The sequence below is a fragment of the Streptomyces sp. NPDC096048 genome, assembly GCF_044763415.1.
Taxonomy (GTDB): Bacteria; Actinomycetota; Actinomycetes; order Streptomycetales; family Streptomycetaceae; genus Streptomyces.
The window spans coordinates 230,177-287,847 of sequence record NZ_JBIWGG010000010.1; the positions used below are offsets into that span (position 1 = coordinate 230,177).

Genomic DNA, 57,671 nt, shown 5'->3' on the forward strand with positions numbered 1-57,671 from the left:
CATCTGCGCGTACTGGATGTGGCGGGCCGGGTGCAGGACGAGGTTGACGCCTCCGGCGAGGGCCGCCGTGGCCTCGCCCCGGCGGATCGCCTCGCAGGCCAGGTGCACCGCGACGGCCGAGGCGGAACAGGCGGTGTCCACGGCCAGGCTGGGGCCGGTGAAGTCGAAGTGGTAGGAGACACGGTTGGCGATCTGGTAGTTCTCGGCGTACGGGAAGGGGCCGTCGCCGGTGACGGCCGCGGAACGGCTCAGCGCGGCGTAGTCGTTGGCCATGACGCCGACGTAGACACCGACCTGCGGGCCCAGCCCGGCGCGGGTGTACCCGGCGTCCTCTACGGCCTCGTGCGCGACTTCGAGGAAGAGCCGCTGCTGCGGGTCCATCGCCTCGGCCTCGCGTGGGGCGATCCTGAAGAACTGCGCGTCGAACCGGTCGACGTCCTCCAGGAGGGCGGCCCAGGCCGAGTAGGTCGTGTCCGCGCCACCGTCCGCGGCCAGGTGGCGGCTGTGCTCCCAGCGCTGTGCGGACAGCTCCCGCACCGCGCTGCGGCCCTCGGCGAGCAGCTCCCACAGTTCGTCGACGGTGGCGGCCTGCGGGTAGCGCCCGGCGAGGCCGATCACCGCGACGGGTTCGTGCGACGTGGCGGGCTCACCGGCCGACGGCGTGCTGTCGGCGGACCGCGCGGCGGGGAGCGCGGGCGGTGCGGCCAGGGGCGTCTCGTGCGGTGCGCCGGCGAGTGCGCGGACCAGGCCGTCGACGGTGCGGTGCTCGAACAGCAGCGTCGTCGGCAGCTCGCGCCCGAGCCGCTTCTCCAGCGCCACCGTGAGGTTCACGATGTCGAGCGAGGTCAGCCGCAGCGCCTCGAAGGTGGCGTCGGAGGTGACGGGGACCTGCGGGCGGGCGAGCGTGCGTGTGAACGTCTCCTGGACGAGGGCACGTACGGATTCGAGGCCGCTGCCCACCGGGCCGGGGGCGGATGACCCGGTGAGTGGGCCGGCGGCGAGCCCCGGGCCCTCCTCGGTGCCGTGCACCCGTGCCCGGAGTGCGGCCAGGTCCGTGAGGTCCTCGGCCAGCTCCGTCAGTGCCGCGAGCCGTGCCGGGTCGGCGGCGGTCATGCTCGGGTCCTGCCGCTCACCACCGGTGTCCTGCCGCTCGCTCTCCTCGGGGCGGAAGGCGACGGCCGCCGCGTGCGCGACCGGCATGCGGTGGAGCACGCCTCCGTCGTCGTGCGCGGTGCCGTGTCCGGCGACGGCCTCCAGGAAGGCGCGGGCCGGTTCGTTCCTGGGCGTGCGGCGGTAGAGGGCTTCGAGGAACTCCGCGCCGTCCTCGCGGGCGGCGGCGCCGAGGTGGCTCAGCAGGGCGTGCTCGGCGCCGCGGCCCAGCACCCGGCAGCTCATCAGGAAGGTGTCGACGACGACGGTGTCGCTGCCGTGAGTCCGCCGGGTCAGGGCGGTGGCCATGATGCCGTAGTCACCGAACCGGTCCCGGACCTCGGCGACCCAGCAGCGTACGTCCTCTCCCTCGGTGGCGAGCAGGGCGCGCAGCTCCGCCTCGGTGCGGCGAATGGTGGAGAAGTTGAACTGGTTGGTGCGATGGGTGAGTTGGGAAACGCGCGGCAGATCCGCGTCGGCCGCCGGACGGACGTCGACGACGAGGCCGAGGCTCTCGATGAAGTCGGCGAAGGTGAGTGAGGAGTCGCGCAGTTCGTCGCGTCGGCGGCGGGCCGAGTAGTCCGCGGCGCGCCCCAGGTCCTCCGCGGTGACCTCCGGGCGGTCGAACGCCCAGACCCGCTCCAGCATCCCGGGCAGCCGTTCGGGCCGGTCCGCGGGGAAGGTGAGCGCCAGGACCTGGGGGCAGGCGGCTCGCACGGCGGCGATCTCGACCGGATTGTCGTCGAGGAAGACGAAGCTGTCCAGACCGAGGCCGAGTTCGCGGGCCAGGGCGACGAGACCGCCGGGCTTGGGCTCCCAGCCGATCCTCCAGGCCGCCAGGTGCTCTTGGCGCAGCGGCATGTCGGTGCGGCGGCGGAAGACCTCGAAGACGCCGTCCTCGTCGTTCTTGCTGGCGAGGCAGAGCAGGACGCCACGCTCGCGCAGTCGCAGCGCCCACCGCTGGAGCTCCAGGTGGGCGTCGTCCAGTGTGATGCCGTCCGGGCCGTCCTCGCCGCAGACGCCTCTCCAGAGCGTGTTGTCGCAGTCGAGTACGAGGACCTTGAACGGCGGAGCGAGCAGGCCGTGCACGGAACGCATCAGCGCGGTGCCCACGGCGGTGCAGGCGGCGTCGGTGTAGGGGATGTGGGCGTGGGCGAGCCGGGCGCGGTCGTGGTGCTCGGCGGTCTCGAAGCCGCCGCCCCACTGTTCACCGCCGGCCAGGTGGACGCCTCGCAGCTCCGCGAGACCCCGCGTGACGGTGTCCTGCGCCGCGTCGAGGGCCCGGCGGCGCACGGCGTCGGCGCCGGGCGTGGGCGGGCAGAGGTGCACGATCAGCTGGGCGCCGCCCTGCCGGGTGTACGCCGTGACGGCGGCGACGAAGTCGGCGGCGATGGTACTGAGACCGCCGTCACCCGCCAGCCAGTCCTCCAGGCGCAGCAGGACGGCGTTGCATCCGCCGGTGTTGCTGTGGAAGGCGCTCGCAGGGTCCAACAGCTCCTGAAAGACCTGTCCGTACGGGGCGAGTTCGATGCGCAGGCCGAGCCCGAGGTGTTCGTTCCAGTACGCGAGGACGGGCAGCAGCGGGTCGGTGGTGAAGGTGGCGGCGGTCACCAGGGCGGGACCTCGGCCGGCGGCCTGCTCGTTCTGCGGATCGGGCGGCGCGGGCACAGCGGTCCTGGCCGGGGTGGTGGCGTCCGCCCCGCCGCTCCGGGGGTCCTGGGTGCCGAAGGTGTCCAGGATGTGGGCCCGGCCCGGCTGCGTGGTCCGGTCCACGACACGGCGCACCAGCGCGGCGGCGACGGGTTCGACCGGTGCGCCCGCGTCCTGCCCGACGATGCCTCCCGACAGGGAAGTCGCGAGCCGTGGCGGGCGGGCCACCAGGAACCGCACCGAGGGGTACTCGACGGCGGCGCCCCGCATGAGGCCCTCGACGGCGCACTTGGCGGCGACGTAGTGGGCGCGGCCCGCGGGCGGCTCGGTCACCCAGTGCGAGGAGACAGCCAGCACGCAGCCGCCCGTGCCGGTCAGATCCTCGGCGAAACAGGACAGTGGCCCGCGGACGAGTGCCAGGCTGGCCATGACGTACGCGTCGACGCGGTCGGCCGCGGCGGTGTCCAGGCCCAGGGCGGTGACGGGTGGGCAGGCGCTGAGCACCAGGATGTCGAGCCGCCCTTGTTCGCTCAGGATGCGCTCGCGTGCCTCGGCGCACCACCGCGGGTCCGACCAGTCGCCCTGCACCAGGCGCAGCCGGTCCGCCGCCTCTCCGAGCCCTTGGCGCACCGCCTCGGCGTCCGTCCGGCTGCGGTGGAAGCCGCCGTACACGGTGGCGCCCTGGAGCACGAGTGCCTGGGCGAGTGCGGCTCCGAGTCCGCGGCTCGCGCCCACGACGAGGCCCACCTGCCCGGTGAGAGCGGTGCCCGTGCCCCCCAGCTGCTCACGGACCCGCTCCGGCTGGGGCGCGGGCACCTCCGCGCGCACCAGTGCCTCGGCCTCGACGGTGCCGGTGAGCCCGGTCCCGGTGACCCTCCCGGCCAGTTCCACTCGGCCGAACCGGTGGTCCACGGCGGTGATCCGCGCCTTGGCCCCCGGCTCGTCCGCGGGCTCCTCGTCCAGCAGGCGCACCGTGTAGCCGGAGGCGAGCGCGCGGCGCCCCGGTGCCTCCATGCCGACCAGGTAACTGGCCCAGCCGAGAAGCGCGGCCAGTTCGACGGTGACTCCGCAGGCGGCGGCGCCGGTGGTGCCGAGGAGGCGGGTGTACGCGGCCTCGTCCGGGTCGTACGCGGCGTCCAGGTGGCCCTCGGCGAGGTCGTCCAGGGGACGGTCGGCGGCCTCGGTACGGCGGCGCGTGTCCGCGGGGGCGGTCGGCAGCGTTCCCGAGGGCCGTGTCCCGTTCTCCAGTTCGAGGTCGAGGAGCGGGCGGCCGCCGTCGAGGACCCGGACGGTCGTTCGCGGTATGTCCACTTCGGCCACGGCGGTGTATTCCTGGCCGGTGAACAGGGGTGCGTGGAAGCGGGCGCGGACGGCGACCGGCACGCGGCCGTCCGCCGGCCCGGGCAGCGCGGCGAGGGCGTGCAGCACGCCGAGGGCGCCGTGCACGACCCGCTGTCCGAAGGACGTGCGCCGGGTGTAGGCCTCGTCCATGTGCAGCGGGCTGTGGTCCCCACTGGCCTGCCCGAACGCCTCGACGTCGGCCCGTGTCACACGGAACCGGCTCGCGGAGGTGGATGGCATTGCCTTCAGTCCTTCCGGGTCAGCTCGACGCAGCGGTGAGAGCCGGCCGTCCGGCGCGGATCTGAGCGATCAGGCCGGTGAGGACCTGGCCGGGCCCCAGCTCGTGGAACTCGGCCTCCGGCTGGTCGAGGAGGTACTCCACCGACTCCGTCCACCGCACCGGGCTGGTCAGTTGGCGGACCAGAAGTGCGGCGGTCTCGGTGTCGTCGTAGGGACGGGCCGTGGCGTTGGAGATGACGGGGATGCGCAGCGGGGCGAACCGGTAGCCCCGCAGCAACCGTTCGAACCGGGCGGCGGCCGGGGCCATCTGCCGGGCGTGGAAGGCCCCGCTGACCTTCAGGGGGACGACGGCTCTGGTCTCCTCGCCGAACAGGGTCATGGCCTCGGCGACGGCGCCGGGCGGGCCGGAGACGACGGTCTGTTCCGGGGCGTTGAGGTTGGCGATGTCGACTTCGGGCGCGCCGCCCCGGGCGAGGATCTCCCGCACCCGGTCGGCGGTGATACCGAGCACCGCGGCCATGGCCCCCGGGCCCGCGTCGGTCATCGCCGCGGCGCGCTCGGCGACGAGCTCGACCCCGGTGACGAAGTCGAAGGCGCCGGCCGCGAACAGGGCGACGTACTCGCCGAGGCTGTGCCCGGCCAGGAGGTCCGGCAGCCGGCCGGTGGTGCGGACCCGGTCGACGTACGACAGGGACCCGACCACGTACATCGCGCACTGCGTGTAGCGCGTGTCGGAGAGGCGCTCCTCCGGGCCCGCGAGGCACAGCTCCTCGATGGAGTACCCGAGGACCGCGTCGGCCTGCCGGACGAGGTGGGGGTAGCTCTCGAAGAGCTGCCGTCCCATGCCCACGCGGTGGGCGCCCTGACCGGGGAAGACATGGATGACCGTCACTTCCAACCCTCCTGTGGGGGCGTTCGGCGGGTGCTGTTCGGACGGCACGGAGGGCCTCCGGGACCGTCATGCGACTTCGGCGGGCCGGGGCGTGCGCTCGGGCAGCCCCAGGTTGGGGAGCCCGAGGTAACGGGCGTTGAAGTGGAGGAGGGGCTGGATGAGCACGTCGACGCCGACAAGGAAGCAGACGGTGCCGACGCCGACCGGGCCGCCGAGCAGCAGCCCGCCGGTCATCAGCACGACCTCGATGAGACCTTTGGTGGCCCAGAGCGGGAGACGCCACTTGCGGGTCATGGTGATGGCGAGCACGTCGATGGGGCGGATGCCGAAGCCGCCCATGATGATGAGCGCGGAGCCGTAGGCGCACAGCAAGGTCGCCGGCGGGAGCAGCAGGGGGCCCTCGGCGCCGAGGCGGCCCGCGGGCTCGGCCCACATCAGCAGGTCGATCACGCTGCCGCAGAACAGGAAGGTGAAGAGGGGGGCGAGCAGCGGTCGTCGGCGGTTCCACAGCGCGGACACGCCGAGGCAGACCACGGCCACCCCGGCCTGGGCGATGCCGACCGTGATGGTCATGTGCTCCTTGAGGCCGAGCGCGAACACGTCCAGCGGGTCCGTGCCCAGGTGCGAGTGGATGAACAGATACGCCCCGGTCGAGAACACCAGGCAGCCGAGCAGGTAGATCAGCAGGGCGCGGTTCCGCTCGTGCCGGGCGACGGTCACCGGACCGCTCCTTCCGGTATCGCGTCATCGCTGCGAGCGGCAGCCTCCTCCAGGCGGCGCTGCCACAGCCGGGCGGCGCCGTCCATGAGGAGTTCGGCGAGTTCGTCCACGTGCCGGGCGCGCCAGTCCTCGCGTGCGGTGCCGCGCAGCAGGCCGTTGAGGGCGCCGAGGGACGGACCGCAGGGAATCTGGTAGTCGACGCGCTGCTCCGCGGCACCGCTCATCGCGAGCCGTGCCGAGTGCACGAAGTACCACTTGAAGGTGAGGATCATCCTGAGCTTCGGGTCCTGTTCGGCGGCCGCGAGCTGGTCGGGGTCGGTGCGGGCGAGATGCCCGGCGGTCTCCTGCCACACCTCGTCGAAGCTGCGGCGGAAGTACTTCTCCTGGATCTGCCGGGCGGTCCGCTCGTCCAGTTCGTCGAGCGAGTTCAGACGCAGGGACAACTCGTAGAGCTTGTTGGCGCGGGTCGGGAAAAGCAGTCCCCTGCGCAGCACCTGCGCCTTGGCGCCGATCTCCAGCATGTCGCCCGCGGGCACGATCGCGGTGTCCTGCACGCCCGCCTGCTGGAGCATGTCCTTGGCGGCGTCGCTCGTGCCGGCCTCGACAGTGCACTGGTTGATGCTGCCGGTCAGGACGAAGTCCGCGTTCAGCATGAAGGCGGCGGCGACCGCCTCCGGCGTGCCGATACCGCCCGCCACACCGACGCGGACGGCCCCCGCGCCCGTGAAACGCTCGGCGGCGATCCGGTCGCGCAGCCCCACCATGTCCGGCAGCAGCGTGATCAGTGGCCGCTGGTCGGTGTGGCCGCCCGAGTCGGCCTCCACACACAGGTCGTCGGCCATGGGGACACGGGCCGACAACTGCGCCTCCTCGGCGGTGACCCGGCCCGCACGCAGCAGGTCCTGGACGACGCCGGGCGGGGGCGGGCTCAGGTAGGCCTCGGCCGTCTCGGGCCGGGACACCTTGCCGAGCACCTTGTGGGGGACGTCGACGCGGCCGTCGGTGGTGCGGGTCAGGCCGGTGATCCGGTAACGGACCAGGGCGGGTGACATCCGGATGAAGGCGGCCGCCTCCACCCGGCGGACGCGACGTGCCAGCAACAGGTCGACCAGTTCCTCCTCCTTGCGCGGCGCGCCGGGAGAGGACAGCAGGTTCATGCCGTAGGAACCGTCGCTGCCCACAGCCGCGTTGAGGGCGCGGATCACCGACTCGACGCGTTCCGGGCGCAGTCCTCCGGTGCCGAAGTAGGCGAGCAGGCCGGCGCGAGCCATGCGGGCGACCATGTCCTGGGAGGCCGTCCCCTTGAACATCGAGCCGGCGACATAGGCGTAGCGCACGCGGTGGTCGCGCCGGAAGGCGGCGGATCCCAGGTGCTCGGGCCGCAGTCGGCGTGCCGTGGTGAGGGTGGGGGTGAGGGCGCCGTCCTGGTCCATGAGTGTGAATCCGGCTCCTACTTCGCCGTGGCGTTCTCGAACCGGTCGAAGACCGCGGGGATCTCCACCGCGAGGTGGCGGTACAGGTGCTCGAGGGTGGCGATCCGCTCGCGACGCTCCGGCGGGGCGTCCGCCAGGACCTCCAGGCCTCGCTCGAGGACCGCGTGGAACCTGGGCATGTTGACGAGGGAGTAGCGCACGGCCTTGGGCCAGTTGCCCTCGGGCAGCCACATCCAGTAGTCGTCGGTGCCGGGTTCGTCGCGCCGTTCGAAGACGCCCGGGGTGACAAGGAGTTTCGCCACGTGGTCGACGTCGTCCCGGGTGACGCCCAGTGCCTCGGCGATCTGGCGGGCGCGCTGCCGCACCGGGGTGCAGATCATCAGGTAGCCGAAGACATATCCGTAGTTCCAGGCCATGTTGTCGGTGTTCCGGTAGTGCTGGGCCACTTTGTGGACGAAGCTGCGTTCGCCTTCGGTCAGGCCGGGGGTCAGGGGTGGCTGGTCGGTCAGTTCGGTCATGGTCGTCCTTCGGCGTGTCGTCGGTACGGGAGAGCCGGGAGGGGAAGACGTGGGGGGCTCAGGTCACGGCCGTCGGGGGCTCGTACCGGTCGAAGACGGCGGGCAGTTCCTCGCCGAGGTACCGGAAGAAGCGCTCCATGCTCACCAGTCGGCGGCGGCGTTCCTCGGGTTCCCCGTCGAGGACCTGGAGGCCGTGTTCCATCACCGAGTGGAAGGAGGGCACGGCGAGCATCGAGTGCTGCACGGTCTTGGGCCAGACGTCGATGCTCATCGCCAGCGCGTACTCGCCGTCGGGCAGGTCCTTGTGGGTGAGTACGCCCGGCGGCACGAGGAGCGCGTCGATGTGGTCGACGGACTCCCGGCGCACACCGAGCGCCTTGCACAACTGAGTGGCCGACTGCTCCACGGGGTCGCAGATCATCAGCCAGCCGATCAGGAAGCCGTGTTCCCAGGCCATGTTGTCCGTGTCGCGGTAGTGCTCGGCGACGCGGTTCACATAGTCCCGCTCGTCCTCGGTGAGTCCCGGAGTCGGCGGCTTCACATCTGTGGGTGCTGTCATCAGGACGGCCCTTTCGCCGGAGGTGCTCGGGGGGACGGCCTTGAGCCTCGCCTCCGCAGCGGGGACCGGGCACCAGGGGACGCCCCCAGCATTGCCGGCCCGGGTCCCCGGGCGCCGGACGCCGGACGCCGGGGGGGGCGGGGGGGGCGGACAGCCGCCCAGCAGTTGGGCCGGCCGGGTACGGGGAGGTCGGACGCAGAGGCGGGCGGTGCGCGGCCGGGCTGGGAGCCCGGCCCTGGACGGCGGATGCTCGGGGGCAGGGGCAGACGTAGAGGCAGGGGCTGAGCAGCCGGGCACGCCGAAGGCCCCGGACGATCCGTCACACCGGCGTCAGCCGGGCGGCGCCGGGCCGCCGGCCGAGGCGGGCAGCACCGCCGCGCTGCCGGGCACCGGGCGCGACGCCGCAGCGTGAGGCCGCGGGACCACCGGACCACCGCAGCGGCACCGAACCACCGGCCGGCCAGGCAGCTCCGACTCACCCGCTCAGGAACTCCGCCGTACCGGCGCCTCGTCGAGGACGAGGACGCGCGGGAGTTCCGAGCGCTTCGCGATGCCGAGCTTGGCGTAGACCTGGCCCAGGTGCCATTCGACGGTCTTCACCGACACATACAGCTCCCGGGAGATCTCCTTGTTGCTCAGACCTTCGGCAGCCTTCTGCGCGACGCGTTCCTCGGCTGGTGTCAGGGCCGTGCACAACCCGCCGCCGATCCTCGCGAGGCGCGTTCCGGCGAGCCGCAGCTCGGACCGTGCGGCACCCGCGACCGTGGCCGCCCCGATGCTGTGAGCCAGCTCCAGCCCCGCCGTGAGCGGCTGCCGGGCCTGGACCCGGTGGCCTGCTCGGCGCAGCGCCGAGCCGAGTTCGACCAGCGTGCGCGCACGCTCCAGCGCGTCGGGCAGGTCCACCAGCAAACGGTCGGCGTCCTCGAGGCGGGCGAGCCCCTTGTCGCCGGTGACGCCGGCCAGCGTCCGCAGCGCCACGGCGAGTGGTCTGGCGGCGCCGAAGGCACGGCACCGGTTGACCTCTTCGAGGACGAGGTCGCGGGCGGCGCGCACACTTCCCGTCACGGCGAGAGCGCGCGCGGCGTCCGTCAGGTACTCGGCGGTGGCGGACGGATAGAGCCAGCCCTCAGCCAGCGCGAGCGCCCGGCAGGCCAGCAGTTCCTGGAGGCCGTCGTCGTCCCGGGCGAGGCGGATGCTGAGCCGTCCCCGGGCCAGGCGCAGCGGCACGAACGGCGCGGCGTCCGGCAGTGTTCCGGCCAGTCCGGTGGCCTTGAGGAGTTGCTCCGCCTCGGCCGACCGGTCGGTTTCGATCAAGCAGTGCACGAGGACGGCGGCGGCCACCGGGACACCGACCAGTGTCAGGGAGGTGGCGTGATGGTCGCGCAGAACGGACCGGGCCACGGTCTCCGCCTCGGTGAGCCGTCCCGTGTCGAGCAGCACCCGGGCGCGCATGCTCTCAGCGGTGGTCTGGGTGAGGAGCCGGCCATCGCGCGACGCCTGGCGCACGACCTGCGCGAGGACCTGTTCCGCGGCCGGCAGGTCGTCGCACTGGGCGAGCATCCAGGCGGCGAGGGACACGGGCGGCAGTTCCATGTCCTGGTCGGGCAGTCGTACTCCGTCGGCGACGGCCGCGCCCGCGAAGCGGGCGACCCGGCCGACGGGCAGCCCACGGCTCCACGCCTGGACGGCGGCGTGGGCGCGCGTCGCCCCGGACGGCAGGTCCGAGGCGACCGTGGTGCGCGCGCCGCCCCTGGCCATCCGGGACAGCACCGGTTCTATCAGGCGCGCCCGGGTGGCCACGGCGTCGTCCCGTTCCACGGCTGCACCCCGCGCCTGGCGCGCGACGTCCGCCGCCTCTGCGTACCGGCCGGTGGCGGCGAGGGCGAGCGCGAGATCCGACCGCACCGCGCGGCTGACCTCGCGTTCCGGGGAGTGGTGCACCGCCTCCGCGAGGTGGCCGACCGCGGCCCGGTCCCGTGCCAGCAGTTCCGCGGAGCCGAGCTGGGCCAACAGGTGCGCCCTGGAGGTTCCGGGCGCGGGCTCGGCCAGGGCGCGCCGCAGATAACGCACGGCCGTGGCCGGCTGGCCGGTCCGAACCGCCTGGCTGGAGGCCGAGCGCAGTACACGCACCGCCCACGGCGGCACGCCGGGGCCCGTGCGGCAGATGTGCTCCGCCACCGTGGCGGAGTCGGCGTCCGCCGCGTGCAGGCTCGCTGCGGCCCGACGGTGGGCCAGGTGGCGTTGCTGGGTGGTCATGTCGGCGTAGACGACGTGCCGGGCGACGGAGCTGCGGAAGGCGTACGGCGTTCCCGCTCGCAGCAGCCCGGCGTCGCGCAGGTACTTGGCGGCCTCGTCGGCCCTGTTGTCGTCGAGGCCAGCCACGTCCACGCTGTGCTGGGGTGCGGCGTCGGTGTCCAGGACTGCGGTCGCGTGAGCTAGAGTGACGGCCGCCTCCGGCAGCCGGCCGATGGACCGGCGGACGTCCCAGGCGATGGAGGTGGGGCTCAGCAGCCGGATACGCGGCACGGCCGACGCGGTCGGCAGCAGGCCCCTGACCGACATCTCCTTCGCCAGCTCGATCAGGTGCAGCGGGTTGCCCTCGGTGATCTCCATGCACCGGTTGACGACGGATTCGTGCGGCGCGACGCCCAGTTGGGCGCTGATCACCTCGCGGGCGGCGTCCGCGCTGAGCGGGGCCAGCCGAGCGACGGTGGCCAGCGGCGAAGTACGGGCGGACATGATCAGATCCTGGGCGGCGTCGTGCGAGGACGGGGCGGGCGCATGCGCCAGAGCGACGAGGACCGACTCGCCTTCCAGCCTGTTGATGAGGTAGCTGATGAAGTGCAGGGAGAAGCGGTCGGCCCACTGCGCGTCGTCTATGACGAGCAGCAGCGGTCGGCGTGCGGTGAGGTTGCAGCAGAGCCAGTACAGCCCGTGCACCGCTGCGTAGAGTTCGTCCTCACCGAGCGAGGCGAGGCCTCCGTGGTGGTGCCCTTGGTCGTAGTCGAAGAGCGTCCGGATCAGCGCGGCGGGGCCGGTGAGCACAGCCCCGTCGCCCGTCCCGGCGGCGTCGGCGGCCAGCAGGCGCTCGAAGAGCTGACGCACCACGGTCCAGGGGAAGTCCCGCTCCAGTTCGCTTCCCCGTGCATGCAGCACCATGAAGCCCTCGCCCTCCGCGGTGCCGCGGAGGGACTGGAGCAGACTGGTCTTGCCAAGGCCTCCGGCTCCCTCGAAGGCCAGGACGGCGCCGTCACCGCTCATCGCCTGTTGCAGTGCCAGCTGCACGAAACCGAATTCGCGATCCCGCTCCAGTAATCTGCTTTCCCGACGCACGAACTCATCCCCCTTGGGCTCATGACCACGAATTGATGCAGGCTCATATCGCAAAGCGGATCACAGAAAGAATGACGGAATGGCGAGCCAGTGGACCGACACACAAGAGTCGAAAGGCGGAAACATCAAGGGCTATAACAGTACAAAACCCCTCCCGCATTCTTCAATGACTACGGAATCGAGCATTTCGACGCATTATCCGGCGTTCAACATCTAACCCCGGCACCTCGACGCCAGACAAGGATTCATAACAGCCCTGGCCAAACAGCAGCACTTGACAGCCGCGCACTCCGCCGCGACTCTGGCCCACACCCAGCGGGCCTCCGCGGTGACGCCATGCGTGGCCGACACGTTAAGGAGCTGCCCGACCAACCCGGAGATCGCGGCCTTCTCCGCTCGTTCAACGCCGGATCCCCACCTCTCGTCTCCTCTCACCGAATCCACCTCGCTTCGTCACCTGATGCCCCGTGCGAAGCATCGGAGCCGGGCCCTACCGGTGGCCGAAACGTTTCGGCTCGCCCCGGTGGCCAGGCCGCTGCCTTCTCGCCGGTGGCTGATGTGCGCGATCGGTACGGAAGCGCCTGTCCGTCGGTTGCGGTCTCTTCGTGGCCAGTGCTGCGCAGGAGGCAGATGCCATCAGGGTCGGCCCGGCAGCGGGAGGGTGACCTTCCGGCAGTATCGTCGGCGCACCGCGGCGACAACAGGGGTATGCCCCCGGCAGCACCCCCGGCCCTTGGCGCCGGTGCTCATGCCAGGGGCAACCCCGGTGGACACGCGCCGCCCCGAGGGGAACCCTTCAGCCATGGCGCGGACCACGCTGGGCGAAGCGACCGACGGTCTCACCGGCTTCAAGTCCGACGGAAGGAACCCTCACCTGCCCCTCCGAGGGCCGGGGTCGAACGAGGCCCAGGTCAGATACCTCAAGGCTGTGCTCTACGAACTGGCCACGCGGCTCGGTGCCGGCGAATGGGAGAAGATCCGCAACATCAGAAGGCGCGAGATCGGGGATCCATTCACGGTACGCGTGAACGGGCAGACCGTGTGCCTGGACTATCTCCAGGCGGTGCTGGAGCTGGAGTTCATCGAGAAGGAACTGGACCTCCAGGACACCTGGATCATGGAGATCGGATCCGGATACGGGCGCATCTGTCATGCGATGCTCTCCAATTACGACATCGCTGGATACGCCATCATCGGTTCCCGCGACACACTGACGCTCACTCGAAGCTATTTGCGTGCGGTTCTGAGTGATGCCCAGTACGCCAAGGTCAGGTTCATACGGTTCACGGAGGCCGCCGCCACGCTGAGATCGTCGCGGTTCGAGCCCGCGGTCTTCGACCTGTGCATCAACGTGCAATCCTTCACCGAAAAAGGGCTTCGCCCCGCGCGGGCGCATCTCGGCCTGATCGACCGCAAGTGCACGGCGTTCTTCGCGAAGAGCCCGGTCGGAACGTACGCGGACCCGGCTCTGGCCGCCCACCGGGGGAGTGGCGCGAAGAACCGGGCGGCGCGCGCGAACGGACCGCTGCGGCAACTGGCCGACCTCCACGACACCGAGGCCGTCGAGGCGGCGTCCGCCGACTTCCGCGTCGCCCACCGGCCGGGCCCCGCCTGGTCCTGTGCCGCGGACGGACGGGGGGTGCCGTGGAGCCACTTCTGGCAGGCCCTGTACAAGAAGGCCTCCGTCCGCCCGTGACGCCCGGCGCACGGCGTCACCGCCTTTCCGGCCGCGCTGGCCTCCCCGCGCCGTCGGCCGGGCGTTGACGGCAGCTCAGGTCCCGGGGCGAGGTGGCCGGGAAGATCCCCCCGGGGGTGCGCTGGGGGTCGCCCCTGGGGTGGCCGAGCCCTGCGATGACCAGACTCCGTCGTGCCCCCAATCACTGTGCCCCCGGAGGTACCCCCATGTCCGTACCCTCGATACCCGTCAGCCGGCGCCGCGCCATGGGCGTGGCGGCGGTCGGTGGTGCCGCGCTGGCACTCCCGCTCCTGAGCGGGTGCAGCGACACGGACGAGGCGGCCACGCCCCGCGACGACGCGCACGACAGGCGCCCCCAGCGCGGAGGAACGCTGACCGCCGCCCTGGCCGGTGGCGGCCCGGCCGAGTCCCTCGACCCGTTCTCGGCGGCGAGCCCCGCCGACTTCGCGCGCAACCGCGTCGTCTACGACGTCCTCTTCTGGTCGGCACACGACCAGGTCCGCCCCGGCCTCGCCCTCTCCGCGACCACAGCCCGAGGCGGTACGTCCTTCACCCTCAAGCTCCGCAAGGGAGTCGTCTGGCACGACGGGACCCCGTTCGGGGCGAGGGACGTCGCCTTCACCCTGCGCTACGTGACCTCTCCGGAGCGCCAGTACCCGAGCGAGCTGACCGGTTACATCGACTCCATCGGGATCGAGACCGAGGACGAGCACACGCTGGTGGTGCCGCTGCGCCGCCCGATCGGGGACCCGGCAGGCCTGCTGGCGGCCAACCAGATATTCGTCCTCAAGAACGGCACCACGTCCTTCGAGGCGGGCAAGGTCATGGGCACCGGGCCGTTACGGGTCACCGACTTCGCTCCCGGCCGCTCCAGCACGCTCCGCCGCTTCGACGACCACTGGGACGGCGCCCCCTACCTCGACAAGCTCGTGGTGCTCAGCGTCAACGACCCGCAGGCGCGGGTGAACGCCGTCCGCTCGGGACAGGCCGACTTCGCCGCCGCTCTGCCGTACACGGAGGCGGCCAAGGGGCGGGGCGACGGGGCGACAGAGGTACGCAAGGGCACCGAGAGCGAACGCACCGGATTCGGGTTCATGCTCACCACGGGCCGCCCGCCCTTCGACGACCCCCGCGTACGCCGGGCCGTCCGCCTGGCCGTCGACCGCAAGGCCCTGGTCGACACCGTCCTTCTGGGATACGGCGAGGTCGGCAACGACCTGTTCGGGGCCGGCGCGCAGTATTACGCCGACGATCTGGAGCCGCTGCCGCGCGACCTGGACCAGGCCCGCAGGCTGCTGCGCGCCGCGGGAGCGGACGGCACGGAAGTGACGGTGCGCTCCGCGGAGATCGAAACGGGCTGCAACGCGTCGACCGAGATGTTCGCCGAGCAGATGAAGGACATCGGCCTCAAGGTACGAGCCCAGACGGTCAGCGCCGCGGAGTTCTTCGACGTCAAGGCGATGGCCTCGGTCGATGCCGTCACGTTCGCCATTTACGGCTTCCCGTTGCAGTCCATCTACACCCGGACCGCGCTGCGGCCTTCGCTCGCCTTCGGCGACAAGGAATTCAAGCGCTCCCTGGCCGACGCGATCGCCGTCCGCGGGGAGGATGAACGACAGCAGGCCTGGCGCCGGGTGCAGACAGCCATGCACGACCGGGGCAACTGGGTGGTGTGGGGCTTCGCGGACACCCTCAGCCTCACGCGCGACCGGGTCCGGGGCATCACCGGCCGCGGCACCGCCAAATACCCGTACCTGGGCAAGGCCTGGCTGGCGTGACTGGCGGCCTGCTGCGGTTCGCCGCCCGCCGCCTCGGCGTCTGCACCGGACTGCTCGCCCTCCTCAGCCTGGTGGTCTTCGTCGGCGTGGACCTGCTGCCCGGTGACCCGGCCACCAGCCGCCTCGGCGACCGGGCCAGTCCCGAGCAGATCGCCGCCGCACGCGACCGCCTCGGCCTCGGTGACCCGCTCTGGCAGCGGTACGCGGACTGGGCCGGCGGCCTGCTGCGGGGGGATCTCGGCGCGTCGATGCTGAGCGGCGTGCCGGTCCGCTCCCTGATCGCCGACCGGCTCGGCAACTCCGCACTCCTCGCCGGGCTCACCCTCGCCGCCGTCGTACCACTGTCCCTGCTGCTCGGCGTGTGGGCCGGCATGCGGCGCGGACGGTTGCCCGACCGTGCGGTGTCGACCGTGGCCGTCATCCTGGTGGCGCTCCCCGAGTACGTGGTCGCGGGCGGCCTCGTCCTGGTGCTCTCCGTGTGGCTCGGCTGGTTTCCCGCGGTGTCGGTGACCCCGGCGGCCGGGGGGCCGCCCCTCGATCCCCGCCTCCTCGCGCTGCCCCTGCTGAGTCTGCTGTCCCTGTCGCTGGCCCACGCCGTGCGGGTCATCCGGGCGGCGACGGCGGCCGCTCTGCGCGCCCCGCACGTCGAGACAGCCGTACTCAACGGAACGCCCCGGCGCGCCCTGTTACGCCGGGCCGTCCTGCCCGCCGCACTCCCGGTCGCCGTGCAGATCTGGTGCGTACTCGGCATCGGCCTGGTGGGCGGCGCCATCCTGGTGGAACGGGTCTACGGCTATCCGGGGATCGGTGAACTCCTCGTCAGCTCGGTGCAGTCGGGCGACATACCCGTGGCCCAGGCCCTCGCCGTGCTGCTCGGTGGTGCCACGCTCCTCGCGCTGGCCGTCGCGGACATAGCCGTCACCGTCACCACTCCCTGGAAGAGGACCGCGCCATGACCCTCCGCTCCGCGCCCCGGCGCTCCCGCGGCGCGCTCGCCGCCTGCGCCGTGCTGGCGGCCGTCACGCTGCTGGCCCTCGCCGGGCCCTGGCTGGCTCCGCACTCCGCCACGGAGATCGTCGGCAGACCGTACGCGGCGCCCGGTCACGGTCTTCTCGGAACCGACCAGTTGGGCCGCGACGTGCTCTCACGGGTCCTGCACGGCGGGCGCGGTGTGCTGCTGACCGCCGCGGTCACCACCGTCTCGGGGGCCGTTCTGGGTGCGGCCGTGGGGCTGACCGCCGCACTGGCCGCGGTGCGCCGCCCGTGGGTCGACGGCCTCATCATGCGTCCCCTTGACGCACTGCTCGCCATCCCGCCCCTGCTGCTGCTCCTGCTCTTCCTCACCGCGGCACCGAGCCGATGGAGCATCGTCGCGGCCGTGGTCGTGGTCAGCCTGCCCCTGTCCGCACGCGTCGTCCGGGCGGCGGCGGGGCCCGTCACCCGGCGCGCCCATGTCGAGGCCGCGCTCGCCCGGGGCGAGCGACTGCCGTGGCTGGTCGTCCGCGAGCTGCTGCCCTTCGTGGCCGGGCCGCTGCTGGCCGACGCGGCCGTCCGGTTCGTCCTGAGCGTCTACCTGGTGGCAGCGGCCGGGTTCCTCGGCCTCGGCACCGGGACGGCCGACTGGGGCGTCCTCATCGCGGACGCGCTGCCCGGCGCGGAACTCCAGCCCTGGGCACTCGCGGCGCCGGTGCTGCTGGTGGCCGTACTGGCGGTCGCGGCGAACGTCCTGTCCGACGACATCTCCCGCCGCTCCCGGGCGCTGCAGGCATGAGCGCCCGGGAGCTGCCCCTGATGGCCGTCGAGGGACTGACCGTCACCGTCGCCGACCGCGTCGTCCTCGACGACGTGAACCTGACGATCCCCGAGGGCGCCGCGGTCGGCCTCATCGGAGCGTCCGGCTGCGGCAAGACGACCATCGCCCTCGCCGTGCTCGGGCACCTGCGCGACGGCATGCGGCGCTCGGCGGGCACGGTACGCGTGCGGGGTACCGAGGTCTTTCCCGTGCCGCCCTGGCTGCGCGGCCGGACGGTGGCGTACGTCTCTCAGGACCCGGGCCACGCGCTCAACCCCTACCGGCGCGTCGGAGCGGCGCTGCTCGACTCCTTTCCGGTGCCGCCTACCCGGCGCGAACGCCGCGCACTGGCCGGCGAACTGCTGGCGCGCGTGGGGCTGCCGGGGGACCACGACTTCGCCCGGCGCTACCCCCACCAGCTCTCCGGCGGACAGCAGCAGCGCATCGCCCTCGGCATGGCCCTCGGCCGCTCCCCCGCCCTGCTGATTCTCGACGAGCCGACCACGGGGCTCGATCCGGCCACCAAGGAAGGCATCGTCGACGAGATCAGGCGCATGCACCGCTCCGGCACAGCCCTGCTGTGGATCAGCCACGACGTCGACACCCTGGCCCGCTCCGTGGACCGGGTCGTCACCATGGCGGACGGCCGTCTCGTAAGTGACCGGCCGCCCGCCGCACGGGAGCGGGAGCGGGTGACGCTGATCGCCCCGCCCAGCGGTACGACACCGCCCGCCCGGCCCCCCGGGGACGCCGAAGAGCTCGCGGAGACCGAACGGTCGGCGCCCCTGGCGACCGCCGCCGTGCCGTTGCTCTCCGTCCGAGGGCTCACCACCGGTTACTCCAGGGCCCGCCCCGTCCTGTACGACGTCAACGTCGATGTGGCGCCGGGCGAGTGCGTGGCCGTCCTCGGTGTCTCCGGCACGGGCAAGACGACGCTCGGCCGCTGTCTGGCCGGGCTGCACCAACCGCATGCCGGTGCCCTGCTGCTCGACGGCGAACCCGTCCAGTGGGACACGCGCCGCCGCACCCGCGCCCAGCGGGCGGCCGTGCAACTGGTGGCCCAGAACCCGGCCGAGGCGCTGCATCCACGCCAGACGGTACGCACCGCCCTCGTCCGTCCGCTGCGGCTGCTGAGCGGGAACACGGAACGCCACCAGCTCCGTGCGCAGGTCGACCGCCTGCTGCACATGGTCCGGCTACGACCGGAGCACGCCGACCGCCTCCCCGGGGAACTCTCCGGGGGCGAGCGACAGCGGGTCGCACTGGCACGGGCGTTGGCAGCCGGCCCCCGGGTCGTCGTGTGCGACGAGAGCACATCGGCACTGGACTCGGAGACCGAAGCCGAGATCCTTTCCGTACTGGACACGGCCAGACGGGATCTGGGTCTCGCCGTCCTGCTCATCACCCACAGCCTCGACGTGGCCGCCCGGGCGGACCGCCTCCTCACCGTGAGCGACGGCCGCATCATCGCCGCGGGCACGCCCGCCGGGGTCCCTGCCCCTGTGGCCCGGACCGTCCCTTCGAGCCCCGGCCCGGCAGGCGACGGCTAGTACTGCAGCCGGACTTCTGTATTTCTCCTGCTCAACGCCCTGACCGTGGGGAGTTTGGCGGGGGCGTGGATGTGCGCGGGACGGTCTTGACCTGACCGGAGCAGCAGCCGTCACTCAGCATGCACGCTTCACGGAAGCCGTGCCAGAACTCCCTTTCGACCGTGGCCGACAGCACCAGCCCGATCCTGGCAGATCCGGGTCGGCAACGCGGCCGCACGCCGCGGTGTCCCCGCCCCGCCCTGAGTGCGGCACTCCAACGCCTGGCCGTGTTGACGCCGGGCATCGTTCACCGAGTGGAGGCACGATGTTCTGCTACAGCGGCGACGCACGACACCGAGTGGGCTCCGCACCGGTGCGCCGGATGACGATGGACGCCAGCATTGCGGTGTTACGCACCCGATACGCATAGTGCCCGCCACCACCGTAGTCGGCGCGGCGGTGACGGGCTCTACGCCTTGCGCGGTACTCCTGTGTGCAGCGTCAGACGGGTTATGCGAGAGGGGCGTTCACTCACACGGGTGAGGACGTGGGTGCGCCACAGACAAGTGGCCGCCGCAGGCGCAGCATCCGGTCCGGGTACCAGCAATGAAGGGACCATCGCGTGATGACACGAAGCAGAGGCCTGCGGGCTTCGGTGGTCGGGACCGCACTGCTCCTGGCGGCCACTGTGGCCCCCACAAGCGCAGCGTCGCAGGACCTGGTCACGCTCAACTGCACCGGTTCGTCCTCCACCACCTACGAGCCGCCGATCACCCTCACCCCGGACACGAGCAAACGCACGATCAACCAGACGTACGCCCCTTGTGTGGGGACCGGAGAAGCGGCTGAGGTCACGGGGGGAACCCACACCTCCTCCAACATCACCCTGCGCTCCTGTCTGCAACTGCTGTCCACCGCGACGGTCTCTTGGACCATCAAGTGGAGCAACGGTGAGAGCAGTACGGTCACCGCCGGACGGGTCTCCAATCTGGCCGGCGCGGTCTTCACGAACACGTTCACCGGCACCGTCACGAACGGCTTCCTGAAAGGGCACACCTTCGTGGAGACGATGACGGCACCCTCCACGCAGATCACCGCCTGCACCCTTGGCCTGGGCTCAGTCTCCAGCCTGGGCGCCGAGCACACGTTCACCCTGCTGTAGCGGAGCGTCTCTTCCGCGGCAGCCCCGTGGGAGGCACCGGGTAGGTGTGCGCCCAGTGCACGGCTCGCGCGCCAGCGGGAGAGTGCGCACGCGGCCTCGTGGTCCTATGGCCTCCGGACGGCGCGACACCGACGCCAAGAGACCGGCTCGCCCCTTCGGCCCGGCGCGGCCGTCACGGCTGCGGGGGCAGAGCTGACGGACGCCGGCTTCCCCTGACTGCCCGGGCCCGTCCCAGACAGCCACCGCGTCCACACGACGCGTGCAGACACTCGTGTGCAAACGACCACCCGGGACGTCGTCAGCACACCGCGTCAGAACAGGAGTCCGTGGCCTCGGTGACCGGATGCCATGCGCGACAGCCGGTCCGCGGCGGCTGACGACGGCTGCCACAAAGGTGCCGGATTCGTCCTGCGTGCCGGCCGCCGGCTCTTCCTCGCCGGTGCTGCGCAGCGCCGGTCAGGCCGTGGCGAGGGGGTCTCCTCCGGTCTGCGGGGTGGCGCGGTGACTGCGGAGCAGCCGCCACGGAGCCCGCGGTCCTTCCAAGAGGCGAACGGTGCCACGCGCCGGCCGCCGACGGCGAACTCCGCCCGACGGTCCCAAGCCGGCCGCCAGTTGGGGGGGGGGGGGGGGAGCGGGCCGTTCTGCCCACGCCCAAGGTGGAGGCGGTCCGGCCGGGCGGCGTCTGCGGTGCCGTGACGGCGATGCCGTTCTCCTGTGATGCGCCGGGCCACGCACGGCAATTCTCCCGTGCCCCGGAGCTCCTCCGCCTCACCGAAGACCTGGAACGCGGCCCCGTCACACGGGCGCAGTGGAACGAGGTCGCCGCCCCGCGGATCGGGGTCAGTTCTGCCAACCTACTGGGACGGATCTTTTCGGGACTGCGACCGGAGCCGTTGATGTACGAGACGGCGGCAGACTCGCCTCACGGCCTCCCCCCTGCGGCCGCGCTGGGCATGGCCACGGTGCCCGCCCGGGATCCGCTCGCGACGATCACCGACATCCAGAACCCGTTGGGCCTCAGCTCATCCACGCTCGAGTTCGCGGCGGTGCGGGAGAATCGGTCACGGGCGGGGGCCAGGGTGCCGTCCGCGATGAGCGCGGTACCCCGTCGAGATCGCGCCTTTTACGGCCTTGGTGCTCGGTGCGTCGAGGAGGTGGAGAGCAGCCGTACGACCCTGAAACGAAATGCGTACCATCCTTCCGGACGTACACTCGGCCCTATGAGTCGCACCGGCGTGAGTGGGAAGTGGCTGCACCAGGCAGCCCTTGGTGTGGTGGCGAGCTGCCGCACCGCCCTGCACGGGCACGTCTAGCGACCTTCCGCGGTTGCCGCCGGGGCGATCCCACACCGTTTCCGCGCCGTGCTTCGGCGCCCCTCGTGAGCACGACGCGCACCGCTTCGACCTCGCACATCACACGCGCTCCACTTCCCCATGCGGCTTCGACGCATCGCCGTTGCCGCGTTCCGGCGATGGCCGCAACACGGCCGAGCCACCCTCGAAGGGACCATCTTGAAGCTGAGCGAGCTGCTGGCCGGACAGAACCATCACATCCTTCAAGGTGACGCCGAGGAAACGCGCATCACCGCCGGAACGGCCTTCGACGCGGACCGGGTGGCGCCGGGGTCGCTCTTCATCGCGGTGCCCGGACATCCGGAGGGCGGGCCGGACGCGGTCGCTCCCGCCCTCGCGCGGGGCGCGGCGGCGGTCATCCTGGAGGACGGCTGCGTGCTGCCGACGACAGCGGGAGGTGCGTGTGTCGTGCGGGTGCCGGACGTCCGCATCACAGCCTCCGTCGTCGCCTCCCGCTACTTCGGCGAACCTGGGCGGAGCATGGACATGGTGGCCGTCACGGGCACCAACGGGAAGACCTCGGTCTCGTACATGGTCGAGTCCGTGCTGCGGATCGCCGAGGGGGTGAGGGCCGGGGTCATCGGCACGGCCGGAAGCCGAATCGGTGACGAGCTGATCCCGATGCCCCGGTCGGTGCTGACGACGCCGGAATCGCCCGACCTCCAATACCTCCTGGGGTGCATGCGTGATCGCGGAGTCGGCACCGTGGTACTGGAGGCCACGTCCATGGGCCTGCTGACCCACCGGGTCGACCGCACCTTCGTCGACGTGGGGGTCTTCACCAACCTGAGCCAGGACCACCTGGACGACCACGGCACGATGGACAATTACCGCGACGCCAAGATCAGGCTCTTCCAAGGACTGTGCCGGCACGCCGTGGTCAACGCGGACGATCCGGTGGGCGCGCGTATCGGCGCGATGATGCCGGGCGCGGTGACCACGTACGCCCTCGACACCGAGGCCGACTACCGGGCCACGGATCTGGTCGTGGACGCCTCGGGAACCCGCTTCACCCTCCACCACGACGGTCGTAAGTACGCGGCCGCGATCCCCGCACCCGGCAGGTTCTCCGTAGCCAACGCGCTGGCCACGGTGGCGGCCTGCCACACCCTGGGGCACGACCTCCCCCGGCTGGTCTCCGCGCTCGAACGGATGCCGCAGATCCCGGGCCGGTTCGAGCGGCTCACGACATCTGGTGGTACCTCGGTGATCGTGGACTACGCGCACTCCCCCGACTCCTTGAACAAGGTACTCGGCACCATCCGCGGCTTTGCCCGGTCCAAGGTCATCACCGTCTTCGGCTGCGGCGGTGACAGGGACACGACCAAGCGGGCCGAGATGGGGACGATCGCCGGGACGCACTCCGACCTCTGTGTCCTCACCTCGGACAACCCGCGCAACGAGGACCCCGAGGCGATCCTGGACCAGGTCACCCCGGGCATCGAGGAGACGGGCACCCCGTACGAACGCATCGCCGACCGCCGCAGCGCCATCGCCTTCGCGCTCTCGGCAGCCGGCCCGGACGACATCGTCCTGATCGCGGGAAAGGGCAGTGAGCCCTACCAGATCGTCGGTGACGCGCTGCTGCCCTTCAGCGACATGGCCACCGTCCGCGAGCTCGCCCAAGACCGAGCGGCTCGGAGTCACCCCGCTCTCGGGTAGACGGGCGTCAGGCCGGGCTCCCGCACACCCGCGTCGAAGCGGACCTCCCGGACCGCGGTGGTGGAGTCAAGCCCCTGCTGCACATGCCGGTGAAGCGCCGCCGATAGTCCAGCGGGGTGGAGTCGAGCGCCTCCCGCGTGAGCGTCAGCGCCCGTCGGTTCGAAGCAGCTGCGGAGGTTCGGGCTGCGCGGGCGGCAGGCATTCCGGTCGCCGGTCTGCTGCCGCGGTACGGGGTGGGGCGGCGCGGGCATCCGTGGACGGGCAACCCGTCCGGCCGGTGCGGCACCCCGCACGCCGGCTGCGCTCCCGCCCCGAACCGAGCTCTCCTCCAGGCTGCGGGAATTGTTCACACGGTTGAAGTGGGGCTGCTGAACAGATCCGCCGCGGTTGTACTCGTGGGAGCGGGCCACCAACAGGGGGAGAGGACCCATGCGTAAGCCGTTCGCGGCGGCGAGGTGGCGCCGAGGAACTCGCGCGACTGGTCGCGGAGGACCGCCACGATGACAAGGCCCTCCACCAGTCCGCCCCCGAGAAGCCGAAGGGGTTCTTCTTCTCACGCTGCAAACGCAGGCGCTGAGGTTGTGGTCGCTAGTGCTCTGACCGTGAAGGTTCGCCGGGGCGGTCGTCCGCGCCCGGGAGATCCGACTACGTCTGCCCCGCACAGACGCGTGCGGCACTCCGCCCCGTCGTTCCCGCACCCATCACATACCCCGCCTCTGTGACGGCTCTCAGCCAGTGACATGACACCGCATGGACATCACCGTCCACCACCAGTTTCCGGTGGACACCGCCCAGGGTCGGGCATCGGGACGTCCACCTGCGGCGCGACGCACCGCATCGGCTCTGATCGCGGGGTCGCCCACATCGACCTCGCCGACCATAGACCGACACGTTTGTTGGAGCTTGAACGGTGCACACGAGGAGCTAACGCATCTCTTACACGACGGAGCGGAGTCACACTCATGGGCATCATTGCGTGGATCTTCATCGGTCTACTCGCCGGCGCCATCGCCAAGGCCTTGATGCCGGGCAAGGACCCTGGCGGCATCATCATCACCATGCTCATCGGCATCGCTGGCGGTCTGCTCGGCGGCTGGCTCGGCAAGGTGATCTTCGGCATCGAGTCCATCGACGGGTTCTTCGAACTCTCCACCTGGATCGCCGCCATAGTCGGCTCGGTCATCCTCCTCGCCCTCTACCGCCTCGTCGTCGGTAACCGGCGCTCGCACCGTCACGCGTGATTCACCAGGCCTGACCTTCCGACGGCTCCCCGCCCTGTCCGCAGGGCGGGGAGCCTTCAGCTTGTGCGAGTCGCGCACTGCGGCCACAACAGAGCGGCTCCTCCGTCATCGAGGCCAATTTGCCGCGATACACAGCTTTTCTCGCGTGAGCATGGGTGTCGTCAGGCGCCCCTGTGGGTACCTGCGTCCGGCGGCACGCCGGCGACGGTCCGCAGCCGCGCATCGACGCAGTGGGAGAGGGAATGGGACTTCGTGATGCGGCCCGGGTCATGGCTTCCCGGTGCTCCGCCGACGTGTTGTGCGGCCGGTACCGCCTGGACGGCCTGGTCGGTTCGGGGGGCGCCGCCGATGTCCATCGAGGTTTCGATCTGCGGTTGAGGCGGTCGGTGGCGGTCAAGATCTTCCGGCCCGACACCGGATGCGACATCGACGAGGCCTCGCACGACGAGGCAGTGATCCTGGCCCAGTTGCACCATCCCGGACTCGTCTCCGCATACGACGCCGGGCGGCACAACGGGCGTGTCTTCCTGGTCATGCAACTGATCGAAGGCGACACGCTGAAGAACCACATCGCCAAGGCCCCGCTGTCCCCCGCAGCGACGGCCGCTGTCGGCGTCGGTCTCGCCCAGGCTCTGGCCCACGCGCACGAAGCGGGAATCGTCCACCGAGACGTCAAACCGTCCAACATACTCCTGGACGCTTCGCACCATCCGTACCTCACCGACTTCGGCATCTCCCGCTTGTTGGACGCGACCACCCGCACGGCCACCGGCACGCTCATCGGCACCGCCGCCTACCTCTCCCCCGAACAGGTCCTCGGCCGGCCAGTCGGTCGGCCCGCCGACGTCTACGCCCTCGGTCTGGTCCTCCTCGAGTGCCTCACGGGCAGGCTCGAGTACGACGGCGGCCCCCTCGAGGCCGCGATCGCACGACTGCACCGCCAGCCCGTCCTGCCCCACTGCCTACCGGAACAAATGGCGGCTCTGCTGCGGGCCATGACTTCCCTGGACGAGCAGGACCGCCCGTCGGCCCGCGACTGCGCCCGTGCACTGACGGAACTGGCCGACTCCTCCAAACTTGGACCCGTTCCGCCATCGCCCTCCCTGAGCATCGTCCCCCGCCACGAAGCGTCGCGGACTGCCGACCATGACCGTACTCACCTGAGGCCGCCGGCCGCCGGGGACCGGACTGCGCCGGGCACCGCGCCCGCACGCAGGCGGGCCCTCGCGGCGAGTGCGACCGTCACGCTCGCCGCTGTGATAACAACCGCTCTCACCGTCACCGACGACTCGGCATCGCCAGGAAATGATCGAAGCGCGACCCGGGTCACCAGCACCCCCACCGCAGAGGCCCCCGCCGAAGAGACGGATCCTCCTCGCGCCGCGCATCAGAAGGAGGCGGCCTCACCCTCCGTCGATACAGCGCCGCCATCCGACCGCGGCGCCGCTGCCGGCGCACTCCCCCGTCACGACACCGGACGACGCGCCCCCTCCTCGCCCCATGGCCCCAACACTCCATCTGATATCAGCGCAGCCACAAACGAATCCGCAGCCCAGCCGACACAGACCACGCAGACCAGCCGGGCCACACCAAGCGACACGAGCACATCTCCCGCCCCGACGCGGAGCGAGACAATGAGCGAAAGTCCGAACCAGCCACCCGGTCAAGCGAAGAAGACCCGAACGGCCAGGCCCGGGGACCCGCCCGAGAGCGCCAAGTCGCCGACGACAGGACGCCAAGAGGGCGTCTCACGTGCCGAGATCCACTAGTTTCCTGCAGCAGGTCAAAGTGGCACCAGACCGAGAAAAGGCAGGCGGGCCTGGGCGGAAAGGTCGACGCGGTTTCCAGCGCGCTGCGGCCGTGGTCGTTCTGCATCAGAACGGTCAGGAAGTACGGCAGGGTGGGTCAGGGCACGGCCGGAGCACCGCGAGCTACTCGAAGAATTTGAGGCTCCAGCCGGTGTCGCTCGGCGCGCCGGGAACGTTGGCGCGGCTGTAGGTGGTGTTACCCCACCAAGCGAACGTGCCCGTGTACCAGTACCGGTTCTCCCACGCGTAGGGCGTCCCCTTCGGCACCGCGTGGAACATCGAAGGGAACGTCGGGCCCGCGGGCGGGCTGGTGTTGATGTCGCCGTCCAGGAGCACGAAGGTGTGGTGGCCGGGTCCGTTGACATGGAGCGTCGGGTCCCAGCCGGGCATCATCGTCGAGCGGTGGGAGCCGAACAGGCAGCCGTTGGACTTGTACCAGTCCCACACGTACGTCGGGTCACCACCGGCCCGTAGCCTGAGATCGGCGATGCAGTACTGGTCACTCCAGCTGCCGTTGGCGGAGTAGGTGATGTGCAGCTGCCCGTTCGGGTCCTCGATGGGCTCGGGTCCCTCGTTGATGAAGGGGTTGCCGACCACCCTCTCCCACGGCTCACGCGGCTGCGAGATGATGTGCCGGGGGCCGGTCGGTGTGGTCGGGCTGCTCATCCGGACGATGTAGAGGTTCTGTTCGACGTTGGTGTCGCCCGCCCAGCCGGACCACACGAACCACCGCTGCCCGTTGAAGGTGAACAGGGTCCCGTCGATGGCCCACTTGTCGTCCGGCAGCGTCAGCTTCGTCTCGGCGGTGTAGCCGCTGTCCGGGGAGGCCGAGCTGATGACGTACATCCGGTGGGCGGCTCCGCGGCCGGCCGCGAAGTAGATGTAGTAGCGGCCGCCGTCCCGCACGACCTGCGGGGCCCACACCTCACCGAGGCCGCGGGTGTCCGACCAGACCTGACGGGCCGGTGCCGAGGCGAGGCCGGCCGTGGACGAGGCCTGCCGCACGGCGATGCCCCCGCCGGTCGACTGCACCGAGACGTAGGTGCCGCCTACGCGCAGCACGCTCGGATCCGCGGCCCGCAGGCCGGTCTGGTCAGCCCGCGCGGGTTCCGCGGACGCCAGTGACATCACGGCGGCGAGCATGACGGACAGTGCGCACGCGGCGACGCCGGAAATACAGCGAGCAAGCTTCATGGTCCCGTTCCACGGTTGTCCCCCCTTTCGACGCCGCGCCGACGACCGCGCCGGAGTGAGGGCGGCATCCGGCCGGGATCGCGGAGGAGGGAACTGCGGGGGCGACCCCGGCCGCCGAGCCTCTGAGCTCACGTGCCGGAAATTTACATCGATGAAACAGCGCGCTCTCACAGCATTGCGACGAGTCCGGGACATGTCAATACGCGTGGAGGCGTGCGGCGCCCCTCATCCTGGGCGTACCGGTGATCGGAAGGCCGGGGCGCGGCCACTCAGGTGCGGGCATCCAGGGCCGTCTCTGGCCGGCCTGTTGACGCACCGCCCCGGCACCCCGCCCCCCCCCGGCACAGAACGCGTCGAGGTGACGGCGAACCGCTCAGCACAGGGTCGGCTCTCGGGTTGCCTGCCCCCGCCGGACGGGCCGACTCCCGTCGCGGACCCGCGTGGTGGGAGAAGCCGGACCTGCCCGGCGGCCGGGCGGCCCGGCTGCGGGCTGATCCGCGCGGGCGACGCCGCCGGGATCATCGGTCACCCTGAAGCCCGGCCCGACCGGTGGCGGCAACCACCTCCCGCGCGATATAAGCGACGGGCGTGCGTCCATCGCCGCTCTCTGAAACCTCCCACCCCACCGTCGTCTTGCCGACTCCAGCTCGCGCTCCGATGGGCAGTACTTACTCGCGTCCCACGCGAGCAGCGGAACAGCGGGCCGAAGACGATCTGGTCGACGGCCGCCACTCGCGCCTGATCAGCCCGAACACCCACGTGTCAGACACCTCGCCGTTCACGATGCATTCTTCCCGCAGTGTTCCTTCCCGTACGAAACCGAGCTTCTCCAGCACCCGGGCGGATGCCACGTTGCGCGTATCGGTCTCGGCCTGGACTCGATTCAGGTCCAGCGTGTCGAAGGCCCACCGCAGCAAGGCACGCGCGGCCTCAGTCGCGTAGCCATGGCCCCACATGGCAGCGTCGAGGCAGTAACCCAAGGAAGCGCTGCGGCAGTCCGGGTCCCATTCGGTCAGAGCGCACCAGCCGACGAAGGCCCCGTCATGAGCCCGGTCGATGGCCACCCGCGCCCCGGTGCCTTCATCCGCCAGCTTCCGGCACATCGCGATGAAGCGCTCGGAGCGGGCCCGTTCGTTCCACGGCGGGGAGTCCCAGTAGCGCATCACATGGGTGCTGCTGTGCAGTGCGAGAAGGGAATCCGCGTCGGCGTCGGTGAAGGGCCGCAGTCGCAGGCGAGCGGTGGGCAGCACGGGAGTGGCCAAAGTCATGCGCACCATCTTGCGTCCGCAAGGAGGCGGACAGCACGCGGAATACCCGCTCGGGTGGCGGTGCCGCGGCAGCCTCTGAGCCGGTTGAAGCAGCGCTCGTGCGCGGGTAGGCGCGGAAGCCGCGGGAGCTGTAGGCCGTGTCCCCCTCGCGCCCTACCGTCCCCGCCTTCCAATAGCGGCAGCGGGTCGACGTCCGCGAGCCCGAGGACGGTCGCCGGACGGGTCAGCGAGAAGGCGAGAACACCGAGCACGGTCAGGCCAGGCCGCGCCCGGGGCCCGTGCTCACTTCCTCCTGATCTGCCGGTACAGCGAGAGATCGTCGTACTCGGCGAACTCGGCGACGATATCGCCGTTGCGCACATGGAGGTGGTTGTTGCTGCTCATGACGGACACCTCCTGGGCGCCGTGCGGGGTGAGTACGGTGCCGGCCAGGATCCAGCGGACGGCGACCCGGTCGAGGTTGAAGTCCTCCAGCCAGTACAGTTCGTCGATCCGGAACTCCCGTTCGGGCATCAGCCGCAGCCACGCGTCGACGTAGTTCCGGACGCCCGCGAGGTGGCGGAAGGCGCGTGAGGTGCCGACCGAGAGGGGGGCTTTGCCGTACGCGCGGAAGACGCGGTCGGCGTCGCCGTCGCCGTCGATGGGGGTCAGGTGGTCCTGGACCAGTTCACCGGACCCGTAGACGCGTTCGGGTACGGCGGGGACCGCACGCCGACCGCCTCGGCGGGCTTGCCCGTCGGCTGCTGCTTGCCCTCGCCGGCCTCGTGCCAGAGCATGACTGCCGTGTCCAGGTCGATGCCGCGCTGCTGGGCGCGGCCGGCCGGCGTGGCATCGTCGGCGGACAGGAGGACTGTTCGGCCAGGAGGGCTGATCACCGACATCACTCCCGGCCTGGTGGCCCGCGCCCTGCGCACCGCCTGACTCGAGGCCCGCGCCGACAGCGGGTCCGCTCCCCCACCGGCACGGGAGACGGCGGGAAGCGGCACGGCACCGCATCACCGGTTCCTGACCAGGGTCGTCGCCTCAGACCGAGGAGCGCGCCACGAACTCGGCCTTCACGTGCACCGTTTTGGGAACCTGTCGGCCGTTCAGCCGCTCGATGAGCAACTGGGCGGCCGACCGGCCGACCTCGGTGGCCGGGTAGCGGATGGTGGTCAGCTGCGGGCGCACGAGCGAGGCGAAGGAGGCGTCGTCGTGGCCGATCAGGGCCACGTCGCCCGGGATGTCGACGCCCAGTTCATGCGCCTTGTCCATGGCACCGACGGCCATCACGTCGTTGGCGCAGAAGACCGCGTCGGGTGGATAGCGGCGGCTCATGAGCGTGCCGAATCCGGCTGCTCCGGCCTCCCTCGTGTGCTCCCCCCGGACGACCAGTTCGTGCGGCAGTGACATGCCGAACTGCAGGGCCAGGGCTCTAAGGTGCTCCAGGCGCGGATCCCCGCCGGTGGCGTCGCGGGGGCCCGCGATCATCGCGATGCGCCGGCGTTGGGCCGTGGCCACCCGTTCCAACGCCTGCCGGGTGGCCACCCGGGCGTCGGGCGTCACCAGATCGATCGGGCCGAAGGAGACGTCGGCACTGACGACGACGGGCAGACCGGCGTCGACGAGCGGCTTGAAGTCCTGCGGCTTGAGCCGGAAAGGAGTGATGACGACCCCGGCGAAGCGCTGGTGCACCGCCTCCGCCAGCATGGCCCGCTCCTCGTCCCGGCGCGCGCCGGTGTCGCAGACCACGACGTGCAGCCCGAGTCCGCGCAGTTGCTCCTGAAGCGTGGCCGCGAGTTGCGCGAAGAACGGGTTGGCGATGTCCGGCACGATCAGCGCCACGAGACTGGACCGCCCGGTGCGCAGGCTGCGGGCCGTGACGTTGACGGTGAAGGACAGCTCCTCGATGGCGGCCTCCACCGCGGCCCGGGTCTCGGGGGCCACCGGCCGCTTGCCCGAAAGGACGTAGGAGACCGTCGCGGACGACACCCCGGCCGCGCGGGCGACGTCGGCCATGGTGACCCGCTCACGCACCACACACGCTCCCTTCCACGATCACCCTACTTCACGTCCGAACTCACCCTGAAAGCGCTCTCACCGTTACCGTCGCAGGGCGCACGGAGCCGACATCCGCAGCCCCGGCCCGCCGCCCCCGGCCCACCGCCCCGCGGCGACAGCCCGCGCCGACAGCCCACGGCGACAGCCCGCGCCGACAGCCCACGGCGACAGCCCGCCCTTCGACACGGGCCTACGCCCCCGCCCCCGGCCCCGGCCCCGGCCCCGGCCCCGGATCCTCGATCCGGCGCAGGCGCACCAGCGCGCTCGCACAGTCACCGGCAGGCAGCTCGGGCAGCGGCAGGCCGAAGCTCCGGAGGGTCGACCCGGACCATTCGCGTCCGGACTCCTCGTCCCGGTACCGGGCCTCCGCGTCCAGTCCGCGCAGCCGCAGGGACGGCAGCGCGGGGCCGAACGCCGTGCTGGGCCGCCAGACCAGGACGACGGCACGGCCGCCGTCCTCACTGACGTACTGCACCGCGGCCAGAGGTCCTTCGCCCGGGGCCAGCAGGCGATACTGCCGTCCGCGCTGCACCACGGGCCGGATGTCCTTGTAGACCCGGACCAGTTCCGCGGCCTCGGCGCGTTCCGTGTCCGTCCAGCGCGTCAGGTCCCCTCCGATGCCGAGGACGCCCGCCATGGCGCTGTGGAAGCGGAAACGCATCGGCACCACGCGGCCGGTCAGCGGGTTGGGGCTGTCGGTCACCCAGGCGGACATGACACCGGCCGGGTAGAGCTGGCTGAAGCCGTGCTGGACGGTGAGGCGGTCCACGGCGTCGGTGTTGTCGGAGGGCCACACCTGGTCGGTGCGGGCGAGGATGCCCGGGTCGACGCGTCCGCCGCCGCCCGCGCAGGCCTCGATCCGCAGGCGCGGGAAGTCCGCGCGCAACCGGTCCAGTACGCGGTACAGACCCCGGGCGTGCTCGACGTGGACGCGTCGGGCGTCCGGTCCCGCCGGGTGCGCGCCGGCTTCGGTGAACGCCCGGTTGAAATCCCACTTGAGGAAGTCGACCGCGTTGTCCGCCACCACCTTGCGCAGCCAGCCGAGGGCCCACTCGGTCACCTCCGGGCGGGAGAAGTCCAGGACAAGCTGGTTGCGCAGTTCGGTGGCGGTGCGGTCGGGCTGGTGCAGGACCCAGTCGGGGTGGCTGCGGAAGAGATCGCTGTCGGCGTTGACCATCTCCGGTTCCACCCAGAGGCCGAACGCCATGCCGAGGCGGTGGACCTCGTCGGCGAGCGGGCGCAGTCCCCGGGGGAAGCGCGCGGGGTGCGGTGTCCAGTCACCGAGTCCGGCCCGGTCGTCGTCACGGCCGCGGAACCAGCCGTCGTCGAGCACGAAGAGTTCCGCGCCCAGGTCGGCGGCGCGCCGGGCGAGGGCCAGCTGATTGTCCTCGCTGACGTCGAAGGAGGTCGCCTCCCACGAGTTGTACAGCACCGGTCGCGGTTCTTCCGGGTGGGGCAGGACGTGCATGCGCAGGTGGTGGTGGAAGTCTCTGCTGGCCTGCCCGAAGCCGTGCGCCGTGTACAGGGCGAGGCTGACCGGCGTGCGGTGGCTCCCGCCCGGCGCGAGCCGCAGCTCGATGCCCTCATGGCCCTCCCCCGCCACCACGCCGGTGCGACCGGCGGCGGTGCGCTGGGCGGTGAGACGCCAGGTGCCGCTCGCGGCGAGCGCGACGACCCAGACCTCGCCATGCTCCTCGCCCGCGTCGCCGGCGTCCCACGCCATCCAGGGGTTGGCGTGGTGTCCGGTGTGGCCGCGGCGGCTGCCGATGACCGTCTCGCCGACCGGGAGGACCGACCTCTCGAGGCGGCCCTCGCCGGCCCAGCCGCCGTGCACCGAGCCGGTCCGCCAGGCCGGGCGGTGCGGCAGCGGCCAGTGCGCCGAGGCGTACCGCAGCAGCAGGACGTCCCCGTCGGCGCCGGTGTGGTGGAACTCCGTCCACCGTTCCAGCACGTCGCCGTCGGCGGGGACGCGGTAGTGCAGGTGCCAGGTCAGCGGCCGGGTGCGGTCCCGCAGGCGGACCACCACGTGATCGGCCGCCCGCCGGTCCACTGCCAGCACGGTCGGCTCCAGCGGACTGGAACCGTCGGGGAAGCGGACCTCCAGAGCGGGCACACCGAAGCGGGCACCGCCGTCGACGGGGTACTCCTCGACGCCGTCCCACCGGCCGGCGAAGCTGTTGTCGTGCTCGGACCAGACCGGCAGCGTCACCGCGTCGGCGAGGGGCAGCGGAGCGCCCCAGTGGACGTGCCGCACCGTGCCCGCGACGCGGTCCACCCTCAGTACGTAGACGCTGTAGGTGGTGCGCAGCAGCACGGTGCCGCTCGCCTCGTCGATCTCCACGGAGGGCAACGGGGCGGCGGGCTTCATCATCGGGGCGCTCCTCGTGGGTGCTTCTCTGGTGCTGGGGTGACGGAAGGTCAGGCCGGGGCGGTCGTGAGGTCCTCACGGACCACGACCACGTCGCCGGGCGGGACGACCACTCGGCCGCCGGTGATGTCGGCGCCGGTGGTTCCGGTACTGGCGACGGCCACACCGGTGACGGGGACGGTGACCGCTTCCCGCGTGTGGTTGATCAGGAAGAGATAAGCATGCGCTGCGCCCGTGCGGCGTACCGCCTCCAGCCCCGGGGGTGCCTCGACGACGGGGCTCGCGCCGGCCTGGGCGCACAGGGTGCGCAGCATCTCGCGCAGAGCCGGAACCGGCAGGCGGGCGGCCGTGTACCAGCCGGTGCCCCGGCCGAAGGTGTGCCGGGTGACGGCGGGGCCACCGCGGGCGGGGCCGCCGTCGGCGGTGTCCGCGAAGCGCAGCACCGGTTCGCAGCCGCGGGATTCGACGCGTTCCACCCACTGCCGGACCTGTGTTCCGTCGTCGAGCCGGGCGTGGTCCTGGGCGCGCAGCGGCAGGTACTCGTCCACGACGAGCCCGAGCACCTCGCGCAGGGCACCGGGGTTCCCGCCCGGGTGCACCCTGTCGTACTCGTCGACGACCCCGCTGAAGCAGCCGACGGCGAGATGCCCGCCCTGGTGCACGTAGTGGCGCAGATTGTCGGCATCGTTGTCGGACAACAGGTACAGACCGGGGGCGAGAACGGCGCGGTAGCCGGTCAGGGCAGCGCCGGGCGGTACCAGGTCGCAGGTGATGTTCAGCGTCCACAGTGCCTCGTACCAGTCACGGACCGCGTCCAGGTAGCGGGTCCGGTCCGACGGGCGTGCCTGCAGTTCCAGGGCCCACCAGCTGTGCCAGTCGAACAGCATCGCCACGTCGCCGCGCACACGGCTGCCGGTCACCTCGCCGAGCGTGGACAGTTCGGCTCCCAGTGCCTTGGCCTCCTTCCAGACACGTCCCTCGGTGCCGGCGTGCGGAAGCATCGCGGAGTGCCATTTCTCCGCGCCGGCGCGGGACTGCCGCCACTGGAAGAACATCAGTCCGTCCGCGCCCCGAGCGAGGTGGGCCAGGCTGTTGCGGCGCATCTCTCCCGGGCGTTTCGCCACGTTGACCGGCTGCCAGTTGACGGCCGAGGTCGAGTGCTCCATCAGCAGCCAGGGCCGGCCCCGGGCCATGCCCCGGGCCAGGTCGGCGTTGAGCGCCAGGTCGATGTGTCCGTCGGGGTCGGCTGCCGGGAGGTAGTGGTCGACCGAGACCAGGTCGCACTCGGTGGCGAAGGCGTAGCCGTCGACCTTCTTCTCCAGAGTGCCCATCACGTTGGTGGTGATGGGCACGCCTGGAGCGATCCGGCGCAGGAGGGCGCTCTCGGCGCGGTGCCGGGTGAGCAGCGCGTCGGAGGAGAAGCGGTGGTAGTCGAGTTCCTGCCCCGGGTTGTGGAAGGCGGTGGTGTCCCGGGGCGGGTCGATCTCGTCCCAGTCGCCGTAGCGCTGGCTCCAGAAGTCGGTGCCCCAGACGTCGTTGAGCGCGTCGAGGCTCTTGTACCGCTCCCGCAGCCATTGGCGGAAGGCGGCCGCGCTGGTGTCGCAGTAGCACAGGGCGTTGTGGTTGCCCCATTCGTTGTGCACGTGCCACATGACGAGTGCGGGGTGCTCGCCGTACCGTGCCGCCAGCGCCGTGACGAGGGCGTCCGCGGCTTCGGCGTAGGCCGGGCTGCTCGGGCAGAAGACCTGCCGACTGCCGTGGGCGAGGCGGGTGCCCGAGGCGGTGACCGGCCGGGCGTCGGGGTGCTGCCGGGTGAACCACGGGGGCGGGGCGGCGGTGGCGGTGGCGAGGTCCACCGCGATGCCGTGCGCGTGCAGCAGGTCGAGCACCTCGTCCGGCAGGCTCCAGTCGAAGGTGCCGGGGCGCGGCTGGATACGGGACCAGGAGAACACGCCGACGGTGACGAGGTTGACGCCCGCCTCACGCATGAGGCGTACGTCCTCCCGCCAGACCTCGCGCGGCCACTGCTCCGGGTTGTAGTCGCCACCGTAGGCGACTCCGCCGAGGGCACGGGTCACGTCGGTGAGGGGGTGGTTCACGATTTCACGGCTCCAGCGGCGAGTCCGGCGCGCCAGTAGCGCTGCAGGAGGAGGAAGGTGAGCACGATGGGCACGACGGAGATCAGGGCGCCCACGATGGTGAGGGTCTGCAGTTCGGGCATGCGGCTGGTCTGCGACTGCCAGGTGAACAGGCCGAGGGTGACGGGGTAGAGACGCTCGTCCTGCAGCATGATCAAGGGGAGCAGGAAGTTGTTCCAGATGACGACGAACTGGAAGAGGAAGACCGTCACCAGGGCGGGCGCCATCAGGCGCAGCGCGACGGTGCGGAAGATGCGGAACTCGCTCGCCCCGTCCATGCGGGCGGCCTCCATCACCTCGTCGGGGACGGAGGCGGCGGCGAAGATGCGGGACAGGTAGACGCCGAACGGGCTGACGACGCTGGGCAGGAACACCGACCAGAAGGTGTTGGTGGCGTCGAACTCGGCGAACATCAGGAACAGCGGCAGGGCGAGTGCGGTGGCCGGTACGAGGACGCCGCCGAGGACGACGGAGAAGACCGCCTCCCGACCGCGGAAGGTGTATTTGGCGAGGGCGTACCCGGCCGCTGCGGCCAGGAGGGTGGCGACGGCCGCGCCCAGGCCCGCGTACAGCAGGCTGTTGAGCAGCCAGCGGGCGTAGACCCCGTCCTGCTGGGCGAAGAGCGAGGACAGGTTGTCGCCCAGGTGCCATGCGGCGGGGAGGAAGCCGGGGGTGCTGACGAGGTCGCTCTGGCTCTTGGTCGACGACACGAGCAGCCAGTACACGGGCAGCAGCATGTAGCAGGCGACCGCGATCATGAAGGTCACGGCGACGGCGGTGGACACCCCGGTACGCGGCCGTCGGCGTGCGGTGGGTCCGGGAGCGTGGGCGCCCTCGGTGCGGGTGAGGAAACTCATCCCTGCCTCCTGGAGGTGAAGCGCAGGAACGCGAACGACAGGACGAACGTGACGAGAGCGAGGATCACGGACAGGGCGGCGGCCTCGCTGTAACTGTCGCCCGAGGCGAGCGAGTACGCGGCGATGTTGGGGGTGTAGGTGCTCGTCACGCTGGTGGATATGCCGCGGAAGACCTGCGGTTCGGTGAAAAGCTGGAACGAGCCGATGATGGAGAAGACGCCGGTGAGCACCAGGGCCGGCCGGATGATCGGGATCTTGATGCGCAGGGCGATGGTCCAGGCGCTCGCCCCGTCCACCCTGGCCGCCTCGCCGATGTCGGAGGGCACGGCCTGCAGGGCGGCGTAGATGATCAGCATGTTGTAGCCGGTGTACGTCCAGGTGACGACGTTGGCGATGGACCACAGGATGGCGTCCGGGCCGAGCAGGTCGACATCGGCGCCGACGTCTCGCAGCAGGTCCACCACGGGTGACAGGCGCGGGTCGTAGAGGAAGGCCCACATCAGGGCCGCCACGACGCCGGGGATGCCGTACGGCACGAAGTAGACGAGCCGGAAGAACTTCTTGGCGCGGGCCACGGCGGAGTCCAGCAGCAGGGCGAGGACCAGGGAGAGCAGCAGCATCACGGGGATCTGCACGAGGGCGAAGCCGAGGACGCGCAGCAGGCTCTCGGTGAAGTAGTCCGCCTGCAGGACCCGCGCGTACTGGTCGAAGCCGGCGAACACCGTCTGCGTCCTGCCGAAGGTGCCGCCGGTCCGTTCGGTCTTGTGCAGGCTCTGCCAGAAGGCGTAGCCGACCGGGACGAGGGTGAAGAGGACGAAGGGGATGAGGAAAGGGGCGAGGAAGGCGTACGGGGCGAGGGTACGGCGCGGGCGTCGGCGCGCCGGGGCCGGTGCGGCGGTGGTGGGAGTCACGGGCAGCCTTTGCGGTGCTGTTCCCGCCGCCCTGGGCGGCGGGAAGGGCAGGAGGGATCCGACGACGCGGTCTACTCGGTCACGTCGAGGGACTGCTTGCGCAGTGAGTCCGCGCTCTGCGCGCCGGTGTCCTCGAGCACCTCGCCCAGGGTGTTCTTGCCGCCGATGACGTTCGCCGTCCCGTCGCTGAGGTATCGGTAGGTGTCCGTCATGGTCGGGCCCCAGGTGAAGCCGGTGTCGACGCCCGCGGAGGCCTGCGCGAAGACGTCGAAGATCTTCTGCCCGCCGTAGAAGTCGACCGGCTGCCGCAGCGCGGGCAGTTCCAGGCCCGCCTCGGCCGCCGGGTAGAGCCCGCCCTCCCGGTTCAGGATCGCCAGCGCCTCGGGGTCGGTGTTCAGCCACAGGGCGAACTCGGCGGCCTCGGCGGGGTGCTCGGTACCGTGCATCACCGTGGTGGTGGAGCCGCCCCAGTTGCCGGCCTGCTGGTCGCCCGCCTTCCACTGCGGCATCGGGGCGACCGCCCACTTGCCATCGGTGGACTTGGCGTTGTCGCGGATGGTGCTGTAGCCCCAGGCCGCGCTGACCCAGGTCACGACCTCGTCGGTGTTCCAGGCCTTGTACAGCGCCGGGGAGAAGCCCTGGAGGTCGGTGGCGACGAGCTTGTCGTCGATCAACTTCTGCCAGTAGTCGGCGACCTGACGGCTCTCGGGCCGGTCGACGGTGACCTTCCAGGCGTCACCGTCGCGCTCGAACATGGTGGCCTTGTTCTGCCACAGCAGACCGGTGAACCAGTTCGGGTCGGTCTGGGAGAAGTGGGTGATGAACTTCCCCTCCTTCTTGAGCTTGCGGGCCTGCTCCGCGTACTCGTCCCAGGTGGCGGGGGCCTTCATGTCAAGCTGGTCGTATACGTCCTTGCGGTAGAACAGGGCCATGGGGCCGGTGTCCTGGGGCACGGCCCAGACGCCGTCCTTGCCGTCGGCGCCGAACTCCACCTGAGACCAGGTCCAGTCGACGAACTTGCCGCCGGCCTCCTTGACGCCGGGGCAGGAGGAGATGTCGGTCAGGCCCTCCTTGAGCCGGAAGCTGGCCAGGGAGTCGTACTCGACCTGACCGAGGTCGGGAGCCTTCTCCGCCTTCAGGGCGTTGGACAGGTTCTGGTAGGTGCCGGCGTTGCCCGAGGGCACGGTCTTCACCTTGACCTGGATGTCCGGATTCTCCTTGTTCCACAGGTCGATGGCCTTCTGAATGCCGGGGACCCAGGACCAGTAGTCCAGCGTGACCTTGCCGGAGGCGGGCTCGCAGGTCCCGTCGGCCGCGCCGTCACGCTCGTCGCCGCCTCCTCCGCCGCAGGCGGTCACCGCGGTGAGGGTCAGGGCCACTGTGCCGAGCATGCAGCGTCTGGCCAGGGATGTACGAGCACGCGTCACCATGAGGTCGCTCCTTGCGCCGAGGTCCGCTCCGACGAAGCGGTGGGCAAAAGAAATAATGCGAGCCGAAGGAAGTCAACAGGCCGGCAAGAGAAAACCGACCTCGCACCTCGTTCGCAACCACAACGTTATTTGACGCAGAGTCACCATAGGGTGTCTGACCTGCACTTTTGATGGTTCATCCATCATGAGCCCCGACTGCCCCCGCCACGCGGAATCGATTACGTTACGGTGGCCGGCGCGCCCGTCGTGGGACGACCTCAGGAGGCATGGAGTAGCAGCGGGCCGCTGTGGGCGGCCGGTGGGCCGGCCGCGCCATGAGCCGGCCGTGGCGCAGCCGCCTGCCCGGCAGGTGCCCGGTGCGGTGGGCCAAGGCGTCCCCGGCCCACCGGCCGCCCGTCACCACGGCGATGACGAGCGGAAGGCGCAGCGGTCCCACGCGGGCGAGGGCCCCGGCGCTCAGCCGGAGGGCGAGGGTGGCACGAAGGCGCCGACCAGCAGGATCGACTCGGCCGGCCGGGCGTGAAGAGGGCGCCGGGGGTGCCGGCAGGCCTGGCCGGACTGCCGTGAGGGCTTCGCGGGCGCGCCTTCGGGTGTGCCTCTTCCTGAGGCGTCATCCGCGGGCATGCCGCGAGGGGGCGGCCGCCGCCGTCCCCTCGCGTCGCCACACCGTCACCGGTGCCGGCTCACGGCGCCCACGGCGCCTCGACGGCCCAGGTGGTGTCCTGCGTGAAGCCGGCCGGGCTGTCCCACTCGTGTGCGCCGCCCGGAGTCGCCAGCCACAGCTCGGCCCGGTAGTGGCGCAGGTACTGGTCGGGGAAGTTGTACGCGGACAGGCGCACACCTCCTTGCCCCTGGACGGCGCACCAGGTGGCGTCCGCCCTGAACAGCGCGGAGTCACCGCCCTCCTTGTAGATCCGGAACTCCCGGTGACGCAGGTACTGGCCGGGGAAGTTGCGGGACTCGAGGGAATAGCACCCGCTGTCGGCGAGTCCCGGCACGATCTTCCACGTGGCGTCGTTCTTCAGCAGGCCGGAACTGCTCGCGTCGACGACCTCGGTGAAGCCGAGTCCGTCCTGGTGCCGCGCGTACCTGGTGGTGTAGCCGGGGGTCGTCACCCGCAGGGACTTGTACTGGCCGGTGGGCAGGGTGACCGGAGGCCGTGCGCCGCGGGAGGCGTCGATCAGGGCCTGGTTGGCGGCCTTCACCCGGTTCTCGTCGACCTTGACGACTTGGCGGTCGTAGGTGAGCAGGCCGTTGACCTCGTTCTCGACGTCGGTGATCTCCGTGTAGACGGAGGCTGACAGGCCGAGCGGCATCTGCGTCTCGCGGATCGCGTCGATCAGTCCGACCAAGCGGTTGTCGAGGTGGGTGAGGCTCGGCTGGTTCTCGTAGCTGAACCCGCCACCCGGGTACCACTCGTGGCCGGCCACCTTGTATCCGAGTCCACCGAACTCGCCGAGGACCGCGGCCCGGGTGGCGGACGGTCTGGTGACGCCGGGGCCCACGTAGACGTGGTGGTCGATGACGTCGCCGTTGCCTCCGTCGACGGAGCCGCAGCAGTTGATGCCGCTCATGTTGTCGACGAGGCGGGAAGGGTCGTACGCCTTGACCTTGTCGGCGATGCGGGCCTGGTCGTACTGGCCCCATCCCTCGTTCTGGTTGACCCACATCACCACCGACGGCGAGCTACGGTGCTGGTCGATGACGCGTTCGTACTCGGCCTCCCACTGCACGCGGGCGGCGCTGTCGGGGGTGCGCAGGTCCATCGACGGCATGTCCTGCCACACCAGCAGTCCAAGCCGGTCGGCCCAGTAGAACCAGCGCTGCGGCTCGACCTTGATGTGCTTGCGGACCATGTTGAAGCCCGGGTCCTTGTGCTTCTGCAGGTCGTGGCGCAGGGCCGCGTCGGTCGGGGCGGTGTAGAGGCCGTCGGGCCAGTAGCCCTGGTCGAGTGTGCCGGTCTGGAAGACGAACTCGCCGTTGAGGAGGGGCCGCGGTACGCCGTCCACCTTGCCGAGCGAGACCGAGCGCATGCCGGTGTAGCTGCCGACGGTGTCGACGGCCGCGGTGCCGGAGAGCAGCTCGGCCTTCACGTCGTACAGGAAGGGGTCCTCCGGTGACCACAGGCGAGGGCCGGGGACGGACACGGTGAACGGGGAGCCGACCGCGCCGGTCGCGCTGCCCACGGTCGAGCCGCCCGCGGACACCGTGACCCTGACCTGGTGGCCGCCCACACCGGCGCCACGCACCGTCACCCTCAGGGTGTTGTTCGACAGGTCCGGCACCATGTCGAGGCGGGTGATGCGGGCCGGTGCGGTGGGTTCCAGCCACACCGTCTGCCAGATGCCGGACGCCGCGGTGTAGAAGATGCCGCCACCCGGGTGCGGGGCCACGTCCCGGATACGCTGCTTGCCGACGGCCTGGCCGCCGGTCTCCGTCGGGTCCCACACCGAGACGACGATCGTGTTGGCACCGCCGTTGAGCAGCGGGGTGATGTCGTACGTGAAGGAGTCGTAGCCACCGCTGTGGACCGCGCCGGCCTGCTGCCCGTTGACCCAGACCGTGGTCCGCCAGTCGCTGGCGCCGAAGTTGAGCTGGACGCGGCGGCCGTTCCACTCCGCCGGGACGGTGAAGGTTCGTCTGTACCACAGCTTGTCGTTCCGAGTGATCTTGCGCTGGATGCCGGAGAGCGCCGACTCCGCGGCGAACGGCACCCTGATCTGCTCCGGGAAGGCGGCGGGCTGCCCGGCGTCGGCGGCCGTGACGGCGAAGTCCCAGATGCCGTTGAGGTTCTTCCAGTCGGGGCGGGTGAGCTGCGGCCGCGGGTACTCCGGCAGTGGGTTGTCGACCGGGACCCCGTCGGTCCACGGCGTCGTCATCGGCGGGGGTTTGGGGGTCCACGCGGCTGTCCGGGCGGAGGCCGTGGACGTGGTGACGAGCAGGCCGGCGCAGAACATCACGCAGGCCGTCGCCGACGCCGCGAGGGCATGCCACCGTCGTCTTGCTCCGGGGGTGGGGGAAGAGCGCATCGGTACTCCTTCGTGGAGGAGGTGCAATGGCGCAGGACGGCACGCGAGCACAGAGCGGTGCCGGAGAAGAGGAACGACAGCCGTCCGGTCTGTCCGCACGGAGGTTTTACATCGTTAGAAGGGTGCTGTAAAGGCTCCGCGCAAGACGATGACCGGGTGGGGTGATCGGAGAACTCGCATCCCTGCGCACCGAGCGCCCCGCGGGCCGGCCGGACTTTTCCCTCACCGATGACAAAGCATGGACGGCCCGGGGAGAAGTCCCTACTGTGTCCGGTGCGGCGCCGGGCGCCTCACGCCCCACGCCCGTACCCCCCTCCGTATCCGGGACGACGGCGCGTCCCGGCAGCGGTGGATCTCCCACTTGCCCGACCGAGTTCCTCGTGTCCGAGGGACCGTCAGGAGGTCACGTGCATCCACGGCTGTACCCCCGCCGGCTCGGCAGACGCCTGGCCGGAACACTCATCGCTTCGTTACTGGCCGTCGGTCTGTCGACGTCCCCGTCTCCGGCGGACGACTCGGCCACCGCGGATCTCCCCCCTCAGGAACCGGGTGTCACGCTGCGCGTCTTCGACGTCCAGGCCCCGCTCAACGAGATCTGCGCCCTCAAGGCGGGCCAGACCCCGAACATCGACAAGCTGATGCCGGTGGTCGACTGGTCCTCGGCCGACGACTTCGGCCTGGAGAGCAACTTCGTCACCCACGTCCTGGGCAACCTCGACGCCTCGCAGGCGGGCGGCTACACGTTCAGGCTCACCAGCGACGACGGGTCCCGACTCTGGATCGACGACCAACTGGTCGTCGACCACGACGGACTGCACGGACCGGAGCCCAAGGACGCGACGGTCGACCTGACGGCCGGCTTCCACTCGCTGCTCATCGAGCACTTCGAGCGCGACGGCGGTCAGCAGCTCACCCTGTCCTGGAAGCCGCCGGGCGCCTCGGGCTTCAGCGTCGTACCGAACTCGGTGCTCAGCACCGACGCCGACGTCGTACGCGTGACCGCACCCGGACGCAAGGAGTGCGAGGGCGGCACGGACTCCCCCGGAGACGGACTCCCGCTGACCGGTGTGCATCCGAACTACACGCTCACCGATCTCCGGCCGGACGGTTTCGAGCCGCAGGTCTCCGCCATGGACTGGCTCCCGGACGGACGCCTGGCCGTGGCCACCTGGGGCGGCAGCAACAACACCGCCGGCGAGGTCTACCTGCTGAGCAACGTCACCGGCGACACCGGGCCGGACAAGGTCACGGCCAAGAAGGTGGCCTCCGGCCTGAAGGAGCCGATGGGCATCAAACACGTCGCCGGCAAGCTCTACGTCTCCCAGAAGCATGAACTGACCGAGCTGAACGACACCAACGGCGACGAGGTCACCGATCAGTACCGGCGCGTGGCGACCTGGCCCTTCGGCGGCAACTTCCACGAGTTCGCCTTCGGCCTGTTGTACAAGGACGGGTTCTTCTACCTGAACCTGTCGGTCTCCATCAACTACGGCGGCGCCACCACCGACCCGCAGCCCGCCGAGAACCGCGGCACCACCATCAAGGTCGACAAGAACACGGGCGAGGTCTCCTACGTCGCCGGCGGTCTGCGCACCCCGAACGGCATCGGCTGGGGCCCCGAGGGCGACATGTTCGTCACCGACAACCAGGGCGGCTGGCTGCCCTCGTCCAAGCTCGTGCACATCAAGCAGGACCGCTTCTTCAACCACTACACCAACCCGGACGGACCTTTCGACTCCCAGCCGGTGACCAAGCCGGTCCTGTGGCTGCCGCAGAACGAGATCGCCAACTCACCCAGTACGCCGTTGCAGTTGACGCAGGGCCCGTTCGCCGGCCAGATGCTGTTCGGCGACGTGACCTACGGCGGCATCCAGCGCGGCTTCCTGGAGAAGGTCGGCGGCGAGTACCAAGGGGCGGTCTTCCGTCTCACCCAGGGTCTGGAGGCCGGTGTCACCAGGATCAGCGTCGGACCGGACGGCGCCCTCTACGCCGGCGGGCTGGGCGCGGGCGGCAACTGGGGCCAGGAGGGCAAGCTCACCTACGGCCTGCAGAAGCTGAGTCCCAACGGCGCCAACGCCTTCGACATCCGCGCCATGCGCGCCGTACCGGGCGGCTTCGAGCTGGAGTACACCCAGCCCCTGTCGACGGACACGGCGACCGAACTGGCCGGCCGCTACAAGATCAAGCAGTGGCGGTACGTGCCGACGGCCGACTACGGCGGCCCCAAGGTCGACGAGGAGACCCTCACCGCGCAGTCGGCCACGCTGTCCGCCGACCGCAAGACCGTCACCCTCGCCCTCCCGGGCCTCAAGGCCGACCGCGTGGTCCACGTCCGCTCGCCCCGCCCCTTCAGCTCGGCCGGCGGTGAGACGCTCTGGAGCACCGAAGCCTGGTACACGCTCAACAAGCTGCCGGGCTCGGCGTCCGGGACGGGTGAGGTGAAGGGTGTCAACGGCAAGTGCCTGGACGTCGACAACTCCCAGACCGCCGACGGCACCAAGGTCCAGGTGTGGACCTGCAACGGGACCGGCGCCCAGCAGTGGACGCTGCCCGGCGACGGGACCGTCCGCGCCCTGAGCAAGTGCCTGGACGTGTCGGGTGGCGGCAGCGCCGACGGTACGAAGATCCAGTTGTGGACCTGCAACGGCTCCGGTGCGCAGAAGTGGGCGCCCCAGGCCGACGGGACGGTCCGCAACCCGCAGTCGGGCAAGTGCCTCGACGCCTCCGGCGGCACCTGGAGCGACGGCACCCCGGTCCACCTGTGGACCTGCCACGCCGGCCCCAATCAGAAGTGGACCCTGCCCTGACGGTCAACCGGTCCCGCTTCGGGTGATGTTCCATGAAGGCGGGCCCGGCGTCTCCCGCGGGAGGCGCCGGAGCCCGCTCGGCACCACCGGGTGCGCCGACCCGTGGCCGAGGTGCCGGGCGGGACCGGTCGGCCGACTCCGCAGGTGTCTGCCACCCCCGCGGAGGCGATCCGCCGACGGATGTGACCGGCCAGGGCTCTTCACACGGGCCAGGAAGCACCCGCCCTCGGCGAGCGCGTCGGGGCGGAGCCCACTGGCCCGGGCGGCGGGAACGCCCGTGCCGACGTCAGCGGGGCGGCGAACGACCCGCCGCCTCATCGCCTTCCCTCCCCGAAGCCGGCGACCCCGACGCCGAAGCCGGCGACCCCGACGCCCGTGCCGGCGCCGGCACGCCCGGCCGCAGGGGGCGCGTCCCGCAAGGAGGGCGGAGCGGCCGGGCCTGTCGCAGGTGGCGGCTCGCGCCGAGGCGTCGCGCCCCTCGGTCCACCTGGCGTTCGGCAGCCGCGACGGCCTGAGTCGGCCGCTCGTCCGCCGGGAGGCCGAGCGGTTCCTCACCCTGCTCCCGGAGTCGGTCAACTACCTGGAGCACTACGGCCTGCTGCGCGACGGAGTCCATGCCGGCAACGGAAACGTCCTGGACAACCCCCCACCTGGGCATGCTTTTCATGGGCTTCACCCACCACCGCATCGGTCTCCACGTCAACGGAACCGCGCATGTCGTCAGCGAGGGGCGGCGTCGACCGGCCGTGACGGCTCAGCTCGACTGCTGGCTGCCCTGGAGGGCCTTGCCGGTCATGTCGGCCACTTGATCGGCCGGCGGGGCCTCGGTGTCGACCTCGGTGCCGAATTCCGAGAACTCCATTACCGTGCTCATCTTGAGCTGCTGCGGGGACGCCGCGCTGTCCGGGTTCGCGGAGGCGGAGGCCGGGGCCTTGATGGTCATGTCGATCTGCTGGCGGCGCAGCCGGCCCTCATCGTCGAGCCAGATCTGCATCGGCAGCGTCGGGCCGAGCTGCTTGCTCATCCGCTCGCCACCCGGCAGTTCGGAGACGTCCACGACGACCTTGTAGTGCGTGGTGTCGACTCCGTCGATCTTCTCCGCGCCGACCTTGGTGACGTCCTTGTCGGTGATCGCCTTGGCGTACGCGGCGGTCTGGGCCGGGTCGCCGATCTGCTGGCTGCTCAGACCCTGCTGAGCGGCGACCTTCTTGAGGTCGATCTTGATCCAGGGCTTGCCGCCGGGGGCCTTCTGGTCGGGCGACTTCTGGTAGAGGACCTGGTCGACCACGCGTTGCTCGATGGTCTTGTCCTGCGCGGTGATCGTCATGGCGCTGTCGCCCTCGGCCAGGTCGATGACACCTTTGCCGTCGGACGTGATCGTCCTGCCGTCCGCGGCGAGCTTCATCTCGATCGTCATCTGTGCCGACTCGGCTTCGGCCGTCTTGTCGTAGGCCGATCGCACCGCCGTCGTACCCTGCTCCTGACCGCCGTCACTCCTACTCGCGCTCGCCGACGAACTGCTCCCCTGTGCCTTCGGCTCACCGTCACCCCCGCACCCCGCGAGAACGACGCTTCCCGTGACCGCGGCAACCGCGATCGCGCCGGCTTTCATCCCCCTGCGACGCATATGCAATTCCCCTCTCCTCAACGACTGCCGACCGCACCCAATTGCCCGGCCTGCGGCTCCGATTGCCCCGATATGCCGTCAACACACTTGATGTGATCGAGAGTTGAGGGCGGGATGCGGTCCGAACCGGTTCGTCCGACTCGGCCGAACCCGCCGTCCGCCCTTCTGACCTGTAACACCGCTCCACCGACGACGACGGCGATCAGCGCAACGGTGCTCCGGACAGACGCGAGTCTCGCGCATGCGCCCGCTCCCACGGGGCAAGCGGCAGGGACACCTCGACCCAGGGAGCCCTTCATGATGGTTGTCGGCATCGTCGGCGTCTGTATCGTTCTGGCCGTCCTCGCCTTCTTCGTTCCCCGCTTGTCCCGGCATCCGGAACGCGGCACCCAGCGCACCCTGGGGGCCGGGTCACGGGCCGGCGGCAAGGCACCGGGCGTCCTCGGCCGGATCTTCAGCAAGCCCTTCCGCAGCAGCTCCAGGGCTGTCGGCCGCAGCGGATCGGCCGGCCGGCGCACCCGAGGCCGCATGCCGTTCTGAGACCGGAATCCCGCGGGCCGGGGGTCGTACGGCTGCGGGGCGGGCACGGCGCGTACCGCGCGTGGGACCACCGAGAGGCCGATGCCGCCCTGGAAGGGCATCCGATGGCGCCGCCCAGTGGGCCGGCACCGGCACTCCGGCCGCGCGTGCCGTCGATGCGCATAGTCCTCGATCGTCCATCCGCCATCAGTGGCAGTGCCCGGACTCGGCAGCCGGGCCGGTGCCGGTGGCACCCAAGTCGTCGGAGCGGCCGGCGTCGACGCGCGGCCACTGTGCCGTGGGGCGCCCGACCGACCGCTCCTCCCGCAGCGGCGGCCAGTCGGGAGCCCCGCCCAGGGTCCGCGTGGCGTGCCCGAGGCGCCGCCAGCCTGCCGGTGAGTCCTCCCGTGCCTCCTGGCGCCCGAACACCGTGAGGTCCATGAGGGCGTAGCTGTAGTCCACCGTCTCGGCCCCGCGACGTCTGGTCCAGTACGTCTCGAAGACACGGTCGCCGTCGCGCAGGTAGTAGGCGATCATCTGGCGTCGCCCTTCGAACGCGTCCAGGAGCGTCATGGGACCGTCCGGCCCCAGTAGCGGGTTGTCTGCGGCCACCTCGACCATAGGGAGCCTGCGGCGCGCGGCGGCGATCGCGTCGCCTTCTCGGGTGTGGGCCTTCTCCCTTGCCCGTAGCCCCTCCAACTACTGCTCGAAGGTCGCGCGGTCGACGACCGGCGGTTGCGCCTTGTTCGGGTTCTCGGACATCAGCGGCTCCTGGGATCGCTTCGTCGTGACCGCGGGTCGTTCCTCAGCGGCGTGGTTGCCGGTCGGGGTCGCCGTCCCGCGCATCCGACCCGGCTCTACCGACTCCGCACATACCCGTGGCGTCACTCATCGTATCGGCCATCGACCTCTGCGTAGGTCGGGTAGACGGCTCACGCCTCCGTCGGCCGGCCTCTTCGGAGACCGGCGGCGCACCGCCGAGCACCACGCGGGGACCGGCCGCCGCCCCTGGGTCGGGATCACGGAGCGCCCCCGCGACGAGCCGTCTCGGCGGCCCGTCGCGGGGTCCTTCCGCTCGGGTACGCCCGTCAGCCGGTCGTCCAGGAGCGCAGCTTCTCGGGATTGGCGACGGCCCAAAAGTTCCTGATGCGGTCACCCGCGACTTCGAACGCGATCACCACCGCGGTGACACCGTCGCGCTCGACGACCAGGCCGGGCTGGCCGTTGACCGTGCGTTCCACGATCGTCAGGTCGTCCGCCGTTGCGGTGACGGCCACCAGGTACCGCGCGATCTGCTCGTTGCCCACGACGGGACGGGGCGCTGCGCTGGCTAGGCCTCCGCCGTCGGCGACCCCCGTGGCGTCGGGGTCGAGCAGGTCGATCAAGGCCTTGATGTCCTTGGCCTCCCACGCGAGTTTGAAGTCTCTGACGAGAGCGGCCTGCCGCGACGTCCGGGCCGCCGACACTTCGGACGCGCGGAGACGGCGGCGGGCCGCGGAGGCCAGCTGTCGGCAGGCTCCCGGCGTGCGGCCGACGATTTCGGCCACTTCGGCGAAGGGGTAGCCGAAGACGTCATGGAGGATGAACGCGACGCGTTCGGCGGGTGTCATCGCGTCGAGCAGGACGAGGAAGGCCATGGTGACCGACTCGTCGAGCGTCACACGGTCAGCCGGGTCGGTGGTGGCTCCGCCCGGCCTCCCGCCGGACCACTCCGCACGATCGGGCAACGGCTCGGGGATCCACTCGCCCACGTACCTCTCGCGCCGCGCCCGCGCCGAGCCGAGCTGGTCGAGACAGATACGGCCTGCCACCTTCGTCAGCCATCCCCCTGGCGACTTGATGCCCTCCCGCTGCTCCTGGGACAGGGTGTACCAGCGGGCGTACGTCTCCTGCACGACATCCTCGGCGTCGGCGAGGGAGCCCAGCAGCCGGTAGGCGAGATTGGTGAGCCGACGTCGCTCGCTCATGATCGTGCTCAGACTCGGGTCGAGCCGCATGCCTCCCGGCTCGCTTTCGGTGCTCATGTCTCGCCACTCCTTCGGTCACGTCTGGCCAGGCCACACCGGGTATGACGAAACAGTCCCTCCGGATGTGAGGTGACGCGCCGACCTCACATCCGTGGGGGCCGCGTCGTCGTACCGGTAAGAACGTCGAGTCACACACGGCCGTTCCACCGTGGAACTGCCCTGCGTGGAGTGGGCCCAGTGAGCCCGCTGGACCCAGTGAGCCCTGTCCGAGCCGCACACGGAAAGGATCCGAGGTGACTACGCTGCGCGTCCTCACGTTGAACGGGTGGAACACCCGGCGAGACAGCGCCGCGCGCATGGCACTGATCAACGCCGAGCTACGGCGACACACTCCGGACCTCGGTGCGTGCCAGGAAGTCCTGGCCGGTCAACTGAGTGAATCGACCGCCGGCACCGGACCGCACGGCACGTCCGATCGCAGGTGTCCATGACGGCGCCGCCCTTCGCTGATCGGTACGGCGCCACGGCGATCGCGACCCGATGGCCGCATCGCGCCGTCGAAGTCCTCGACCAGCACGGCACGGACGCGCCCGACGTGCCGTGGCTCACGCCGGCGGCCCGCGTGCCGCTGCCGGAACCGGGCGAGGTGCTGTTCGCCGCGCCGACGACCTCTTCCCACACAGGAGCATCCCAGCATGTCCGTCCTCTCCCTGCCCAGTGAACTGTCCGGCTACTACCTCCTCGACACCACGCGTACGCGCGTAGGTTTCATCGCCCGCCACACCATGTCCACCAGGGTGCGCGGACGGTTCGAGGAGTTCGAGGGCAACGCGTATCTGGACGGCGGCGACCCGTCGAAGTCCGAGATATGGCTGACGATCCAGGCGCGGAGCGTCCAAACCGGCAAGCCGCAACGCGACGAACTGCTCAGCAGCAAGTTCCTGGACGCCGACGGCCACCCGACGCTCACCTTCGAATCGACCAGGGTCGAACAGGTAGAGGACGACGTCTTCAAGGTCACCGGCGATCTGACCATCCGCACCGTGACCAGAGCGGTCACCGTTGTGTTCACGCTGACCGGCAGGGAGACCGGTCCCCGGGGTGACAGCCGGATCAGCGCCCGGGGGAACGCCACCATCGATCGCAACGATTGGGGTGTGAACTGGAACGCCATGACCACGGCCATGGTCAGTCCCAAAGTCACCCTCGACTTCGACGTCTGTGCGGTCCGGCAGCCCTGACGGGGCCACTGGCACACTCCCCCGGCCGCGAAGGACCGCGACGGCCGTCCCTCGAGGCCACGGACACCGACCTGCGCGAGGCACTGCGCGGGGCCCGGCTCCTCGGCGCCACCCGCGGTCGCACCATGCTCCTGGTCACCCACACCCCAGGGCCGCAGGCCCTTGATCATCCCTCCCCGCAACGGCTGGGCGGCGACGGACCCAGGCCTCGAAGACCGTGCGGCACAAGCGGTCGCCTCCCTGTTCGACACCCGAGGCGGTCCGCGCGGGCGCGGCGCGGAAACGTCGCCTGTGCTTCGTCCGCCGCGAGCAGTCCGGCGGCTACTCCCCCGCCGGGCCACCGCACCTGCTGCGGCAGCCCGCCGGCGGACGCCCGTTGGGCGGGGACCGCCCGCGCGACGGGAGTTCGGACCGTGCCGCCGCGCCTTGGCTAATCTGCATGGATGACCATCGACCTGACCCTGCTGCCGCGTGTCGCCTATCGCGGACAGGAGGTCACCGCTCCCCGGCTCCGTGGTCTCCTCGCGCTGCTGGCGCACGACGTGCGCACGGGCTGCAGTACCGAGCGGCTGGTGGCGGGGCTGTGGCCGGACGAGTTGCCGGAGCGTCCGGGAAGGGCGCTGCAGGTCCTCGTGTCCAGGGCGCGGGCGCAGCTGGGCGCCGACGTCCTCGCGAGCACGCCGACCGGATACCGGCTCGCCCTCGCCGAGGACCAGGTCGACAGCTCCGCCCTGCTGCTGCACGCCGCCGCGAGCGCGGACCGGGCCAGGGCCGGGGACCACGCGGGGGCGCTGGCCGCGGCCGAGGCCGGGCTCGCGCTGTGGGAGGGCACCCCTGACCGGGCCGGCGACACCGACGACCCCGTGGCCGCGCTACGCGTCGAGCGCGCCCCCGTCCACGGCACGCTCGTACGCGCGCGGGCGCTCGCGCTCGCCCGCCTCGGACGGCACGCGGAGGCGGCCGGGCCGCTGGCCGTGGCCACCGCGGAGTATCCCCTCGACGAGGAGATACTCGCCGAGTTGCTGCGCGGCGAGGCGGCGACGGCGGGTCCGTCCGCCGCGCTGACGCGGTACGAGGCGTACCGCCGTGAGCTCCGCGACGCACTGGGCACGGATCCGGGCGCAGGGCTCAAGGCCGTGCAGCGGGAGCTGCTGCGCGGCGAGGCCGCCGTGGTCCGGCACGGCGTGCCGCACGAGCCGAACCCGCTCCTCGGCCGGGACGAGGACATCGCGGCGGTGCGGCGGCTGCTGCACGCCTCCCGCGCCGTCACCGTCGTCGGCCCCGGCGGCCTCGGCAAGACCCGGCTCGCGCACGCCGTCAGCCGCCGGGCCGAGCAGCGCGTGGTGTATTTCGTACCGCTCGCCGGCGTCACCGCGGACGCGGACGTGGCCACGGAGGTGGCCTCCGCGCTCGGCGCGGGCGAGGGCCGGCCCGGCGCCGTGAGCGGTTACGCGGCGGCCGACCCGGTGTCCGGCATCCTCGGTGTGCTCGGCTCCGGGCCCGCACTGCTGGTGCTGGACAACTGCGAGCAGGTCGTCCGGGGCGCCGCCGACCTCGTACGGGCCCTGGTCTCGTCCTCGAAGGACCTGCGGGTGCTCGCCACCGGCCGGGCCTCGCTCGGCCTGACATCGGAGGCGGTGTACGCGCTGCCGGAGCTCGCTCTCCACACCTCCATCGAGCTGTTCACACAGCGGGCCCGAGCCGCCCGGCCCGGCGTGGAGTTGCCGCCGGACGCGGTGGCCGAGCTGTGCCGCCACCTCGACGGGCTGCCGCTCGCCGTGGAGTTGGCCGCGGCGCGGGTCCGGGCGCTCTCGGTGCCGGAGATCGCCCGCCGCCTCGGCGATCGGTTCGCGCTGCTGCGCGGCGGGGTCCGGGATGTGCCGGAGCGTCACCGCACACTGCACGCGGTCGTGGACTGGAGCTGGAACCTGCTCGACGAGGACGCCAGGTCCGCGCTGCGCACGCTGTCCGTCTTTCCCGGCGGCTTCACCGGTGAGGCGGCGGAGCGAGTGCTGGGCGAGGACGCGCTGTTCCTCCTTGAGCAGCTGGCCGATCAGTCGCTGCTCACCGTCGCCGACACCCCGGCCGGCGCGCGGTTCGGGATGCTGGAGACCGTACGGGAGTTCAGCGCGGTCCGGCGCGCGGAGGCGGGCGGGGAAGAGGAGGCCGTCAGCCGGTTCCTCGCTTGGGCGCGGGACTTCGGGGTCGCCCACCACGACTGGTTCTTCGGCTCGGAACCGCGGGTCGCCTGGGAGCGGATCAGGGCCGAGCAGGACAACCTCGTCCTGGCCCTGCGACACGCTCTGGCCCGGTCGGACGACCCCACCACCGCCGCCCTCACCGCCGTCCTCGCCGCCCTGTGGTCCATCGGCTCCAGCTACCCCCGCCTCACCGCCCTCGCCGCGGACACCGGCCCGCCGCTGTCGCACTACTACCCCGAGCCCGAGTACGTCGAGGTCGCCCGCGCCGCCGCGGTGATGTGCACGGGGAGCCTGTTCATGGGCTACGGCCCGCACGCCGTACGCCAGCTCGTGACCCTCCGGCGGCTGCCCCCGGCCCCGCCGGACACGCTGCTGCGCGCCATCGCGGTGGTGCTGTGCGCGGTGCCCGAGATGCTGCCTCCCGACTACGACGTGCTGCGGAAGCTGTGCGACAGCGAGCGGCCGCTGCTCGCCGGTGTCGCCGAGTGCGTCGCCACCTATGTCTGGGAGCACGAGCACGACATCGACCGCGCGTTCGCCTCGGCTCGCCGGATCATCGCCGTGCTGGCGCCGGTGGACAACCCGTTCCTGCAGGTCATGGGCCACGCCCGGCTGAGTGAGCTGTGCTTGCAGATGGAGCGGGGCGAGACCGCGTACGGGCACCTCAAGTCGACGCTCGAGGCGCTGCTGCGACTCGGTGACGATCACGACTCCATCGGCGTCCGCGGGAGCCTCGTCCTCGCCTGCCTCCAGCGCGGCGACCCCGACGAGGCCGAGTACTGGCTGCGGCTGGCGGAGGGCGACAACCCCTCGCGGCAGGACGAGGTCCACAGCCTCGGGCTCGGCGGACGCGCGGAGATCGCGCTCGCCCGCGGACTGACGGAGGCCGGGCTCGGCTTGTGGCGCAGCGCCGTGGAGGGGGTGGCCGACCCGATGTGCAGCGGGGACCCCTTCCTCGGCCGGTGGGTGCTGCAGATCCAGTCGGCGGCGGTGACGGCGCACGCGCACGCGGGCCGGCTGGAGCTGGTCGCGGAGCCGCTGGACCGGCTGCGGAAGGGGCTGCGGGCCCTGCTCTCCGGTCCACCCGGCTCGCCCATGGAACTTCCTGTGGCGGGGACCGTGCTGCACGCGCTGGGCATGGCGGGGCTCGCGTCCGGCGACGCCTCCGCCGTACGGTTGATCGCGCTGGCCGAACGGCTGCGGGTGCTGCGTGATTTCTCTCCGACGATGTCGGCGGCCCGCGCCCGCAAGGCGGCCGAGGACACTGACGAGGCGGCGTACGCCGACGCGGTGTCGGAGTACGCCGCCCTGGAGCGTGACGAGCTGCGGGAGGCGGCCCGCGCTGTCATGGCGGTTACTTCGGGTCGCGGTTGAACAACGCCGTCGACCAGCGATAGCCGAGCGCGGTGAGGCCGACGCACCAGGCGATCGCGATCCACGCGTTGTCGCCGATCTCGGTGCCGAGCAGCAGGCCGCGCAGGGTCTCGATGGCCGGCGTGAACGGCTGGTACTCGGCGATCGGCTGGAACCAGCCCGGGATCGCGTCGATGGGGACGAAGGCGCTCGAGATGAGCGGGAGGAGGATCAGCGGGTACGCCATGTTACTGGCCGCCTCGGGGTTCGGGCTGGCCATGCCCATCCCGACCGCGATCCAGGTGAGCGCCAGGGTGAACAGCGCGATCAGTCCGAACGCCGCCAGCCACTCAAGGGCCGTGGCGTCGGTGGACCTGAAGCCGATCGCCACGGCGATGGCCCCGACGAGGACCAGGCTGGCGAGCACTTGCAGCACGCTGCCGACGACGTGCCCGACGAGCAGAGACCCGCGGTAGACCGCCATCGTACGAAGCCGGGCGATCAGACCCTCGGTCATGTCCATGGAGACGGAGATCGCGGCCCCGATCACGGTGCTGCCGACGGTCATCATCAGGAGGCCCGGGACGAGATAGGCGATGTAGTCGGAGCGGTCGGCGCCACCGCCACCGATGCCCGCGCTCATCACGCCTCCGAAGACGTAGACGAAGAGCAGCAACAGCATGATCGGCGTGAGCAGCAGGTTCAGGGTCATGGACGGGTAGCGCCGGACATGCAGGAGGTTGCGGCGCAGCATGGTGTTCGAGTCGCGGACGGCGAGGGAGAAGGCGCTCATCGGACGGTCTCCTTGGGCAGGCCGGGCCGGCCGGGGACGTGGGCGTCGCTGCCGGTCAGGGCGAAGAACACGTCGTCGAGGTCGGGGGTGTGCACGGTCAGTTCGGCAGCCTCGACGCCGGCCGAGTCCAGCCAGTCGAGGATCGAGCGCAGCTCACGCTGGCTGCCGTCGCTGGGGATCTGCAGCGCCAGGCATTCGTCGTCCCTGGTCGCCTCGCGCAGGGCGACGGCGGCGGACCGGTACGCCAACGGGTCGGAGAACCGCAGCCGCACATGCCCGCCCGGGACGAGCCGCTTCAGCTCGTCCGCACTCCCCGCCGCGGCGATCTTGCCGTTGCTCAGCACCGCGATGCGGTCGGCGAGTTCGTCGGCCTCCTCCAGGTACTGGGTGGTGAGGAAGACGGTGACGCCGTCGGAGACGAGCTCGCGGATGATCCCCCACATGTTGTGGCGGCTGCGCGGGTCCAGGCCGGTGGTGGGCTCGTCGAGGAAGATGATCCGAGGATTGCCGACCAGGGTCATGGCGAGGTCGAGGCGGCGTTTCATGCCGCCGGAGTAGGTGGAGACGGGCTTCTTGGCGGCCTCCACCAGGTCGAAGCGCCCGAGGAGTTCGGCGGCGGTGTGGCGGCCCGCGTTGCGGGAGAGGTGATGAAGGTCCGCCATGAGCAGCATGTTCTCCTCGCCGGTGATCAGGCCGTCAACGGCGGAGAACTGCCCGGTGACGCCGATCGCGGCCCGCACGGCCTGCGGGTCGGTGGCCAGGTCGTGGCCGCCGACGTGCAGGTCGCCGGCGTCGGCGGTGACGAGGGTGGAAAGGATCTTGACGGCGGTGGTCTTGCCGGCGCCGTTCGGCCCGAGCAGTGCGAAGACGGTACCGGTCGGCACCGTCAAATCGATGCCGTCGAGGACCGTCTTGTCCCCGTACGCCTTGCGCAGCCCCTTCGCCGCGATGGCGAGAGGGCGCGATGTCGTCTTCGTCATGCCGCAGAGGTTGCGGCATGACGCTTTCAACGCTGTTTCACGCCACTTTCAGGGACCTGAAACCGGGCGGCTGACGGAACGGGCACGTCGTCCAGGCTCGCCCACGAGTGATTTATTGGAGTCCGGCGGTCTGCGGATGTCGAGAACGTGCCGTCGGCCCCGTCCCAGGGACAGACGCGGCCACCACCGGCCGCACGAGGAAGTAGGAGAAAGCAGCATGGCGATTCAGCGGATGGACAACGTCGGCATCGTCGTCGAGGACCTGGATGCCGCCATCGCCTTCTTCGTGGAACTCGGTATGGAGCTGGAGGGCAGGGCGGAGGTCGAGGGCCTCGTCGCCGACCGGTGCACCGGACTCGACGGCGTCCGCTGTGACATCGCGATGATGCGGACCCCGGACGGTCACAGCCGGCTCGAGCTGGCGAAGTACCGCAGCCCCGCGGTGATCAGCGCCGGGCCGCGCGACCGCCCGCACAACATCCTGGGCACGCACCGCGTCATGTTCGCCGTCGACGACATCGAGGGCACCGTTGCCCGCCTGCGCCCTCACGGCGCCGAACTCGTCGGCGAGATCGCCCGGTTCGAGGACAGCTATCTCCTCTGCTACCTCCGCGGTCCGGAGGGCATCATCGTCGGGCTGGCCGAGCAACTGGGCTGCTAGCCGGCACCTCGCCCAGGATGTTCCTCGCTGTTCTCGGGCCGGGCGGTCGCGATCCGGAGGCCGTCCGCATACGGGAGCAGACGAGCGCCGTGGTCGCGACACGCACAGCGTCGGCGTCGGTGGCTCCAGGCGGGCACCGGCGCCGACGACGCTGCGTTCAGGAGCAGGACATCGGGGGCAGGGCGGGGGTCACTCACCCGGCCTGATGCGTCCGCGCCAGGCTCCGGACTCGCCGCCGCGTCCCTCGATGTACGCCTTGAAACGCTGCATGTCGCCCTTCACCCGCCGGTCGATCACGCCCAGCATGTCACCGGTCTTCTCCGCGACGCCGGTGGGCTCGACGTCCATGACGAGCTCGACCCGAGTGTGCGTGTCGTCCAGGCGCTGGAAGCGGACCATGCCCTTCTGATCGGTGTCACCCGTGGTGGTGCGCCACGCGATGCGCTCGTCGGGGAGCTGGTCGACGATCTCGGTGTCGAACTCGCGCTTCACCCCGCTGACATTGGTGGTCCAGCGGCTGCGGCGCTCATCGAGTTGCCTGACTTCCTCCACTCCCTCCATGAACTGCGGGAACTTCTCGAACTGGGTCCACTGGTTGTAGGCGGTGTGCACAGGAACGTCGACTTCCACCGTCTCCTTGACCGTGCTCATCCGGCACCCTTCCTCTCTACTCGATTCGTCGCGGTCAACGCCGAGGACCGGCCCGCGGCCTCGGCACGCCGAAGCGAGTACCCGCAGATCAGCCGTATAACGTCCGGACAGCACTCGGGCAGGCCGTTGCGGCCGAGGCGGCGCTCGTCTGCCGACCGGTGAGTCGTGGCGGGACACGGCCGCCCGGTTCCAGCAGCACAATGGCGAGCATGAACACTGCTCGGGATCTGTTCGTCATCACCCTGGAAGTGCCGTCCAGCCGGCCGATCGCGCAAGGCGACGTCTCCTTGGTCCTCGCGGGCGCCGAACTCGTCGATCTCCGCGACGCGCACGTCCTGCGTCTGGACGGCGACCGCATCGTCCCCCTCAGGGATCACGCCGACGGCACGAACGCCCTCACGGCGCAGGCCTGCGCCCAACTCGTCACAGAGCCGCCGTACGAGACGGTGGAGCAATGGCTCTGGCGGCGGGGCCGCGGGCTGGCCGGCTCCTACGCCGACGACCTCGCCGCGCGGACAGCCGACGACGCTCGCGGTGGTTCCCTGCCCCGATTCCTGCGCCGCTTCGCGCTCACCCGCTCACAGGAGCCCGCCGTCCGGCCAGCCCACGAAGCCACAGACCGTCTGGTACTGGACGACTCCGTACTGGCTGCCTTCGCGGGCACTCTCGGAATCGGGAAAGCCGTGCCGCCGGACCTCACCGAACCCACGGAACCGACCGAACCGACCGAACCGACCGAACCCACCGAACCCACCGAACCCACCGACACGACCACGACCGATCAGGCGGACGACGTCGGGCTCATCCTCGCCGTGGTGAGTGACGCGCTGATGGAGCTCGAGGCCGAGCGTCAGCGACGCCAGATCGAACAGGACGCTTACGACAACGTGTGGCGCGCGCCCTGACTCCACGCGCACTGCTGCACTCGCTGCGCCGCGCATCGGCGTCGGGGTGAGACGGGGCCGCGCCCGCCTACTGGCGTGGATCAACGGCGACCGGGGCTGACGGTCGAAGAGCCGCCCAGCTATGCCTCGGCAGCTCACGGGCGAGGAGCGCTCACGGGCGAGGATGCCTCCTGGACGGTCCTCTCGACGCTACCGGGTTTCGGCCGGGACCAGGTGGTCGCCAGGGATACCGGACTTCTCCGGGCGGTAGTAGTCCCTGATCCCGTCCGCCCAGGTGGACACCCGGATGCGGTCCTCCCCGTCCGGGCCGAAGGCCTGGAAGAGCGCTTCGATGTTGGGTCGTTGGAACCCGATCGCGATCATCAGCGAGACGAACTCGGGGCGGGCGACGAAACCGTCGCCGTCCGGATCGCCCATCGCGGCGAGCGCTTGCGCGAACTCGTCCACGGTGGCGTCGAACCGTTGCGGATTGAGGACGATGGAGGTGAACTCCTCCGGGCTGACACGGCCGTCGCCATTCGCGTCCAACTCGTTCAGCAGAGTTTCCCCGTAGCGGCGGAAGGCACCGGCGAGCCGGTCCGCGGTCGCCTCGGGGGCGTCCGGTACCGCGGCCACGACGCGATCGCTCATCAAGTCGAAGTCGGAGAGCTCCAGGTATCCGTTCCCGTCGGCATCGAAGAGGGAGAAGACCAGCTCGACGCGGTCGGTCGCCTCGGTGGTGGGCGTCATGGTGCACCCCTGCCTTTCCTGATGGAACGTCTTCGGCGAGTCGCTCGTCGGGACCCTGCCCCGGCGGCTGACTCACTCTCCAGGAATTCCGACCACTCCGGCAGGAAAGGGCGTCACTTCGCACACGAACGAGGGGACTCTTCTCTT

42 protein-coding genes (1 of these 42 cut by a window edge) are annotated in these 57,671 nt (G+C 71.0%); 16 read left to right on the top strand and 26 right to left on the bottom strand.

Going from position 1 to position 57,671, the window contains the following annotated elements; all coding sequences use genetic code 11:
* The 7 genes from ACIQ6R_RS27550 to ACIQ6R_RS27580 all read right to left on the bottom strand — a co-directional run.
* Positions 1–4,380: the beginning of an SDR family NAD(P)-dependent oxidoreductase gene (locus tag ACIQ6R_RS27550; RefSeq protein WP_404224107.1), read on the bottom strand. It extends 8,403 nt beyond the left edge of the window; the window shows 4,380 of its 12,783 coding nt (coding positions 1–4,380); its start codon is at positions 4,378–4,380; its stop codon lies beyond the left edge, outside the window.
* 19 nt (positions 4,381–4,399) lie between these two features.
* Complete coding sequence (gene fabD, locus ACIQ6R_RS27555; protein ID WP_404224108.1) at positions 4,400–5,272, bottom strand: ACP S-malonyltransferase; 873 nt, start codon at positions 5,270–5,272, stop codon at positions 4,400–4,402.
* 66 nt (positions 5,273–5,338) lie between these two features.
* On the bottom strand, positions 5,339–5,992 hold the full coding sequence (locus ACIQ6R_RS27560) for a hypothetical protein (protein ID WP_404224110.1): 654 nt from the start codon (positions 5,990–5,992) through the stop codon (positions 5,339–5,341).
* Entirely contained in the window at positions 5,989–7,425 is a 1,437-nt protein-coding gene (locus ACIQ6R_RS27565) for a PfaD family polyunsaturated fatty acid/polyketide biosynthesis protein (RefSeq protein ID WP_404224111.1), read from the bottom strand. Before ACIQ6R_RS27565 ends, ACIQ6R_RS27560 begins: the two co-directional genes overlap by 4 nt.
* Before the next feature lie 17 nt (positions 7,426–7,442).
* A complete protein-coding gene (locus tag ACIQ6R_RS27570) occupies positions 7,443–7,943 on the bottom strand; it encodes a hypothetical protein (protein WP_404185009.1) in 501 nt (166 codons plus the stop codon).
* Positions 7,944–8,001: 58 nt separating this feature from the next.
* Positions 8,002–8,502 (bottom strand): hypothetical protein, encoded by a 501-nt coding sequence (locus ACIQ6R_RS27575; protein WP_404185006.1) that lies wholly within the window; start codon positions 8,500–8,502, stop codon positions 8,002–8,004.
* Positions 8,503–8,985: 483 nt separating this feature from the next.
* Positions 8,986–11,835 (bottom strand): AAA family ATPase, encoded by a 2,850-nt coding sequence (locus ACIQ6R_RS27580; RefSeq protein WP_404224113.1) that lies wholly within the window; start codon positions 11,833–11,835, stop codon positions 8,986–8,988.
* Positions 11,836–12,637: 802 nt separating this feature from the next.
* Here ACIQ6R_RS27580 and ACIQ6R_RS27585 point away from each other — a divergent pair.
* The 9 genes from ACIQ6R_RS27585 (at position 12,638) to ACIQ6R_RS27625 (ending at position 25,816) form a co-directional block, all read left to right on the top strand.
* Entirely contained in the window at positions 12,638–13,531 is an 894-nt protein-coding gene (locus tag ACIQ6R_RS27585) for a putative sugar O-methyltransferase (protein WP_404224114.1), read from the top strand.
* A gap of 206 nt (positions 13,532–13,737) precedes the next feature.
* Complete coding sequence (locus ACIQ6R_RS27590) at positions 13,738–15,309, top strand: ABC transporter substrate-binding protein (protein WP_404224115.1); 1,572 nt, start codon at positions 13,738–13,740, stop codon at positions 15,307–15,309.
* Positions 15,306–16,265 (top strand): ABC transporter permease, encoded by a 960-nt coding sequence (locus tag ACIQ6R_RS27595; RefSeq protein WP_404224117.1) that lies wholly within the window; start codon positions 15,306–15,308, stop codon positions 16,263–16,265. The genes ACIQ6R_RS27590 and ACIQ6R_RS27595 overlap by 4 nt, the downstream gene beginning before the upstream one ends.
* A complete protein-coding gene (locus tag ACIQ6R_RS27600; RefSeq protein WP_404224119.1) occupies positions 16,262–17,080 on the top strand; it encodes an ABC transporter permease in 819 nt (272 codons plus the stop codon). The genes ACIQ6R_RS27595 and ACIQ6R_RS27600 overlap by 4 nt, the downstream gene beginning before the upstream one ends.
* On the top strand, positions 17,077–18,651 hold the full coding sequence (locus tag ACIQ6R_RS27605) for an ABC transporter ATP-binding protein (RefSeq protein ID WP_404224120.1): 1,575 nt from the start codon (positions 17,077–17,079) through the stop codon (positions 18,649–18,651). Before ACIQ6R_RS27600 ends, ACIQ6R_RS27605 begins: the two co-directional genes overlap by 4 nt.
* Before the next feature lie 604 nt (positions 18,652–19,255).
* Positions 19,256–19,792: a hypothetical protein gene (locus ACIQ6R_RS27610; protein ID WP_404224121.1), complete on the top strand. Its 537-nt coding sequence runs from the start codon at positions 19,256–19,258 to the stop codon at positions 19,790–19,792.
* Positions 19,793–21,303: 1,511 nt separating this feature from the next.
* Positions 21,304–22,806 carry a UDP-N-acetylmuramoyl-L-alanyl-D-glutamate--2,6-diaminopimelate ligase gene (locus ACIQ6R_RS27615; protein WP_404224123.1) on the top strand — a complete coding sequence of 501 codons (1,503 nt, stop codon included), beginning with the start codon at positions 21,304–21,306 and terminating at the stop codon, positions 22,804–22,806.
* Between the two features lie 962 nt (positions 22,807–23,768).
* Positions 23,769–24,047, top strand: coding sequence for a GlsB/YeaQ/YmgE family stress response membrane protein (locus tag ACIQ6R_RS27620; protein ID WP_404184975.1), 279 nt, complete (start codon positions 23,769–23,771; stop codon positions 24,045–24,047).
* A gap of 269 nt (positions 24,048–24,316) precedes the next feature.
* Entirely contained in the window at positions 24,317–25,816 is a 1,500-nt protein-coding gene (locus ACIQ6R_RS27625) for a protein kinase (RefSeq protein ID WP_404224354.1), read from the top strand.
* Positions 25,817–25,978: 162 nt separating this feature from the next.
* Here the strand turns inward: ACIQ6R_RS27625 and ACIQ6R_RS27630 are convergent, their stop codons facing one another.
* From ACIQ6R_RS27630 to ACIQ6R_RS27675, 10 genes are all read right to left on the bottom strand, one after another.
* A complete protein-coding gene (locus ACIQ6R_RS27630; RefSeq protein WP_404224125.1) occupies positions 25,979–27,049 on the bottom strand; it encodes a glycoside hydrolase family 43 protein in 1,071 nt (356 codons plus the stop codon).
* Positions 27,050–27,717: 668 nt separating this feature from the next.
* The gene (locus tag ACIQ6R_RS27635; protein WP_404224126.1) at positions 27,718–28,317 is read right to left on the bottom strand and encodes a GNAT family N-acetyltransferase; all 600 of its coding nucleotides are present in this window, start codon (positions 28,315–28,317) and stop codon (positions 27,718–27,720) included.
* 282 nt (positions 28,318–28,599) lie between these two features.
* On the bottom strand, positions 28,600–28,830 hold the full coding sequence (locus ACIQ6R_RS27640; protein WP_404224128.1) for a hypothetical protein: 231 nt from the start codon (positions 28,828–28,830) through the stop codon (positions 28,600–28,602).
* Between the two features lie 134 nt (positions 28,831–28,964).
* Positions 28,965–29,192 (bottom strand): hypothetical protein, encoded by a 228-nt coding sequence (locus ACIQ6R_RS27645; RefSeq protein WP_404224130.1) that lies wholly within the window; start codon positions 29,190–29,192, stop codon positions 28,965–28,967.
* A gap of 148 nt (positions 29,193–29,340) precedes the next feature.
* The gene (locus ACIQ6R_RS27650) at positions 29,341–30,333 is read right to left on the bottom strand and encodes a LacI family DNA-binding transcriptional regulator (protein WP_404224132.1); all 993 of its coding nucleotides are present in this window, start codon (positions 30,331–30,333) and stop codon (positions 29,341–29,343) included.
* A 214-nt stretch (positions 30,334–30,547) separates the two neighbouring features.
* A complete protein-coding gene (locus ACIQ6R_RS27655) occupies positions 30,548–32,728 on the bottom strand; it encodes an alpha-galactosidase (protein ID WP_404224133.1) in 2,181 nt (726 codons plus the stop codon).
* Positions 32,729–32,775: 47 nt separating this feature from the next.
* Complete coding sequence (locus ACIQ6R_RS27660; protein WP_404224135.1) at positions 32,776–34,824, bottom strand: beta-galactosidase; 2,049 nt, start codon at positions 34,822–34,824, stop codon at positions 32,776–32,778.
* On the bottom strand, positions 34,821–35,720 hold the full coding sequence (locus ACIQ6R_RS27665; protein WP_404224136.1) for a carbohydrate ABC transporter permease: 900 nt from the start codon (positions 35,718–35,720) through the stop codon (positions 34,821–34,823). The genes ACIQ6R_RS27660 and ACIQ6R_RS27665 overlap by 4 nt, the downstream gene beginning before the upstream one ends.
* Positions 35,717–36,631 (bottom strand): carbohydrate ABC transporter permease, encoded by a 915-nt coding sequence (locus ACIQ6R_RS27670; RefSeq protein WP_404224138.1) that lies wholly within the window; start codon positions 36,629–36,631, stop codon positions 35,717–35,719. Before ACIQ6R_RS27670 ends, ACIQ6R_RS27665 begins: the two co-directional genes overlap by 4 nt.
* A gap of 71 nt (positions 36,632–36,702) precedes the next feature.
* On the bottom strand, positions 36,703–38,061 hold the full coding sequence (locus ACIQ6R_RS27675) for an ABC transporter substrate-binding protein (RefSeq protein ID WP_404224140.1): 1,359 nt from the start codon (positions 38,059–38,061) through the stop codon (positions 36,703–36,705).
* Positions 38,062–38,386: 325 nt separating this feature from the next.
* Here ACIQ6R_RS27675 and ACIQ6R_RS27680 point away from each other — a divergent pair, with 325 nt between their 5' ends.
* Positions 38,387–38,584, top strand: a complete 198-nt coding sequence (locus ACIQ6R_RS27680) for a hypothetical protein (RefSeq protein WP_404224142.1) — start codon at positions 38,387–38,389, stop codon at positions 38,582–38,584.
* Positions 38,585–38,744: 160 nt separating this feature from the next.
* On the opposite strand, the gene ACIQ6R_RS27685 is transcribed toward ACIQ6R_RS27680, so the two are convergent.
* Positions 38,745–41,018 (bottom strand): AbfB domain-containing protein, encoded by a 2,274-nt coding sequence (locus ACIQ6R_RS27685; protein ID WP_404224356.1) that lies wholly within the window; start codon positions 41,016–41,018, stop codon positions 38,745–38,747.
* 545 nt (positions 41,019–41,563) lie between these two features.
* On the opposite strand from ACIQ6R_RS27685, the gene ACIQ6R_RS27690 reads away from it, so the two are divergent.
* Complete coding sequence (locus ACIQ6R_RS27690) at positions 41,564–43,897, top strand: ricin-type beta-trefoil lectin domain protein (protein WP_404224357.1); 2,334 nt, start codon at positions 41,564–41,566, stop codon at positions 43,895–43,897.
* A 754-nt stretch (positions 43,898–44,651) separates the two neighbouring features.
* Here ACIQ6R_RS27690 and ACIQ6R_RS27695 read toward each other — a convergent pair.
* The gene (locus tag ACIQ6R_RS27695) at positions 44,652–45,359 is read right to left on the bottom strand and encodes a hypothetical protein (RefSeq protein WP_404224143.1); all 708 of its coding nucleotides are present in this window, start codon (positions 45,357–45,359) and stop codon (positions 44,652–44,654) included.
* Positions 45,360–45,821: 462 nt separating this feature from the next.
* Between ACIQ6R_RS27695 and ACIQ6R_RS27700 the strand changes: the two genes are divergently transcribed.
* The gene (locus ACIQ6R_RS27700; protein ID WP_404224145.1) at positions 45,822–46,064 is read left to right on the top strand and encodes a DUF6411 family protein; all 243 of its coding nucleotides are present in this window, start codon (positions 45,822–45,824) and stop codon (positions 46,062–46,064) included.
* 186 nt (positions 46,065–46,250) lie between these two features.
* Here ACIQ6R_RS27700 and ACIQ6R_RS27705 read toward each other — a convergent pair whose 3' ends face one another.
* From ACIQ6R_RS27705 to sigJ, 3 genes are all read right to left on the bottom strand, one after another.
* On the bottom strand, positions 46,251–46,742 hold the full coding sequence (locus ACIQ6R_RS27705; RefSeq protein ID WP_404224147.1) for a DUF899 family protein: 492 nt from the start codon (positions 46,740–46,742) through the stop codon (positions 46,251–46,253).
* Positions 46,743–46,889, bottom strand: a complete 147-nt coding sequence (locus tag ACIQ6R_RS27710; RefSeq protein WP_404224149.1) for a hypothetical protein — start codon at positions 46,887–46,889, stop codon at positions 46,743–46,745.
* A 242-nt stretch (positions 46,890–47,131) separates the two neighbouring features.
* Complete coding sequence (gene sigJ / locus ACIQ6R_RS27715; RefSeq protein ID WP_404224151.1) at positions 47,132–48,067, bottom strand: RNA polymerase sigma factor SigJ; 936 nt, start codon at positions 48,065–48,067, stop codon at positions 47,132–47,134.
* Positions 48,068–48,705: 638 nt separating this feature from the next.
* Between sigJ and ACIQ6R_RS27720 the strand changes: the two genes are divergently transcribed.
* Positions 48,706–49,251 carry a YceI family protein gene (locus tag ACIQ6R_RS27720; RefSeq protein WP_404224153.1) on the top strand — a complete coding sequence of 182 codons (546 nt, stop codon included), beginning with the start codon at positions 48,706–48,708 and terminating at the stop codon, positions 49,249–49,251.
* Between the two features lie 443 nt (positions 49,252–49,694).
* Complete coding sequence (locus ACIQ6R_RS27725) at positions 49,695–52,826, top strand: ATP-binding protein (protein WP_404224154.1); 3,132 nt, start codon at positions 49,695–49,697, stop codon at positions 52,824–52,826.
* On the opposite strand, the gene ACIQ6R_RS27730 is transcribed toward ACIQ6R_RS27725, so the two are convergent.
* Positions 52,807–53,598, bottom strand: coding sequence for an ABC transporter permease (locus ACIQ6R_RS27730; protein WP_404224156.1), 792 nt, complete (start codon positions 53,596–53,598; stop codon positions 52,807–52,809). The genes ACIQ6R_RS27725 and ACIQ6R_RS27730 overlap by 20 nt on opposite strands.
* Positions 53,595–54,578 carry an ATP-binding cassette domain-containing protein gene (locus ACIQ6R_RS27735; protein ID WP_404224157.1) on the bottom strand — a complete coding sequence of 328 codons (984 nt, stop codon included), beginning with the start codon at positions 54,576–54,578 and terminating at the stop codon, positions 53,595–53,597. Before ACIQ6R_RS27735 ends, ACIQ6R_RS27730 begins: the two co-directional genes overlap by 4 nt.
* A gap of 217 nt (positions 54,579–54,795) precedes the next feature.
* Here ACIQ6R_RS27735 and ACIQ6R_RS27740 point away from each other — a divergent pair, with 217 nt between their 5' ends.
* Positions 54,796–55,239, top strand: a complete 444-nt coding sequence (locus ACIQ6R_RS27740) for a VOC family protein (RefSeq protein WP_404224159.1) — start codon at positions 54,796–54,798, stop codon at positions 55,237–55,239.
* A gap of 189 nt (positions 55,240–55,428) precedes the next feature.
* On the opposite strand, the gene ACIQ6R_RS27745 is transcribed toward ACIQ6R_RS27740, so the two are convergent.
* Entirely contained in the window at positions 55,429–55,890 is a 462-nt protein-coding gene (locus tag ACIQ6R_RS27745; RefSeq protein ID WP_404224161.1) for an SRPBCC family protein, read from the bottom strand.
* Between the two features lie 200 nt (positions 55,891–56,090).
* Here ACIQ6R_RS27745 and ACIQ6R_RS27750 point away from each other — a divergent pair, with 200 nt between their 5' ends.
* Positions 56,091–56,795 (top strand): GPP34 family phosphoprotein, encoded by a 705-nt coding sequence (locus ACIQ6R_RS27750; RefSeq protein WP_404224163.1) that lies wholly within the window; start codon positions 56,091–56,093, stop codon positions 56,793–56,795.
* A 189-nt stretch (positions 56,796–56,984) separates the two neighbouring features.
* On the opposite strand, the gene ACIQ6R_RS27755 is transcribed toward ACIQ6R_RS27750, so the two are convergent.
* The gene (locus ACIQ6R_RS27755) at positions 56,985–57,524 is read right to left on the bottom strand and encodes an EF-hand domain-containing protein (protein ID WP_404224164.1); all 540 of its coding nucleotides are present in this window, start codon (positions 57,522–57,524) and stop codon (positions 56,985–56,987) included.
* Between the last annotated feature and the right edge of the window lie 147 nt (positions 57,525–57,671).

Excerpts from the sequence above, each read along its gene's own strand:
- ACIQ6R_RS27655 (WP_404224133.1), bottom strand. The coding sequence starts at position 32,728 with ATGATGAAGCCCGCCGCCCCGTTGCCCTCCGTGGAGATCGACGAGGCG.
- sigJ (WP_404224151.1), bottom strand. The coding sequence starts at position 48,067 with ATGAGCACCGAAAGCGAGCCGGGAGGCATGCGGCTCGACCCGAGTCTG.
- ACIQ6R_RS27685 (WP_404224356.1), bottom strand. The coding sequence starts at position 41,018 with ATGTTCTGCGCCGGCCTGCTCGTCACCACGTCCACGGCCTCCGCCCGG.
- ACIQ6R_RS27625 (WP_404224354.1), top strand. The coding sequence starts at position 24,317 with ATGGCTTCCCGGTGCTCCGCCGACGTGTTGTGCGGCCGGTACCGCCTG.
- ACIQ6R_RS27630 (WP_404224125.1), bottom strand. The coding sequence starts at position 27,049 with ATGAAGCTTGCTCGCTGTATTTCCGGCGTCGCCGCGTGCGCACTGTCC.
- ACIQ6R_RS27675 (WP_404224140.1), bottom strand. The coding sequence starts at position 38,061 with ATGGTGACGCGTGCTCGTACATCCCTGGCCAGACGCTGCATGCTCGGC.
- ACIQ6R_RS27635 (WP_404224126.1), bottom strand. The coding sequence starts at position 28,317 with ATGACTTTGGCCACTCCCGTGCTGCCCACCGCTCGCCTGCGACTGCGG.
- ACIQ6R_RS27735 (WP_404224157.1), bottom strand. The coding sequence starts at position 54,578 with ATGACGAAGACGACATCGCGCCCTCTCGCCATCGCGGCGAAGGGGCTG.
- ACIQ6R_RS27700 (WP_404224145.1), top strand. The coding sequence starts at position 45,822 with ATGATGGTTGTCGGCATCGTCGGCGTCTGTATCGTTCTGGCCGTCCTC.
- ACIQ6R_RS27600 (WP_404224119.1), top strand. The coding sequence starts at position 16,262 with ATGACCCTCCGCTCCGCGCCCCGGCGCTCCCGCGGCGCGCTCGCCGCC.
- ACIQ6R_RS27570 (WP_404185009.1), bottom strand. The coding sequence starts at position 7,943 with ATGACCGAACTGACCGACCAGCCACCCCTGACCCCCGGCCTGACCGAA.
- ACIQ6R_RS27750 (WP_404224163.1), top strand. The coding sequence starts at position 56,091 with ATGGCGAGCATGAACACTGCTCGGGATCTGTTCGTCATCACCCTGGAA.
- ACIQ6R_RS27565 (WP_404224111.1), bottom strand. The coding sequence starts at position 7,425 with ATGGACCAGGACGGCGCCCTCACCCCCACCCTCACCACGGCACGCCGA.
- ACIQ6R_RS27755 (WP_404224164.1), bottom strand. The coding sequence starts at position 57,524 with ATGACGCCCACCACCGAGGCGACCGACCGCGTCGAGCTGGTCTTCTCC.
- ACIQ6R_RS27605 (WP_404224120.1), top strand. The coding sequence starts at position 17,077 with ATGAGCGCCCGGGAGCTGCCCCTGATGGCCGTCGAGGGACTGACCGTC.
- ACIQ6R_RS27665 (WP_404224136.1), bottom strand. The coding sequence starts at position 35,720 with ATGAGTTTCCTCACCCGCACCGAGGGCGCCCACGCTCCCGGACCCACC.
- ACIQ6R_RS27620 (WP_404184975.1), top strand. The coding sequence starts at position 23,769 with ATGGGCATCATTGCGTGGATCTTCATCGGTCTACTCGCCGGCGCCATC.
- ACIQ6R_RS27740 (WP_404224159.1), top strand. The coding sequence starts at position 54,796 with ATGGCGATTCAGCGGATGGACAACGTCGGCATCGTCGTCGAGGACCTG.
- ACIQ6R_RS27730 (WP_404224156.1), bottom strand. The coding sequence starts at position 53,598 with ATGAGCGCCTTCTCCCTCGCCGTCCGCGACTCGAACACCATGCTGCGC.
- ACIQ6R_RS27585 (WP_404224114.1), top strand. The coding sequence starts at position 12,638 with ATGGCGCGGACCACGCTGGGCGAAGCGACCGACGGTCTCACCGGCTTC.
- ACIQ6R_RS27610 (WP_404224121.1), top strand. The coding sequence starts at position 19,256 with ATGACACGAAGCAGAGGCCTGCGGGCTTCGGTGGTCGGGACCGCACTG.
- ACIQ6R_RS27590 (WP_404224115.1), top strand. The coding sequence starts at position 13,738 with ATGTCCGTACCCTCGATACCCGTCAGCCGGCGCCGCGCCATGGGCGTG.
- ACIQ6R_RS27720 (WP_404224153.1), top strand. The coding sequence starts at position 48,706 with ATGTCCGTCCTCTCCCTGCCCAGTGAACTGTCCGGCTACTACCTCCTC.
- ACIQ6R_RS27725 (WP_404224154.1), top strand. The coding sequence starts at position 49,695 with ATGACCATCGACCTGACCCTGCTGCCGCGTGTCGCCTATCGCGGACAG.
- ACIQ6R_RS27745 (WP_404224161.1), bottom strand. The coding sequence starts at position 55,890 with ATGAGCACGGTCAAGGAGACGGTGGAAGTCGACGTTCCTGTGCACACC.
- ACIQ6R_RS27640 (WP_404224128.1), bottom strand. The coding sequence starts at position 28,830 with ATGCCCGAACGGGAGTTCCGGATCGACGAACTGTACTGGCTGGAGGAC.
- ACIQ6R_RS27575 (WP_404185006.1), bottom strand. The coding sequence starts at position 8,502 with ATGACAGCACCCACAGATGTGAAGCCGCCGACTCCGGGACTCACCGAG.
- ACIQ6R_RS27710 (WP_404224149.1), bottom strand. The coding sequence starts at position 46,889 with ATGCGCGGGACGGCGACCCCGACCGGCAACCACGCCGCTGAGGAACGA.